53 protein-coding genes, 2 tRNA genes and 1 pseudogene (2 of these 56 only partly in view) are annotated in these 57671 nt (G+C 71.0%); 36 read left to right on the top strand and 20 right to left on the bottom strand.

Going from position 1 to position 57671, the window contains the following annotated elements; genetic code table 11:
* From BJ961_RS31740 to BJ961_RS31730, 3 genes are all read left to right on the top strand, one after another.
* A protein-coding gene (locus BJ961_RS31740) for a HelD family protein (RefSeq protein WP_271416209.1) crosses the window boundary here: on the top strand, nt 1-2221 show its 3' portion. It extends 107 nt beyond the left edge of the window; only the last 2221 of its 2328 coding nucleotides appear in the window; its start codon lies beyond the left edge, outside the window; the stop codon is at nt 2219-2221.
* A gap of 418 nt (nt 2222-2639) precedes the next feature.
* Nucleotides 2640-4055 carry an NAD-dependent malic enzyme gene (locus tag BJ961_RS31735; protein ID WP_271416208.1) on the top strand — a complete coding sequence of 472 codons (1416 nt, stop codon included), beginning with the start codon at nt 2640-2642 and terminating at the stop codon, nt 4053-4055.
* A gap of 350 nt (nt 4056-4405) precedes the next feature.
* Nucleotides 4406-4687, top strand: a complete 282-nt coding sequence (locus tag BJ961_RS31730) for an HU family DNA-binding protein (RefSeq protein WP_003950507.1) — start codon at nt 4406-4408, stop codon at nt 4685-4687.
* 183 nt (nt 4688-4870) lie between these two features.
* Here BJ961_RS31730 and murA read toward each other — a convergent pair whose 3' ends face one another.
* Nucleotides 4871-6217, bottom strand: a complete 1347-nt coding sequence (murA, locus tag BJ961_RS31725) for a UDP-N-acetylglucosamine 1-carboxyvinyltransferase (protein ID WP_271416207.1) — start codon at nt 6215-6217, stop codon at nt 4871-4873.
* Nucleotides 6218-6450: 233 nt separating this feature from the next.
* Here murA and BJ961_RS31720 point away from each other — a divergent pair, with 233 nt between their 5' ends.
* The 10 genes from BJ961_RS31720 (at nt 6451) to BJ961_RS31675 (ending at nt 18640) form a co-directional block, all read left to right on the top strand.
* Complete coding sequence (locus BJ961_RS31720) at nt 6451-7023, top strand: YqgE/AlgH family protein (RefSeq protein ID WP_030865482.1); 573 nt, start codon at nt 6451-6453, stop codon at nt 7021-7023.
* Between the two features lie 30 nt (nt 7024-7053).
* Nucleotides 7054-7338: a DUF3039 domain-containing protein gene (locus tag BJ961_RS31715; protein WP_007450147.1), complete on the top strand. Its 285-nt coding sequence runs from the start codon at nt 7054-7056 to the stop codon at nt 7336-7338.
* A 221-nt stretch (nt 7339-7559) separates the two neighbouring features.
* Nucleotides 7560-8858, top strand: a complete 1299-nt coding sequence (locus tag BJ961_RS31710; protein ID WP_271416206.1) for an extracellular solute-binding protein — start codon at nt 7560-7562, stop codon at nt 8856-8858.
* The gene (locus tag BJ961_RS31705) at nt 8855-9820 is read left to right on the top strand and encodes a carbohydrate ABC transporter permease (protein ID WP_271416205.1); all 966 of its coding nucleotides are present in this window, start codon (nt 8855-8857) and stop codon (nt 9818-9820) included. Before BJ961_RS31710 ends, BJ961_RS31705 begins: the two co-directional genes overlap by 4 nt.
* The gene (locus BJ961_RS31700; RefSeq protein ID WP_271416204.1) at nt 9817-10662 is read left to right on the top strand and encodes a carbohydrate ABC transporter permease; all 846 of its coding nucleotides are present in this window, start codon (nt 9817-9819) and stop codon (nt 10660-10662) included. Before BJ961_RS31705 ends, BJ961_RS31700 begins: the two co-directional genes overlap by 4 nt.
* 1 nt (nt 10663) lies before the next feature.
* Entirely contained in the window at nt 10664-12277 is a 1614-nt protein-coding gene (locus BJ961_RS31695) for a beta-N-acetylhexosaminidase (RefSeq protein ID WP_271416203.1), read from the top strand.
* Nucleotides 12278-12559: 282 nt separating this feature from the next.
* Entirely contained in the window at nt 12560-13453 is an 894-nt protein-coding gene (locus BJ961_RS31690) for an FAD binding domain-containing protein (protein WP_271416202.1), read from the top strand.
* Complete coding sequence (locus tag BJ961_RS31685) at nt 13450-15486, top strand: (2Fe-2S)-binding protein (protein WP_417796943.1); 2037 nt, start codon at nt 13450-13452, stop codon at nt 15484-15486. Before BJ961_RS31690 ends, BJ961_RS31685 begins: the two co-directional genes overlap by 4 nt.
* Nucleotides 15483-17804 carry a xanthine dehydrogenase family protein molybdopterin-binding subunit gene (locus tag BJ961_RS31680; protein ID WP_271416201.1) on the top strand — a complete coding sequence of 774 codons (2322 nt, stop codon included), beginning with the start codon at nt 15483-15485 and terminating at the stop codon, nt 17802-17804. The genes BJ961_RS31685 and BJ961_RS31680 overlap by 4 nt, the downstream gene beginning before the upstream one ends.
* A gap of 161 nt (nt 17805-17965) precedes the next feature.
* Nucleotides 17966-18640, top strand: coding sequence for an SUKH-4 family immunity protein (locus tag BJ961_RS31675; RefSeq protein ID WP_271416200.1), 675 nt, complete (start codon nt 17966-17968; stop codon nt 18638-18640).
* Here the strand turns inward: BJ961_RS31675 and BJ961_RS31670 are convergent.
* A tRNA-OTHER gene (locus BJ961_RS31670) sits at nt 18609-18677 on the bottom strand. The genes BJ961_RS31675 and BJ961_RS31670 overlap by 32 nt on opposite strands.
* A 77-nt stretch (nt 18678-18754) precedes the next feature.
* A complete protein-coding gene (locus BJ961_RS31665) occupies nt 18755-19744 on the bottom strand; it encodes a restriction endonuclease (RefSeq protein ID WP_271416199.1) in 990 nt (329 codons plus the stop codon).
* A gap of 181 nt (nt 19745-19925) precedes the next feature.
* On the opposite strand from BJ961_RS31665, the gene BJ961_RS31660 reads away from it, so the two are divergent.
* Entirely contained in the window at nt 19926-21785 is a 1860-nt protein-coding gene (locus BJ961_RS31660) for a DUF262 domain-containing protein (RefSeq protein WP_271416198.1), read from the top strand.
* Nucleotides 21786-22182: 397 nt separating this feature from the next.
* Here BJ961_RS31660 and BJ961_RS31655 read toward each other — a convergent pair.
* From BJ961_RS31655 to BJ961_RS31635, 5 genes are all read right to left on the bottom strand, one after another.
* Nucleotides 22183-22254 (bottom strand) — tRNA-Cys (locus BJ961_RS31655).
* Between the two features lie 224 nt (nt 22255-22478).
* On the bottom strand, nt 22479-23030 hold the full coding sequence (locus BJ961_RS31650) for an NUDIX hydrolase (RefSeq protein WP_333782094.1): 552 nt from the start codon (nt 23028-23030) through the stop codon (nt 22479-22481).
* Nucleotides 23027-24148, bottom strand: a complete 1122-nt coding sequence (locus BJ961_RS31645) for an adenosylhomocysteinase (RefSeq protein WP_271416197.1) — start codon at nt 24146-24148, stop codon at nt 23027-23029. Before BJ961_RS31645 ends, BJ961_RS31650 begins: the two co-directional genes overlap by 4 nt.
* Nucleotides 24149-24269: 121 nt before the next feature.
* A complete protein-coding gene (locus BJ961_RS31640; protein WP_271416196.1) occupies nt 24270-24656 on the bottom strand; it encodes an ATP-binding protein in 387 nt (128 codons plus the stop codon).
* A gap of 8 nt (nt 24657-24664) precedes the next feature.
* On the bottom strand, nt 24665-25093 hold the full coding sequence (locus BJ961_RS31635; RefSeq protein WP_271416195.1) for a hypothetical protein: 429 nt from the start codon (nt 25091-25093) through the stop codon (nt 24665-24667).
* A gap of 153 nt (nt 25094-25246) precedes the next feature.
* On the opposite strand from BJ961_RS31635, the gene BJ961_RS31630 reads away from it, so the two are divergent.
* From BJ961_RS31630 to BJ961_RS31600, 7 genes are all read left to right on the top strand, one after another.
* Nucleotides 25247-26347 (top strand): helix-turn-helix domain-containing protein, encoded by a 1101-nt coding sequence (locus BJ961_RS31630; protein WP_271416194.1) that lies wholly within the window; start codon nt 25247-25249, stop codon nt 26345-26347.
* 13 nt (nt 26348-26360) lie between these two features.
* Nucleotides 26361-27029, top strand: coding sequence for a YdcF family protein (locus BJ961_RS31625; protein ID WP_271416193.1), 669 nt, complete (start codon nt 26361-26363; stop codon nt 27027-27029).
* Nucleotides 26995-27765, top strand: coding sequence for a WbqC family protein (locus tag BJ961_RS31620; RefSeq protein WP_271416192.1), 771 nt, complete (start codon nt 26995-26997; stop codon nt 27763-27765). Before BJ961_RS31625 ends, BJ961_RS31620 begins: the two co-directional genes overlap by 35 nt.
* Nucleotides 27766-27904: 139 nt before the next feature.
* Nucleotides 27905-29374 (top strand): MFS transporter, encoded by a 1470-nt coding sequence (locus tag BJ961_RS31615; protein ID WP_271416191.1) that lies wholly within the window; start codon nt 27905-27907, stop codon nt 29372-29374.
* A 165-nt stretch (nt 29375-29539) separates the two neighbouring features.
* Nucleotides 29540-31336 carry a DEAD/DEAH box helicase gene (locus BJ961_RS31610; protein ID WP_271416190.1) on the top strand — a complete coding sequence of 599 codons (1797 nt, stop codon included), beginning with the start codon at nt 29540-29542 and terminating at the stop codon, nt 31334-31336.
* Nucleotides 31337-31662: 326 nt separating this feature from the next.
* Entirely contained in the window at nt 31663-32322 is a 660-nt protein-coding gene (locus BJ961_RS31605; RefSeq protein ID WP_271416189.1) for an IclR family transcriptional regulator, read from the top strand.
* A gap of 77 nt (nt 32323-32399) precedes the next feature.
* Nucleotides 32400-33179: a YlbL family protein gene (locus tag BJ961_RS31600; protein WP_271416188.1), complete on the top strand. Its 780-nt coding sequence runs from the start codon at nt 32400-32402 to the stop codon at nt 33177-33179.
* Nucleotides 33180-33207: 28 nt separating this feature from the next.
* Here the strand turns inward: BJ961_RS31600 and BJ961_RS31595 are convergent, their stop codons facing one another.
* From BJ961_RS31595 to BJ961_RS31575, 5 genes are read right to left on the bottom strand one after another with little or no spacing between them, the layout of a single operon-like run.
* Nucleotides 33208-34176 carry a glycine betaine ABC transporter substrate-binding protein gene (locus BJ961_RS31595; protein ID WP_271416187.1) on the bottom strand — a complete coding sequence of 323 codons (969 nt, stop codon included), beginning with the start codon at nt 34174-34176 and terminating at the stop codon, nt 33208-33210.
* A complete protein-coding gene (locus BJ961_RS31590; RefSeq protein ID WP_271416186.1) occupies nt 34173-35063 on the bottom strand; it encodes an ABC transporter permease in 891 nt (296 codons plus the stop codon). The genes BJ961_RS31595 and BJ961_RS31590 overlap by 4 nt, the downstream gene beginning before the upstream one ends.
* Nucleotides 35060-36346, bottom strand: a complete 1287-nt coding sequence (locus BJ961_RS31585) for a betaine/proline/choline family ABC transporter ATP-binding protein (RefSeq protein WP_381161269.1) — start codon at nt 36344-36346, stop codon at nt 35060-35062. The genes BJ961_RS31590 and BJ961_RS31585 overlap by 4 nt, the downstream gene beginning before the upstream one ends.
* A gap of 1 nt (nt 36347) precedes the next feature.
* Nucleotides 36348-36995, bottom strand: a complete 648-nt coding sequence (locus tag BJ961_RS31580; RefSeq protein WP_271416185.1) for an ABC transporter permease — start codon at nt 36993-36995, stop codon at nt 36348-36350.
* Nucleotides 36996-37024: 29 nt separating this feature from the next.
* Nucleotides 37025-37516: an Lrp/AsnC family transcriptional regulator gene (locus tag BJ961_RS31575; RefSeq protein ID WP_271416184.1), complete on the bottom strand. Its 492-nt coding sequence runs from the start codon at nt 37514-37516 to the stop codon at nt 37025-37027.
* A 126-nt stretch (nt 37517-37642) separates the two neighbouring features.
* Here BJ961_RS31575 and hppD point away from each other — a divergent pair, with 126 nt between their 5' ends.
* Nucleotides 37643-38788 carry a 4-hydroxyphenylpyruvate dioxygenase gene (gene hppD, locus BJ961_RS31570; RefSeq protein ID WP_271416183.1) on the top strand — a complete coding sequence of 382 codons (1146 nt, stop codon included), beginning with the start codon at nt 37643-37645 and terminating at the stop codon, nt 38786-38788.
* Between the two features lie 29 nt (nt 38789-38817).
* On the opposite strand, the gene BJ961_RS31565 is transcribed toward hppD, so the two are convergent.
* Complete coding sequence (locus BJ961_RS31565) at nt 38818-40254, bottom strand: tetratricopeptide repeat protein (RefSeq protein WP_271416182.1); 1437 nt, start codon at nt 40252-40254, stop codon at nt 38818-38820.
* Between the two features lie 91 nt (nt 40255-40345).
* Between BJ961_RS31565 and BJ961_RS31560 the strand changes: the two genes are divergently transcribed.
* Nucleotides 40346-41803: an FAD-binding oxidoreductase gene (locus BJ961_RS31560; protein ID WP_381159155.1), complete on the top strand. Its 1458-nt coding sequence runs from the start codon at nt 40346-40348 to the stop codon at nt 41801-41803.
* A gap of 16 nt (nt 41804-41819) precedes the next feature.
* Here BJ961_RS31560 and BJ961_RS31555 read toward each other — a convergent pair whose 3' ends face one another.
* Nucleotides 41820-42308 (bottom strand): SsgA family sporulation/cell division regulator, encoded by a 489-nt coding sequence (locus BJ961_RS31555; protein ID WP_271416180.1) that lies wholly within the window; start codon nt 42306-42308, stop codon nt 41820-41822.
* Between BJ961_RS31555 and BJ961_RS36085 the strand changes: the two are divergent.
* The 3 genes and pseudogenes from BJ961_RS36085 to BJ961_RS31540 all read left to right on the top strand — a co-directional run.
* A pseudogene (locus BJ961_RS36085) lies at nt 42252-42686 on the top strand (hypothetical protein); the annotation flags it as partial. The gene BJ961_RS31555 and the pseudogene BJ961_RS36085 sit on opposite strands and share 57 nt — an antisense overlap.
* A gap of 1018 nt (nt 42687-43704) precedes the next feature.
* Complete coding sequence (locus tag BJ961_RS31545) at nt 43705-44226, top strand: RDD family protein (RefSeq protein ID WP_271416179.1); 522 nt, start codon at nt 43705-43707, stop codon at nt 44224-44226.
* 259 nt (nt 44227-44485) lie between these two features.
* A complete protein-coding gene (locus tag BJ961_RS31540; RefSeq protein WP_271416178.1) occupies nt 44486-45172 on the top strand; it encodes an RDD family protein in 687 nt (228 codons plus the stop codon).
* 51 nt (nt 45173-45223) lie between these two features.
* Here the strand turns inward: BJ961_RS31540 and BJ961_RS31535 are convergent, their stop codons facing one another.
* The gene (locus BJ961_RS31535; RefSeq protein ID WP_271416177.1) at nt 45224-45517 is read right to left on the bottom strand and encodes a hypothetical protein; all 294 of its coding nucleotides are present in this window, start codon (nt 45515-45517) and stop codon (nt 45224-45226) included.
* A gap of 415 nt (nt 45518-45932) precedes the next feature.
* Here BJ961_RS31535 and BJ961_RS31530 point away from each other — a divergent pair, with 415 nt between their 5' ends.
* The gene (locus BJ961_RS31530) at nt 45933-48278 is read left to right on the top strand and encodes an immune inhibitor A domain-containing protein (protein ID WP_271416176.1); all 2346 of its coding nucleotides are present in this window, start codon (nt 45933-45935) and stop codon (nt 48276-48278) included.
* A gap of 146 nt (nt 48279-48424) precedes the next feature.
* On the top strand, nt 48425-48769 hold the full coding sequence (locus BJ961_RS31525; RefSeq protein ID WP_271416175.1) for a hypothetical protein: 345 nt from the start codon (nt 48425-48427) through the stop codon (nt 48767-48769).
* 54 nt (nt 48770-48823) lie between these two features.
* Here the strand turns inward: BJ961_RS31525 and BJ961_RS31520 are convergent, their stop codons facing one another.
* On the bottom strand, nt 48824-49411 hold the full coding sequence (locus BJ961_RS31520) for a nicotinamidase (protein ID WP_271416174.1): 588 nt from the start codon (nt 49409-49411) through the stop codon (nt 48824-48826).
* An 82-nt stretch (nt 49412-49493) separates the two neighbouring features.
* Nucleotides 49494-50840 (bottom strand): nicotinate phosphoribosyltransferase, encoded by a 1347-nt coding sequence (locus tag BJ961_RS31515; protein ID WP_271416173.1) that lies wholly within the window; start codon nt 50838-50840, stop codon nt 49494-49496.
* A 109-nt stretch (nt 50841-50949) separates the two neighbouring features.
* On the opposite strand from BJ961_RS31515, the gene clpS reads away from it, so the two are divergent.
* From clpS to BJ961_RS31485, 7 genes are all read left to right on the top strand, one after another.
* Nucleotides 50950-51267: an ATP-dependent Clp protease adapter ClpS gene (gene clpS, locus BJ961_RS31510; RefSeq protein ID WP_271416172.1), complete on the top strand. Its 318-nt coding sequence runs from the start codon at nt 50950-50952 to the stop codon at nt 51265-51267.
* Between the two features lie 53 nt (nt 51268-51320).
* Nucleotides 51321-51929 (top strand): DUF2017 domain-containing protein, encoded by a 609-nt coding sequence (locus BJ961_RS31505; RefSeq protein WP_271416171.1) that lies wholly within the window; start codon nt 51321-51323, stop codon nt 51927-51929.
* A gap of 368 nt (nt 51930-52297) precedes the next feature.
* Nucleotides 52298-53725 carry an amino acid permease gene (locus BJ961_RS31500; protein ID WP_271416170.1) on the top strand — a complete coding sequence of 476 codons (1428 nt, stop codon included), beginning with the start codon at nt 52298-52300 and terminating at the stop codon, nt 53723-53725.
* 94 nt (nt 53726-53819) lie between these two features.
* On the top strand, nt 53820-54242 hold the full coding sequence (locus BJ961_RS31495; RefSeq protein ID WP_271416169.1) for a M67 family metallopeptidase: 423 nt from the start codon (nt 53820-53822) through the stop codon (nt 54240-54242).
* Nucleotides 54243-54321: 79 nt separating this feature from the next.
* Complete coding sequence (locus BJ961_RS36080) at nt 54322-54417, top strand: putative leader peptide (RefSeq protein WP_328657635.1); 96 nt, start codon at nt 54322-54324, stop codon at nt 54415-54417.
* 99 nt (nt 54418-54516) lie between these two features.
* Nucleotides 54517-54804, top strand: a complete 288-nt coding sequence (locus BJ961_RS31490) for a MoaD/ThiS family protein (protein WP_271416168.1) — start codon at nt 54517-54519, stop codon at nt 54802-54804.
* A gap of 6 nt (nt 54805-54810) precedes the next feature.
* Nucleotides 54811-55761, top strand: coding sequence for a PLP-dependent cysteine synthase family protein (locus BJ961_RS31485; RefSeq protein WP_271416167.1), 951 nt, complete (start codon nt 54811-54813; stop codon nt 55759-55761).
* A 7-nt stretch (nt 55762-55768) separates the two neighbouring features.
* On the opposite strand, the gene BJ961_RS31480 is transcribed toward BJ961_RS31485, so the two are convergent.
* A complete protein-coding gene (locus BJ961_RS31480; protein WP_271416166.1) occupies nt 55769-56233 on the bottom strand; it encodes a type II toxin-antitoxin system PemK/MazF family toxin in 465 nt (154 codons plus the stop codon).
* A 205-nt stretch (nt 56234-56438) separates the two neighbouring features.
* Here BJ961_RS31480 and BJ961_RS31475 point away from each other — a divergent pair, with 205 nt between their 5' ends.
* Nucleotides 56439-57191 (top strand): MBL fold metallo-hydrolase, encoded by a 753-nt coding sequence (locus tag BJ961_RS31475; protein ID WP_271416165.1) that lies wholly within the window; start codon nt 56439-56441, stop codon nt 57189-57191.
* Nucleotides 57192-57262: 71 nt separating this feature from the next.
* Here the strand turns inward: BJ961_RS31475 and BJ961_RS31470 are convergent, their stop codons facing one another.
* Nucleotides 57263-57671, bottom strand: partial view of a PTS transporter subunit EIIC gene (locus BJ961_RS31470; RefSeq protein ID WP_271416164.1) — the final stretch only. Its footprint extends 842 nt past the window's final position; 409 of the gene's 1251 nt are visible here — the last part of the coding sequence; its start codon lies beyond the right edge, outside the window; the stop codon is at nt 57263-57265.

The following is a 57671-nucleotide window of genomic DNA, read 5'->3' as shown; positions in this document are numbered from 1 at the left end:
ACAGGCGCACCTCGACCGGGTGTACCGCCGCCTCGAGGAGAAGATCCACGAGGCCGAGTTCCTCATGCACGACGCCGCGCAGCGCGGCCACGTCGGCACGCCCGGCGCCCTCGCCGAGCGCGACGCGCAGGTCTTCCGGGCCGGCATCCACCTCAACCGCCTGAACAACGAGTTCGAGGACTTCCTGTTCGGCCGGATCGACCTGCTCCTCGGCAAGGACGGCAAGAAGGGCCCGGACGGCGCGTACACGGCGGTCGAGCCCGCCGAGGGCGCCCTCGGGCCCGACAACACCGCCGACATCGCCGAGACCCTGCACATCGGCCGCATCGGCGTCCTGGACGACGACTACGCCCCGCTGGTCATCGACTGGCGGGCGCCCGCCGCCGCCCCCTTCTACCGGTCCACGCCGGTCGACCCGGGCCGCGTCGTGCGCCGACGGGTGATCCGCTCCAAGGGGCGGCGCGTCCTCGGCGTCGAGGACGACCTCATGCGGCCCGAGGTCACCGCCCGCCTGGACGGCGAGGAGCTGGCCGTGGTCGGCGACGGCGCCCTGATGGCCGCCCTCGGGCAGGCCCGCACCCACTCCATGCGCGACATCGTGGCGTCCATCCAGGCCGAGCAGGACCAGGTGATCCGCGCCCCCGCCGCCTCCGTGACCTACGTCGAGGGCGGCCCCGGCACCGGCAAGACCGCCGTCGCCCTGCACCGGGCGGCGTACCTGCTCTACCAGGACCGGCGCCGGTACGCGGGCGGCATCCTCATCGTCTCCCCGACACCGCTGCTCGTGGCGTACACCGAGGGCGTGCTGCCCTCCCTCGGCGAGGAGGGGCAGGTCGCCATCCGCGCGATCGGCTCCCTGGTCGACGGCGCGGAGGCCACGCTGTACGACTCCCCGGCCACCGCCCGCGCCAAGGGTTCCGCCCGCATGCTCAGGGTGCTGCGCAGGGCCGCCCGGGGAGCGCTGGAGCCGGCCGACTCGCCGACGCTGCTCAGGGTCGTCGCCTTCGGCCGCCGCCTCGAACTGGAGGCCGAGGAGCTGGCCGGCATCCGCCACACCGTCCTCGGCGGCACCGCGCCCGTCAACCTGCTGCGCCCCCGTGCCCGCCGGCTGCTCCTGGACGCCCTGTGGGCGAAGTCGGGCGCCGGCACCCGGCACACCGACCCCGAGCTGGCCGCCGAGCTGCGCTCCTCCTTCGACGAGGACGTCAGCTCCGAGGACTCCTTCACCGGCTTCCTGGACGCCTGGTGGCCCGAGCTGACCCCGGGCGCCGTGCTGGCCGCCATGGCGGACGAGCGGCGCCTGGGCCGCTGGGCCCGGCGGGTGCTGAACCCGGGCGAGGTCCGCAAGGTCGCCCGCTCGCTGCGGCGCGAGGGCCACTCCGTGCACGACATCGCCCTGCTCGACGAACTCCAGGCGATCGTCGGCACCCCGGCCCGCCCCCGCAAGCGGCGCGAGCAGGATCCGCTGGACCAGCTCACCGGCCTGGAGGAGCTGATGCCGCAGCGCGAGGAGACCCAGTGGGAGCGCGCCGAGCGCCTCGCCCAGGAGCGCACCGAGTACGCGCACGTCATCGTCGACGAGGCGCAGGACCTCACGCCCATGCAGTGGCGCATGGTCGGCCGCCGCGGCCGGCACGCCACCTGGACGGTCGTCGGCGACCCCGCCCAGTCCTCCTGGTCCGACCCCGACGAGGCCGCCGCCGCCCGTGACGAGGCCCTCGGCACCCGTCCGCGCCGCCGCTTCGAGCTGACCGTGAACTACCGCAACCCGGCCGAGATCGCCGAGCTGGCGGCGAAGGTCCTGGCGCTGGCCATGCCCGGCTCGCCGTCCCCGTCGGCCGTCCGCTCGACCGGCGTGCGGCCGCGCTTCGCGGTGGTGCGGGACTCCCTCGCCCGGACGGTCCGCGCGGAGGCGGCCCGGCTGCTCGACCTCGTGGACGGCACCGTCGGCGTCGTCGTCGCCATGAACCGGCGCGAGGAGGCCCGGCGCTGGCTGGAGGGGCTCGGCGACCGCGTGGTGGCGCTGGGCAGCCTGGAGGCCAAGGGCCTGGAGTACGACGCCACGGTCGTGGTCTCCCCGGCCGAGGTCGCCGACGAGTCGCCCGCCGGACTGCGCGTGCTGTACGTCGCCCTCACCCGGGCCACCCAGCAGCTGACGGTCGTCTCCAGCGAGCGGGACGAGCCGGACGGCTCGGGGGTGCCGGACCTGCTGCGCGACTGAGCGCGTCCGGGTGTGCGAGAGGCCCGCGCCGTCGAACGGCGCGGGCCTCTCGTCTTCGTTTAGGTGGCACCGACCCGCCATGCTCGCCTCGCGGCAAGTGGTCGCTCGTAGCGACGATGGTTGGGCCCGGGGGCTTGGATCGAGCCGGTGCCACGTCCAAGGTAACAAACGATCCCCGCAAGACAATTCCCGTCCCGCGGGTTCCTTCCGCGACCGTCCGCCGACCGGACCGCGTCGCCTCCGTTTCTTCCGGTGCCCCCTTCCCCCGACGGGCTACTTCTCGTATGGTGGAAGTCGTTTTCCGAAATCGGCGCGAACAAAAAGTTCGCAATCCGGGGCGGCTACCGCGTACTCAGTGGTAGGTGCGACGATCGGACGGCACAACCCAGTTACACGGTGAAAGCAGAGGAAGTCGGCCATGGCAACGGCGCCCAGCGTCTCCTACTCGATGACGGTCCGACTGGAGGTGCCCGCCGGCGGAACAGCCGTCTCGCAGCTCACCACGGCGGTGGAGTCCGCGGGCGGCTCGGTCACCGGCCTCGACGTCACGGCCTCCGGCCACGACAAGCTCCGTATCGACGTCACCATCGCGGCCGGCTCGACCTCCCACGCCGAGGAGATCGTGGAGCAGCTGCGGGGCATCGAGGGCGTCAGCCTGGGCAAGGTCTCGGACCGTACCTTCCTCATGCACCTCGGCGGCAAGATCGAGATGGCGTCGAAGCACCCCATCCGCAACCGCGACGACCTGTCCATGGTGTACACGCCGGGCGTGGCCCGCGTCTGCATGGCGATCGCCGAGAACCCCGAGGACGCCCGCCGCCTCACCATCAAGCGCAACTCGGTTGCGGTCGTGACGGACGGTTCCGCCGTGCTGGGCCTCGGCAACATCGGCCCGAAGGCCGCGCTGCCGGTGATGGAGGGCAAGGCGGCCCTGTTCAAGCGGTTCGCCGGTATCGACGCCTGGCCGATCTGCCTGGACACCCAGGACACCGACGCGATCGTCGAGATCGTCAAGGCCATCGCCCCGGGCTTCGCCGGCATCAACCTGGAGGACATCTCCGCCCCCCGCTGCTTCGAGATCGAGGCCCGGCTGCGCGAGGCCCTCGACATCCCCGTCTTCCACGACGACCAGCACGGCACCGCCATCGTCGTCCTCGCCGCCCTCACCAACGCCCTGCGCGTGGTGGGCAAGGGCATCGAGAACGTACGGGTCGTCATGTCCGGTGCCGGCGCCGCCGGTACGGCCATCCTGAAGCTGCTGCTCGCCGCCGGTGTGAAGAACGCCGTCGTCGCCGACATCCACGGCGTCGTGCACGCGGGCCGCGCCGACCTGGTCGACGCCGCCCCGGAGTCGGCGCTGCGCTGGATCGCCGACAACACCAACCCGGAGGGCCTCACCGGCACCCTCAAGGAGGCCGTGCACGGCGCGGACGTCTTCATCGGCGTCTCCGCCCCCAACGTCCTCGACGGCGCGGACGTGGCCGCCATGGCCGAGGGCGCGATCGTGTTCGCGCTCGCGAACCCCGACCCGGAGGTCGACCCGGCGATCGCCCGGGAGACGGCCGCCGTCGTCGCCACCGGCCGCTCCGACTTCCCGAACCAGATCAACAACGTGCTGGTCTTCCCGGGTGTCTTCCGCGGTCTGCTGGACGCCCAGTCCCGCACCGTGAACACCGAGATGATGCTCGCCGCCGCGCACGCCCTCGCGGACGTGGTGACCGAGGACGAGATCAACCCGAACTACATCATTCCCAGCGTCTTCAACGACAAGGTCGCCGGTGCCGTCGCGGGCGCCGTGCGGGAGGCGGCGAAGGCCGCCGGAGTGGTGGCGTAGGTTCCCCCGGCCGGGGAAGGCGGTCCGTGGCGTGGTGGTGAGGATCACCACGGCGGGCCGCCGCTCCGGCGCGTCGCGGGATGTCGGGCCTCGGATCGCCCTCTAGGGTTGCGCAAGGCTCAGGCCCTCGTCGTGTGACTCCCAAGGGTGTTCGCACGGCTCCCGGGGGTGCCGGATTGGCTTTACCGCCGCAGGTGGAGGCAGGATGCCTCCCTGGGCGCGAGGGTCTGACGACCGACCCGGGTCCGGGGAGTGTCCGAGGGCCCTGGCAGCATCGGCATCGCTGTGCCCAACATGCGGCTCCGCCGCGTGGCACGCCTCAACGGCAAGTAGAACACGGGAGTAACAACATGAACCGCAGTGAGCTGGTGGCCGCGCTGGCCGACCGCGCCGAGGTGACCCGCAAGGACGCCGACGCCGTGCTGGCCGCGTTCGCCGAGGTTGTCGGCGACATCGTCTCCAAGGGCGACGAGAAGGTCACGATCCCCGGCTTCCTGACCTTCGAGCGCACCCACCGTGCCGCTCGCACCGCCCGCAACCCGCAGACCGGCGAGCCGATCCAGATTCCGGCCGGCTACAGCGTCAAGGTCTCGGCGGGCTCCAAGCTCAAGGAAGCCGCCAAGGGCAAGTAGGCGCTCCGCTCGGAGTGCCGGGGACTGCGCGGACCGTTCGTTCGGGATGCGGTCGTTTCGCGGCCGCGGGCCCGTTGTGGCTGGTCGCGCAGTTCCCCGCGCCCCTTGCGGGGCGCACCTCGCCATGCCGATGGGGCGGTCACCCGGGTTCGGGTGACCGCCCCATCGGCGTGTCTGCGTGTGTCAGCCCAGGGCCTTGCCCGGAAGCTCGACCTTCGCGCCCAGCTCGACGAGCTTGTCCATGAAGTTCTCGTAGCCCCGGTTGATCAGGTCGATGCCGTGGACCCGGGAGGTGCCCTGGGCCGCGAGGGCGGCGATCAGGTACGAGAAGCCGCCGCGCAGGTCGGGGATGACCAGGTCGGCGCCCTCCAGCTTGGTCGGGCCGGAGACGACGGCCGAGTGCAGGAAGTTGCGCTGGCCGAAGCGGCAGTCCGAGCCGCCGAGGCACTCGCGGTAGAGCTGGATGTGGGCGCCCATCTGGTTGAGCGCCGAGGTGAAGCCCAGCCGGGACTCGTACACCGTCTCGTGGACGATGGACAGCCCCGTGGCCTGCGTCAGGGCCACCACCAGGGGCTGCTGCCAGTCCGTCTGGAAGCCGGGGTGCACGTCCGTCTCCAGGGCGATGGACTTCAGCCGCCCGCCCGGGTGCCAGAAGCGGATGCCCTCGTCGTCGATCTCGAACGCGCCGCCCACCTTCCGGAAGGTGTTCAGGAACGTCATCATCGAGCGCTGCTGGGCGCCGCGGACATAGATGTTGCCCTCGGTGGCCAGCGCCGCCGAGGCCCAGGAGGCGGCCTCCAGGCGGTCCGAGAGGGCACGGTGGGTGTAACCGCCCAGCTCGTCCACGCCCGTGATGCGGATCGTGCGGTCGGTGTCCATCGCGATGATCGCGCCCATTTTCTGCAGGACGCAGATCAGGTCCTCGATCTCCGGTTCGACGGCCGCGTTGGACAGCTCCGTGACGCCCTCGGCCAGCACGGCCGTCAGCAGCACCTGCTCGGTCGCGCCGACGGACGGGTACGGCAGGTTGATCTTCGTACCGCGCAGCCGCTGCGGAGCCTCCAGGTACTGGCCGTCCGCCCGCTTCTCGATCGTCGCCCCGAACTGCCGCAGCACGTCGAAGTGGAAGTCGATGGGCCGGCCGCCGATGTCGCAGCCGCCCAGACCCGGGATGAAGGCGTGCCCGAGGCGGTGCAGCAGCGGGCCGCAGAACAGGATCGGGATGCGCGACGAGCCCGCGTGGGCATCGATGTCGGCGACGTTCGCGCTCTCCACGTGGGTCGGGTCCATCACCAGCTCGCCGGGCTCCTCGCCCGGACGGACGGTCACCCCGTGCAGCTGCAGCAGTCCGCGTACGACCCGCACGTCGCGGATGTCCGGCACGTTGCGCAGCCGGCTCGGCGCACTGCCCAGCAGGGCGGCCACCATGGCCTTCGGCACGAGGTTCTTCGCACCGCGGACCCGGATCTCGCCCTCCAGCGGGGTTCCGCCGTGGACAAGGAGTACGTCATCAGCGCCGTTGACGGTCATGAATCTCGCGTTCCGTGGGGTTGGGCAGGGGCCAGAAGGGAAAGGGTAATCGTCTTGTACCCCCCTTCAGTGCGCCTGCGCACGGTCCGGCAACGTCATGGATTTGTCACAACACGCGGTGTTCATCGGCGCGTACGCGGGGTCACGGCCGAGGAGCGTGCGCGGGTGCGTGTTCACTCCCGTGCCTCCGATTGCCTCCCCACCGGAGGGGAACATGCGGGATCATGTCTGGCATGACCGAGGTGTCCTCGCTCACGGGGCGGCTGCTCGTGGCAACGCCCGCCCTGGCGGACCCGAACTTCGAGCGTGCGGTGGTGCTCCTCCTCGACCACGACGAGGAGGGCTCCCTCGGTGTCGTCCTCAACCGCCCCACACCGGTCGACGTGGGCGACATCCTGGAGGACTGGGCGGACCTGGCCGGCGAGCCGGGCGTCGTCTTCCAGGGCGGCCCGGTCTCGCTGGACTCCGCGCTCGGCGTCGCCGTCGTCCCCGGCGGGGCGTCGGGCGAGCGGGCACCGCTGGGCTGGCGCCGGGTGCACGGCGCGATCGGCCTGGTCGACCTGGAGGCGCCCCCGGAGCTGCTGGCGCCCGCCGTGGGCGCCCTGCGGATCTTCGCCGGGTACGCGGGCTGGGGCCCCGGCCAGCTGGAGGACGAACTGACCGAGGGCGCCTGGTACGTGGTCGAGTCCGAGCCCGGTGACGTGTCCTCGCCGTTCCCGGAGCGACTGTGGCGCGAGGTCCTGCGCCGGCAGCGGGGCGACCTGGCGATGGTGGCGACGTATCCGGACGACCCGTCGCTCAACTGAAGCGGGTGAGCTTCAGTACCCTTGACGGTTATGAGCACTCTCGAGCCCGAGCGCGGGACAGGTACGGGAACCCTCGTCGAGCCGACGCCGCAGACGTCCCACGGCGACGGCGATCACGAGCGCTTCGCGCATTACGTCCAGAAGGACAAGATCATGGCGAGCGCCCTCGACGGCACCCCCGTCGTGGCGCTGTGCGGCAAGGTCTGGGTGCCGGGCCGCGACCCGAAGAAGTACCCCGTCTGCCCCATGTGCAAGGAGATCTACGAGTCCATGAACGGCGGCGGGGACGAGGGCAAGGGCGGCGACAAGAAGTAGCGCTTCTGCCCGTACGGCCCTTACAGATCTTCCCGAAGGCCCCCGGAGTGTGCCCGCGCGCACTCCGGGGGCCTTCGTGCGTCAGGGCTGGTTAACAAAGAGGTTTACGAACTGGTTCAGACCTCTTGTGGACAGGTTCATGTCTCCCTACGCTCCTGGGTGTTGTGCAGAGCGAAACCGTCATTGCATATGTTGCAACGCACGCCCGGAGGAAAGACTCCATGAAGCTCGCCCCCCGCCTGGCCGTACTGCTGGCCGCGGCCGTCGTCGCCGCGACGGCCTGCGCACCCCAGACGTCCGACAACTCCTCCTCCGGCGAGGACGAGAAGAGCGGCACGCTGCGCGTCTGGCTGTTCCAGGAGGTCAACAACAAGCCGAAGGAGAAGGCCGTCGACGCGGTCCTCGCCGGCTTCGAGAAGGCGCACGAGGACACGAAGGTCACCGTGGAGTACATCCCGGTCGAGACCCGCGCCCAGCGCATCAAGGCCGCCTTCAACGACCCGAAGAGCGCGCCCGACGTCATCGAGTTCGGCAACACCGACACCGCCGGGTACGTGAAGGACGGCGGACTGGCCGACATATCGAAGGAGTTCGCGGCCTGGGACGAGGCCAAGGACGCCGACCCCACCGCCCGCCAGTCGGTCACCGTGGACGGAAAGGTCTACGGCGCCCCCTACTTCGTCGGCGTCCGCGCCCTCTACTACCGCACCGACGTCTTCGACGAACTGGGCCTGAAGGCCCCCAAGTCGCTCGACGAACTGGCGTCCGCCGCCCAGCAGGTCCGCAAGGCCGAGCCGGACCTCTACGGCATCGCGGTCGGCGGCGCCTACACCTACGGCGCCATGCCCTTCATCTGGGCCAACGGAGGCGAACTCGCCACCGGCAAGGGCGGCTCGTACGCCTCCGCCATCGACAGCGCCGCCGCCCGCAAGGGCATCGAGGCGTACACCTCCCTCTTCGGGGACGACAACTGCCCCGCCGCCAAGTGCGCCGGCATGGGCGGCAACGACACCGTCACCGCCTTCGCCGCCGGCAAGGCCGCCATGGCCATCGGCGGCGACTTCAGCCACCAGGCCGTGGAGGCCGGCTCGGTGAAGGGCAAGTACGCGGTCGTGCCGCTGCCCGGCGTCGAGCCCGGCTCCATCGCTCCCGCCTTCGCGGGCGGCAACAACATCGGCGTCCTGAAGAGCACCTCGCACCGCACCCTCGCCGTCGACCTGATGAAGCGGCTCGCGTCGAAGGAGGCGCAGGGCGACCTGTTCGACGCGATGGGCTTCCTGCCGACCTTCGCGGACGTACGGCAGCAGGTCGCGGCGAAGGAGCCGTTCGTGAAGCCGTTCGTCGACACGCTCGCCGCGGGCACGAAGTTCGTCCCGGCGTCTCCCGCGTGGGCGACGATCGACTCCTCGCAGGTGCTGCCGACGATGTTCCAGGAGGTGGTCAGCGGCAAGAAGGACGTGGGCGCGGCCGCTGGGGACGCGGCGAAGAAGATGGACGACGCGTTTGGCTCCGCCGGATGAGTGCAGCGCCCGGTAGCTCGAAGGGTGCGGTGCGTGGGCGGGTTACGGTGCGTCGTGGTCTCTCGCGCAGTTCCCCGCGCCCCTTCGGGCGCTCCTCTGCTACCCCCTGGATATATCTCGCCCCCGCTCTTGTCGTCCTCGGTGGGTTGCTCGTCTACCCCGTTTACCAGCTTGGGTTGATCTCCTTCCTGGAGTACACGCAGGCGCAGGTGTCCGGTGGGGAGCCGGCGACCTTCCAGGGGTTCGGGAACTACGCGGAGCTGTTCGGGGACGGCGAGTTCTGGCGGGTGCTGCTCGCCACCGTGGTGTTCGCCGCCGCCTGTGTCGTCTCGACACTGGCCGTCGGGTGTGCGCTCGCCGTGCTGCTCACCCGGGTGCGGGCCCTGCCGCGGCTGGCGCTGATGCTGGCGGGACTGGGTGCGTGGGCGACCCCGGCGGTCACCGGGTCGACGGTCTGGCTGCTGCTGTTCGACCCCGACTTCGGGCCCGTCAACCGCATGCTGGGCCTCGGCGACCACTCGTGGACGTACGGGCGCTACAGCGCCTTCCTGCTCGTCCTGCTCGAAGTGGTCTGGTGCTCCTTCCCGTTCGTCATGGTGACCGTCTACGCCGGAATCCGGGCCGTGCCGTCCGAGGTCCTGGAGGCCGCCGCGCTCGACGGGGCCTCCCAGTGGCGGATCTGGCGCTCGGTGCTCGCGCCGATGCTCCGGCCGATCCTGGTGGTCGTCACCATCCAGTCGGTCATCTGGGACTTCAAGGTCTTCACCCAGATCTACGTCATGACGAACGGCGGCGGCATCGCCGGCCAGAACATGGTCCTGAACGTCTACGCCTACCAGAAGGCCTTCGCGTCCTCGCAGTACAGCCTCGGCTCCGCGATCGGCGTCGTCATGCTGCTGATCCTGCTCGCCGTGACGCTGGTCTACCTGCGGCTGCTGCGCCGCCAGGGGGAGGAGCTGTGAATCTTCCGCGCGCGCGGGTGCGCCGTCCGTGGCGGCTCGCGGCCGAGGTGTCCGCGCTGCTGATCGCCGTCGTCGTCGCCTTCCCGCTGTACTGGATGGTGCTGAGCGCCTTCAAACCGGCCGGGGAGATCGAGTCGAGCGAGCCCCGGCCCTGGACACTGACGCCCACACTGGATTCCTTCCGGCGCGTCTTCGGGCAACAGGAATTCGGCCGGTACTTTCTCAACAGCCTGCTCGTGGCGGGTACCGTCGTGATCGCGTCGGCGCTGATCGCGTTCCTCGCGGCGACCGCGGTGACACGATTCCGGTTCCGATTCCGGACCACCCTGCTGATCATGTTCCTGGTGGCCCAGATGGTGCCCGTGGAGGCGCTCACGATCCCGCTGTTCTTCCTCATGCGGGACTTCGGCCAGCTGAACACGCTGGGATCGCTGATCCTGCCCCACATCGCCTTCTCGCTGCCCTTCGCGATCTGGATGCTGCGGGGCTTTGTGAAAGCCGTGCCGGAGGCCCTGGAGGAGGCCGCCTACATCGACGGGGCGAGCCGGTCCCGATTTCTCTGGCAAATCCTCTTCCCGCTGGTCTTCCCCGGGCTGGTGGCCACCAGCGTCTTCTCCTTCATCTCGACCTGGAACGACTTCCTGTTCGCCAAGTCGTTCATCATCAGCGACACCTCCCAGTCGACGCTCCCGATGGCGCTGCTGGTCTTCTACAAACCGGACGATCCCGACTGGGGCGGCGTCATGGCCGCGTCCACGGTGATGACCATTCCGGTGCTGGTCTTCTTCGTACTCGTACAACGACGACTCGTCTCCGGCCTCGGCGGAGCGGTAAAGGACTGACGTGACCGACGTTCTTCCCCAGCCACAGCACGTGGCGTGCCACACGGACGCCTTCTTCGACCTCGGCCCGGACACCGGGCTGGTCGCCGAGGACGGCACCGGGCGCACCGAGCGCTGGCTGCGCGCCACGCTGGGCGCCGCCACCGGCCTGCCGCTGGCGCCCGGAGCGAACGGCGCCGGCGCCGTCCGGCTGTCCCTCGACGGTGAACTGGCCGACGAGGGCTACCGCCTCGACATCACGCCGGAGGGCGTGCACCTCACCGGCGCCGACCCGGCCGGACTCTTCTGGGGCGCCCAGACGCTGCGCCAACTGCTCGGCCCGGACGCCTTCCGGCGTGCCCCGCTGCCCGGCCGCCGGTGGCGGCTGCCGCTGCTGCGCGTCGAGGACGCGCCGCGCTTCCACTGGCGGGGCCTGATGCTGGACGTCTCCCGGCACTTCATGCCGAAGGACGGCGTCCTGCGCTACCTGGACCTGATGGCCGCCCACAAACTCAACGTCCTGCACTTCCACCTGACGGACGACCAGGGCTGGCGCGTCGAGATCAAACGCCATCCGAAGCTCACCGAGACCGGCTCCTGGCGGTCGCGCACGAAATTCGGGCACCGCGCCTCGCCGCTGTGGGAGGACAAACCCCACGGCGGTTACTACACCCAGGAGGACATCCGGGAGATCGTCGCCTACGCCGCCGAACGGCACATCACCGTCGTCCCGGAAATCGACGTACCCGGACACTCGCAGGCCGCCATCGCCGCGTATCCGGAACTCGGCAACACGGATGTGATCGACACCACCGCCCTCTCCGTCTGGGACACCTGGGGCGTCAACCCGAACGTACTCGCTCCCACGGACGCCGTGCTGCGGTTCTACGAGGGCGTGTTCGAGGAACTCCTGGAGCTTTTCCCCTCGGAGTTCATCCACGTCGGCGGCGACGAATGCCCCAAGGACCAGTGGCGGGAGTCGGCCACCGCGCAGGCGCGGATCGAGGAACTCGGTCTCGCCGACGAGTACGAACTCCAGTCCTGGTTCATCCAGCACTTCGACACCTGGCTCGGCGGACGCGGGCGCCGGCTCATCGGCTGGGACGAGATCCTGGAGGGCGGACTGGCCAAGGGTGCGGCCGTGTCCTCCTGGCGCGGTTACGCGGGCGGGATCGCCGCCGCACGCGCGGGGCACGACGTGGTGATGTGCCCCGAGCAGCAGGTGTACCTCAACTTCCGGGAGCACGGGGGCGAGGACGAACCCGTGCCGATCGCCTTCGTGCGCACCCTGGAGGACGTCTACCGGTTCGAACCGGTTCCGGCGGAACTGACCCCGCAGGAGTCCGCACACGTGATCGGCACCCAGGCGAACCTGTGGACCGAGGTGACGGAGAACCAGGAACGGGTGGACTACCAGCTGTTCCCGAGGCTCGCCGCCTTCGCCGAGGTCGCCTGGAGCGCCCTGCCGGCCCCGGCCGACCGGGACTACGCGGCCTTCGAGCGGCGGATGACCGCCCACTACGCGCGACTCGACGCCCTGGGCGTCGCCTACCGCCCGCCCACCGGCCCCCTGCCCTGGCAGCAGCGGCCCGGTGTGCTCGGCCGGCCGATGGACGGGCCGCCGCCGAACATGTGACAAGCGGCAAGCGACAACAAGTGATATCGAGCAACAAGTAGGGAAAGCGCCCCAAAAGCCACCGAAGAGTGGCAACTCGCGCGCATCGCGCGTAGCCCCGATCGTCGGAGATCTCGTGTGATAACGGGCCATCTCACGGACGAGACGGGCGAATGCCTCCTAGCGGACCCCTGCGTTCGGGCCCTGCGAAGATGTGCCAGAGTTGCCACGTCCGCCCTGTCAGGTCGTACCGTACGGCCACATGGGCGGGACCAGGTGGGACAGCGGGAAGGGGCAGTCGGTTTGACCACGCACGCACCGCAGGCGGCGCAGGCCGTGACGCTGCCCACGACACTGGACGAGGCCGTGGCGGCGCTCGCCGCGATGCCCGCGGCCGTTCCGGTCGCGGGCGGCACCGACCTGATGGCCTCCGTCAACTCCGGGCAGCTCAGGCCCGCCGCGCTGGTGGGCCTCGGCCGGATCAGCGAGATCCGCGGCTGGCAGTACCAGGACGGGCACGCCCTGCTCGGCGCGGGACTCACCCACGCCCGCATGGGCCGCCCCGACTTCGCCGCGCTCATCCCGGCGCTCGCCGCCGCCGCACGCGCCGCGGGACCGCCGCAGATCCGCAACGCGGGCACCCTGGGCGGCAACATCGCCTCGGCCGCCCCGACCGGGGACGCGCTGCCGGTGCTGGCCGCCCTGGAGGCGACGCTCATCATCGCGGGCCCGGACGGCCTTCGCCGGGAGATGCCGGTCTCGCACCTGCTGGCGGGCATGGAGATGCTCCGCGCGGGCGAGCTGATCGGCTACGTGCGCGTGCCGCTGCTGCACGCGCCGCAGGTCTTCCTGAAGGCGACCGGCCGCACCGGCCCCGGCCGCGCCACGGCCTCCGTGGCGCTGGTCCTCGACCCCGCCCGGCGCGGCGTGCGGTGTGCCGTGGGTGCCATCGCGCCGATGCCGCTGCGGCCCCTGGAGGCCGAGCAGTGGGTGGCCTCGCTCATCGACTGGGACAACGGCCGCACCATCGTCCCCGAGGCGCTGCACGGCTTCGGCGAGTACGTCGCCGCGGCCTGCATCCCCGACGCGGCCCCGGCCGAGGACGGCTCCGTACCGCAGCTCCCGCCCGCCGTACTGCACCTGCGGCGCACCGTCGCCGCGCTGGCCCGACGAGCACTGGGGAGGGCGCTGTCGTGACCGACGACCAGCACGACGACCGGCATGGCGACCGGGGCGGTGGCCCGTACGGGGACCAGTACGGCGAGCGGTACGGGGACCAGTACGACGACCAGTACGGCGATCAGCGCCGGGACCGGCACGCGGAGGGCACGCCCCCGAGCGGCGGACGCTGGGACCCGCTGCCCCAGGGCGACTACGACGACGGTGCCACCGCCTTCGTGAAGCTCCCCGAGGGCGGCGTGGACGCGCTCCTCGCCTCCTCCGACAGCCCGCTCGCCGCGCCCGGACACGGCTACGTGCCGCCCCAGATCACGGTCGCGCCAGCCACCGGCACCGACCCGGCCGCCACCGGCTCCTGGACGATGCCGTCGGCACCGTCCGCGCCCGTGGACGGCGCCCAGTGGCACGTCCCGGACGCGGGGCCGGAGCCCGCCGCCCACCCGGGATACGCCGAGTACGCCCAGCAGGACCCGTACGGCGGGGCCGCGCCCTACGACACCGGCGCCGGACAGGGCGACCGGTTCACCTACCGGCCCGGGGCGACCGGGCAGTGGGACTTCTCCCAGGCCGAGGCGGAGGCGGAGGCGGAGGCCGCGGCGGCCCGGGGTGCCGTGCCCGGCCAGGACGTGACCGGGCAGTGGTCCATCCCCGTCGCCGACGGTGATCTGCCGGACGAGTCGGGCGAGTTCACGACCTCGTCGCTGGCCGAGCAGTGGGGCGGCGGCGCCGCGCCCGCCACCCTGCCCGGCGGTGCCCCCGCCCCCTGGGCGACGCAGCCGGCCGGACAGCCCTGGGGCGACCCGGCGGTGGAGCCCGACGCGAGGCCCGAAGGGCAGCCGGCCGAGACGCCGCCCGTCCCCGGACCCGCAGTCGGCCCGTACGGGCAACACCCGCACACCGAACCGGCCGTGGGACCCGCCCCCGGAACTCCACCGGCCGGCAGGACCGCGCCCGACGCGACCGACGTGCCCGGCGACCCCGAGGAAGCCCCTGAGGGCCCCGCCGAAGCCGCGCCGGACCCCGCGGAGGACACGGGGGCCGCATCCGTACCGGAGGCCGCCGAGCGGCCCGTGACGGACTCGGCACCGGCCGTCACGCGGGAGTCGGCGCCGCAGCCCGAACCACACCCCGGCCAGGACCCCGACGCGACCGGCCACGACCCGCACGCGACGGCCCCCCGGGCGGACGTGGCGGACACAGCCTCCGTGTCCGAATCCGCCGCCACGCCCGAGCCGGACGCCACGCCCGAGACGGCAGCGGCGGCGGAGACGGCCGAGGCGACAGCGGAGTCGGCGGAGACGTCGGAGCCGGTGGAGTCGGTGGAGACGTCGGAGTCGGCCGACCCCGCCCTCCCCCAGGAGCCGTCCGCCGCCGGTCCGCACGAGGAGCACCCCCTCGCCTCGTACGTCCTGCGCGTCAACGGCACCGACCGGCCCGTCACCGACGCCTGGATCGGCGAGTCGCTGCTGTACGTGCTGCGCGAGCGCCTCGGTCTCGCGGGCGCCAAGGACGGCTGCTCGCAGGGCGAGTGCGGCGCCTGCAACGTCCAGGTCGACGGACGGCTCGTCGCCTCCTGCCTGGTCCCGGCCGTGACCTCGGCCGGCAGCGAGGTGCGTACGGTCGAGGGCCTGGCCACCGACGGGCGGCCGTCGGACGTGCAGCGCGCGCTCGCCCGACGCGGCGCGGTGCAGTGCGGCTTCTGCGTGCCCGGCATGGCCATGACCGTGCACAACCTCCTGGAGGGCAACCCGGCCCCCACCGAGCTGGAGGCCCGCCAGGCCCTGTGCGGCAACCTGTGCCGCTGCTCCGGCTACCGGGGCGTCCTGGAGGCCGTCAAGGAGGTCGTCGCCGAACGCGAGGCGCACGCCGACACGGACGCCCAGGGCGGCGCGGGTCCCGACGAACCCCGCATCCCGCACCAGGCGGGGCCGGGCGCGGGCGGCGTCAACCCGTCGGCGTTCGAGTCCCAGCCACCGCCGGGGACGCCGGACGCGACAGCACCGCACGACCAGCCCTACGGTGACCACGGCCAGGACGGAGGCCACGCGTGAGCAACGACGCCGCGACTGCGGAGGCCGAGGGGACCGCCGAGGCGGCCACCCCCGTGCCCGAACCGATCCCGCACGGCCTCGGCGCGTCGCTGCCGCCCGCCGACGCCCGCGCCAAGACCGAGGGCACCTTCCCCTACGCCGCCGACCTGTGGGCCGAGGGCCTGCTGTGGGCGGCTGTGCTGCGCTCACCGCACCCGCACGCGCGCATCGTCTCCATCGACACCACCCACGCGCGCGAGATGCCCGGCGTACGGGCGGTCGTCACGCACGAGGACGTGCCCGGCACCCCGCTGCACGGCCGCGGCGGCCGCGCCGACCGGCCGGTGTTCGCCTCCGACGTCGTACGCCACCACGGCGAGCCGCTCGCCGCCGTCGCCGCCGACCATCCGGACACCGCGCGGATGGCGGCCGCCGCCGTCATCGTCGAGTACGAGGTGCTCGATCCGGTGACCGAGCCGGAGCAGGCATTCGAGGCCGAGCCGCTGCACCCCGACGGCAACCTGATCCGGCACATCCCGCTGCGCCACGGCGACCCGGAGGCGGCCGGCGAGGTCGTCGTCGAGGGCCTGTACCGCATCGGCCGTCAGGACCCGGCGCCCATAGGGGCCGAGGCCGGTCTGGCCGTACCGCGTCCCGACGGCGGCGTGGAGCTGTACCTGGCCTCCACCGACCCGCACGGCGACCGCGACATCGCCGCCGCCTGCTACGGTCTGCCCCCCGAACAGGTGAAGATCGTCGTCACCGGGGTGCCTGGGGCCACCGCCGACCGCGAGGACCAGGGCTTCCAGCTGCCGCTCGGCCTGCTGGCGCTCAGGACCGGCTGCCCGGTGAAACTGACCGCCACGCGCGAGGAGTCCTTCCTCGGGCACACCCACCGCCACCCCACCCTCCTGCGCTACCGCCACCACGCGGACGTCGAGGGCCGGATCGTGAAGGTCGAGGCGCAGATCCTGCTCGACGCGGGCGCCTACGCGGACACCTCCTCGGACGCCCTGGCCGCCGCGGTGTCCTTCGCCTGCGGCCCGTACGTCGTCCCGAACGCCTTCATCGAGGGCTGGGCGGTGCGCACCAACAACCCGCCCTCCGGCCATGTGCGCGGCGAGGGCGCCATGCAGGTGTGCGCCGCGTACGAGGCGCAGATGGACAAGGTCGCCAAGAAACTCGGCCTCGACCCGGCCGAGGTGCGCCTGCGCAACGTCCTGGCCACCGGCGACGTGCTCCCCACCGGCCAGACGGTCACCTGCCCGGCCCCCGTCGCCGAACTCCTCCAGGCGGTCCGCGACTTTCCGCTTCCCGCGCTGCCCAAGGACACGCCCGAGGACGAGTGGCTGCTGCCCGGCGGCCCCGAGGGCGCGGGCGAACCGGGCGCGGTGCGCCGGGGCGTGGGCTACGGCATCGGCATGGTGCACATGCTGGGCGCCGAGGGCGCCGACGAGGTCTCCACGGCCACCGTGAAGGTCCAGGACGGCGTGGCGACGGTGCTGTGCGCGGCCGTCGAGACCGGCCAGGGCTTCACCACCCTGGCCCGGCAGATCGTGCAGGACACCCTCGGCGTCGACGAGGTGCAGGTGGCGCCCGTCGACACCGACCAGCCCCCGGCCGGTCCGGGCTGCCGCGGCCGCCACACCTGGGTCTCGGGCGGCGCGGTGGAGCGCGCGGCCAAGATGGTCCGCACCCAGCTCCTCCAGCCGCTCGCCCACCAGTTCGGCATGTCGACCGAGCTGCTCCAGATCGCCGACGGCAAGATCACCTCGTACGACGGTGTGCTGTCGACGACGGTCGCCGAGGCGCTGGAGGGCAAGGAGCTGTGGGCCACCGCCCAGTGCCGCCCGCACCCCACCGAGCCGCTCGACGAGGCCGGGCAGGGCGACGCGTTCGTCGGCATGGCCTTCTGCGCGATCCGCGCGGTGGTCGACGTCGACATCGAGATCGGCTCGGTCCGAGTCGTGGAACTGGCCGTCGCCCAGGACGTGGGCCGCGTCCTGAACCCGGCCCAGCTGACCGCCCGGATCGAGGCGGGCGTCACCCAGGGCGTCGGCATCGCCCTGACGGAGAACCTGCGCACCCCCCGCGGCCTGGTCCGCCACCCCGACCTCACCGGCTACGCCCTGCCGACGGCACTCGACACCCCCGACATCCGGATCGTGAAGCTCGTCGAGGAACGCGACGTGGTCGCCCCCTTCGGCGCCAAGGCCGTCAGCGCGGTCCCGGTGGTGGCCTCCCCGGCGGCCGTCGCCTCCGCCGTACGCGCGGCCACCGGACGCCCGGTCAACCGCCTCCCGATCCGCCCCCAGGCCGCGGTGGTGACCGGGAACTGAGCCGCTCGCGCGCGTGAGGCAACGGGTGCGTGTTCCGGCGCGTCCTACGAGGTGAACGGGGTCCGTGCGCAGGCGCGTTGTCAGTGGTGGCGCGTAGTCTCCGAAGGAGCGCGAACGGCAGCCGCCGGCACGCGGAGGGCCATACTTTCTCGGGGGAGACGATGCACGCGGTCACCGGCGGTACGACGATCACGCGGGGCGCGGCGGCGGCCGTCCGGACGGAGGCTCCCTCGCTGCTGACCCGGGTCCGCCTCGCCACGACGGTGGAGGACCCGTCGTGGACGCGCGGCGCGTCCCGGCGGCCCCAGGGGAGCGGCGAGCGGCCGTCGCTGTGGAACACGTCCACCCTGATGAGCTGCCTGCTCCTGGCGGTGAGCCACCGCGCGGAGCCGGGGACCTCCCGGGACCTGCCGCCCCGCTTCCTGGACCGGGAGTTCGGCCGTCACCGGGTGACGCGCTTCGAGGACATCGACTTCCCGAGGACCCTCACCCACGAGCCCACCCGCCGCTTCCTGCGCGAGACGGGCCTGCCCGAGGACGCCCGCCCCTTCCGCCTCGACACGGACGACCTGCCGCTCCCGACCCTGGCGGAGTACGGCGAGGACCACCCCGAACACCCGGTCCCGGCGGACGCAGAGCACCTGGTCCGCCTGGGACGCCTCGCGGACGGCGCCCACGTCGCCGTCGACGGCACGACAGGCACCGTCCTGACCTGGCGGACACCCGACGGCACCCTCCACCCCCTGATGTCGGACGTCTCCGCCCTCGCCCTCACCCTGTGGGCGCTGCGCCGCACGACGCTGCTGGAGACCGTGGTGGGATTCGAACCCACGTAACAGGCTTTGCGGGCCCATCCGGCCCGTCACACGGCTCAGGCCAGGCATGCCCCGTAACGGGACGGCACGCCGTTGTTGGAGCCCACAGGGCTCCGACCAGGATGTGCGGTCCGGTCAAAGGCCGCTTTCGGGCGGCAACAAGGTGTGGTGGTGATACCAGGGCGGCCGGTCTCTCCCGTCGGCCCATCGGTCGAGCCGCTCGGCGTGCACGATTTCGATGCCCGTAGCCTTGGCGAGCCGCGCCGCGGGGGTGGTGACGGTTCCGGTCGTTACCAGCACCGCGACGTCGGCGCGGTGGACGTTGAAAACGGTTCCGGCAAACCTCTGCAGATCGGGGCTGGCGACCTTACCCCGGTACTGCTTGCACTGGATCACCACCTTGCACCCGTCAGGGGTGTAGGCGACGACATCCGCCCCAAGGTCTCCGGCCCCACCGATCGCCTGCACTCGGGTGCAGCCGTCCTTGCGGCACAACTCGGCGACGGCGTACTCGAACTCGGTCGGGGACAAGGCGAACCAGTCGGATACCGCGCGGGGCTCAGTTGGGGTGGGCGCGGTCGTCTCCAGGGCACGCGCCTGTTCCTTCAGGAACGTGGTCAGTTGGAGAAGATACTGGTAGCGCTCTGTACGGCTGTCGGGAGTTGCGAAGGCAGCCCGGAGAGTGCGGTAGGCGTCATCTGCCTCGCGGAGTTGGACTGTGTAGTCCTCCGGGCTGTAGTTGTTCCGGGACCCTGCAGGCAAAATCTCGCCCACCGTCACCTTGTGGAACAGCCGTCTGCCGTTGACGTACGACACGATCTGGCTGATGGTGTCGAATTCCCCGGCACGGTGCTGAACGAGCCGCACGGTGGCGTTGCCGTCGTCCACGGCGTCGATGCCGATGCCCAGTTCGACGGGCATGTGCCAGGAGTCGTACCGGTGGTCGTAGGTGCCTGTGTACTGCTTCGACTCCAGCACCGTGCCGCTGCCAAGGATGTCCTTGCGTGCCTCCTCCAACGCTGCCGTCCATGCGGCGCGCACGCTGCCGGGCATACCCGCAAGTGCCTTCTCAGCGGCGCCCCGGATCGTGACATCGCTGACGTGCCCAGGGTCTCCGAACCACATGAGTGCCGATCCTCCTTCGCTCTCTCCTGACGGACGCCAGGGTGGACCGCTGATGATGCTAGGTCCAAGAGCCGTCAGCTCAATCGACGTTGAGAGCGAAGATTAGTGGAAGGACGATCAGATCTGGCGACGCGCCGTTACGCTGCGATGACCATGCAGGTGCTGGGGGACCGGAGGGGCGATGCAGGCCGGCGACGTCAAGCTGGGGAAGGTCTTCGCGAACGACCACCAGAGCGTGATCCCGATCTTCCAGAGGCCCTATGTATGGGACGAGAAGGACAACTGGGAACCCTTGTGGATGGACGTCCGGACGGCGGCGGAGGAAGTGGAGGCGGAGACAGAGAACCAGAGTGGTATGGGGTCGAAGCCGCGCACCTACTTCCTGGGAGCCGTGGTCGTACAGGAGCGGTACCGGCCGCCCCGGCGCCTCAGTTCCTCTCACATCATCGACGGCCAGCAGCGTATGACCACGCTGCAGATCCTCTTCGCGGCGGCCCGGGCCGTCGCCCACGACATGGCCGCTGACAGCGTCGTCGGGCGTTTCACGAGTCTGCTGGAGAACCGGGCGGAGACGGTTCACGAGGCGTTCCCGGACGACCGCTACAAGGTCTGGCCGCTCCCTCAGGACCGTGCGGCATTCCTCTGGGCCGTACGCGGGACCGACGACGACGATACGGCGCCCGCCCCCGACCACCGGCTGGTCCGTGCCCGCGTGTGGTTCGAGCAGGAGATCGGCGACTGGGCCAAGGCCGTGGCCAACCCAGCCCAGCGGCTCGACGACCTGTTCTACACGCTTCAAGAGCGCATGCAACTTGTCGAGATCGTCCTGGACGCGGGTGACGACCCGCAGGTGATCTTCGAGGCATTGAACCACCGGGGAGTGCGCCTTGACGCCGCGGACCTCGTCAAGAACCTCCTTTTCCAGACCGTCGAGTCGCAGGGGGAGCACCAGCACTCCGAAGAGCTGTTGATGAACGCCTGGCTGCCTCTGGATGCCGAACCCTGGCGTGGTCAGGTCACCACCGGACGCATCAGACGCGCTCTGATCGATTTGCTCCTGGCTTATTGGCTGACTGTTCAAAAGCATCAAGACGTCTTGGTGGAGCACCTGTTTGCCGACTTCAAAGAATGGCTACCGAAGAGTGCCAGGCAGGCATCGGATGTGATTCGGGACATCAGGCATTACGCCGAGACGCATCAGCGAGTGCGAAGGTTGCCGCTGACCGATCCCACCGGTCGCTTGCTCGACCGCATGCAGACCATGACGACGACGCCTTGGCCAGTGCTGCTTTACCTGCACGCGACAGACGACGTACCGAACGACCAGCGAGCCATCGCGGCCCGCGCCATCGACTCATTTCTCATGCGGCGCGCCGTGTGCCTGATGACGACGAAGGACTACAACCGACTCTTCGTCCAGGTACTTGCCGATGTTCAGCAGAGCGATCCCACTCGGGCAGGTCACGCCGTCGTGCGCAGCCTGTGGAATCAGACAGCCGAGGCCCGGTTGTGGCCTGACGATCTGACGTTCCTGGACGCCCTGATCTCGACCGATCTCTACCGTCGATCCTACCGTGCCCGGCTGAAGGCCCTGCTGGTCGGACTGGAGAATCACCTGCGGACCCCGAAGACCGAGCATGCGCCGGCACTGTCAAGTGCGGACGCTCGGCTGAACATTGAGCATGTTCTGCCACAGAAATGGGAAACACACTGGCCGCTGAACGACGGTGATGGCGAGGAGAGCTTGAAGAAGCGACATGAGGCGGTCCACCAGCTCGGCAACCTCACGCTCACCACTGCGAAGCTCAACCCTGCGTTGAGCAACCGCGAATGGCTCCATAAGAAGGGGAGTCTCGGCACGCACAGCCTTTTGCGGTTGACGACCTCGTCAGTGCTCTCCGCGCCGGAGGAGCTTCGGGACAAGTGGAGCAACGAGCGTTGGGCCGAGTGCTGGGACGAGGATCGGATTCAGCTGCGCACCTTGTGGCTTGCCCGTATCGCCCTAGAGGCATGGCCAAAGCCCAAGGGCGACACAGACTGACGAACGGGGACAGTGCTGCGCCCCGCTGGCCGTCCCGCCTCGTGGTGGTGGACTCCGGCTTGGCCTGTGGGCCGGGCGTTCGCCTGGTCATCAGAGCGCTTGTCGACTCGGTGCTCGGCCGCGCCGATCCAGACAGACATGGTGCAGAAGTGGCTCGTCGTCCTGTGCGGCGATGTCGGCGGTCCGGCCGCTGACATCGCCATTGTGCGGGTAGTGCCTGAGCGGCGCCGCTGCCGAGGCTGAGTGAGCAGCAATGTGCCCAGCTGGACGCGGGCCCGGTCAAGGAGCCGAATGCACACGGCTGGAAGGACCAGCAACCCGGAACTGGGACGAAGAGCCGGAAGGGCCGCACCTCGCCGGTGTGCCGCCCTTCCGTGTGCCCCTGATCACGGGGTAGAGGCCGTGGCGGGATTCGAACCCGCGTAACTCGCTTTGCAGGCGAGCCCCTCAACCACTCGGGCACACGGCCGGGTCTGTGACTCGGTGACTCGACGATAGGGCGGGGCGGGGAGGTGCTCAAGGATTTGAGGGAGGCCGCAACACGACTGCCATACACCGTTCATTAACGGGCGCGCGAGGGACGGTTATACGATCCAAGTACCGGCCCCGTACTGCCTACGCAACAGATTCCGGAAGAGCCTCTGTCCCGGTGGCACTCTGGCCGTGTGCCGGGAATCACCGGCCACGCGCTGGTCAGAGAAGCGCTTGAACGACCCGTCGCTTCAGCTCTTCGTTGGTGAAGCCTTCCACCGTTCGCCACGCAGCGTCGGTGACCTCTTCAGTTTGCAGCTGGCCGATGTCGGCGGTGGTGCGGAAGAGGAAGCGGAAGTCGAAGTGCCGATGGGCAGGCTCGTCCTTTGCCGGGTTGGCGTCGATAAGGTGGACGTCCACGTGTAGAGCGGTTTCGCTGTGCGGGGTGACGACGTGGGGCGAGATGCCGGTCTCCTCGGCAAGTTCACGACTGGCAGCTTGCAAGAGGGTGTCGTCGCTGGGCTCGATGTGGCCACCGGGAAGCAGCCACTTGCCGGTGGCGTTGTGAAGGATGTGGAGGACACGGCCGTCGTGGCTGACGAGGATCGCGCCCGCGGTGACGTGTCCCGGCAGAAACTTGCGGCTGGTGAGGTCGCCGCCCGCGTCAAGGAGCTCCCGGACGACGGCAACCTCATGTTCGTCCTCGGGGTGCTGGGCGAGGTAGGCAGTGATGGTGGTGCGGATGTGGTCGGCCGGGATGGGCACGGTGATCACCTGTTGAAGTAGGAGAGCCAGGTCGCCGCGATGGCCTCGCGGTCAGGTGCGGGGACCTCGTGCATGCCGGGGGAGAGGTCTCCGCGGGTGAGCATCCTGATCGCGGCGAGGATCTCTGCCTGGATCAGGAAGATGAACGGCCCAACGCTCGCGCCGTGGATGAAGTTGACGGCATTGCCACCGTTCGCCAGATAGAAGTAGTGGCCGGTGGTCTGATAGCGGGTGACGTGGTCGCCGACGACCGTGCGGGTGTAGACGTCCGGCAGGCCGGCGAGGTCGAGTTCGTCCTCGCTGGAGGTGACGGTGGCGACGTAGGCACCGTTGCGCAGATGGGAGAAGTCCTCGCCGCGCAGGGAGACCGCGCCGGTGGCGCAGAGCACCAGGCCGGCGCCGGTCAGCGCGGTCTCGCGCGCACGGGCGACGGTGAATCCCTGGGACAGGGCCTGGGTGCGGCGTACAGGGTCGATGTCGAAGACGGTGACCTGGACGCCCTTGGCGTGCAGGAGCCGGGCAATGGAGGACCCGAGCTTGCCGAAGCCGATCACGAGGGCGGGGCGGCCGTGGAGGATGTCGCCACGGCCGCGCATGACGGCCTCGGTGGAGAACACGACGGACTGGCCGACGAGGTAGTCCTCGGGGTCCTTGAGCGGGGAACGGGCCACTGAGACGACAGGGCAAGGCAGTTTGTCGAGAGTTTCGTAGCGGCGGTGGCCGTTCTCGGTGTCCTCGACGACACCGAGCAGGCGGCCCGTGAAGCGGCTGTGGATCTCGGTCAACGTGGGGGCGAAGTAGCCGCCGACGTCGAGGAGGGAGATGGGTTCCCCGGCGGCCCGGGATTCGAAGTAGTCCAGCGTGGTGTCCGGAGTGGTGAACAGTTCGCGGGTCAGGGCATCGACGACGACGGTCCGCTCGGTCTCGCGTTGGGCAGCCGGATGGACAGACTTCGGCTTGGGCAGCACCGCCACGAGACGAGTCATCGCGGCAACGGCGCGGACAAACGCAGGACGTTCGGCGAGGAGATGGGTGATCAGGAACGACGAGCTCTGCTCGTCGGGGGCGAAATGGACGGCGATGCGGGAGAAATAGGCGTCCAGCCTGGCGCGTTCGAAGGTTTCCACGGCAGTTTTCCTCTCGTCCGTATGACCGAGTCCCTATGGGAAGTCCCAGGTGTGTCAGAGAGTGCGGGTAAGTCGGCCGAACATCAGCTGATCGACCCCGCTTGTGGTGCGCGGTCGTACGTCATGCACCCTTGAAGCAGGACCAAACGATCTTTCCGAGCGGTGCGCGGTCCTGAACACCCCAGCCATCGGCGAGGGCGGCCACCAGGACCAGACCGCGTCCCGACAGGTCGGTGTCGACGGTCTGACGGGGCTCGGGTCGCTGGCGGCGGCTGTCGTGTACCTCCAGGCGTACGACACCGTCCTCGGCGTTGAGACGGACCAGGAACCCGTGGTCGGCGACAGTGCCGTGGACCAGTGCGTTCGTGGCGAGCTCGGAGAGGCAGAGGCGGATGTCGTCCGTCCGTTCCGTACAGCCCCATCCGGTCAGGACCATGGAGACGAATTCCCTCGCCTGCCCCACGGATTCGGGGCGGGACTCGAAGAAGCGCTGCACTGTTTCGATCATTGCTGTCCTCATGACTCGCTCTGCAGGAGGCAGGTGGCTTCCGGGCTGTGGCAATGGGCCGCCGTGGTGGAAGTGGCCGCCGGGCATGTGTGGCGAGACCGGCGGACCAGAAGCAGCCGGGAGCCGACGGCCTCGATTTGTCGGCCTCGTTCTGCGGCTATCGCCCTTGGGCCCAGGTGCGACGCGGCCGGGGCGAGCACGCCGTAGACGTCCGGCAGGGCCAACACGTCCAGCAGGCCGGTGAAGGCGGCCGAGCCGGAGCCGACGCCGGCCGTGTGTTCGGTGAAGATGCCGGACAATGTCAGCTCGTGGCTGCGGGAGTACTCGGCCAGCGAGGCGACCAGTGCCTCCCTGCGGGCTTCGGAGACGTGCACCAGCCGCAGGAAGCCGTAGACGACTGGTCCGCCGATCAGGCGATTTTCTGTGAGAGGTTCCATGCGGGAGACCGTCCAAAGTGCCGACACGTGGTGACGATCCTGAGCATGGAGGTCGCCGACCTCCGGGCCAATCACCCGCTGTTCTACTTCCGTCCTGCTTCCGTGCCGCCGCTCCCCCGCATCTGCTTCGATGACGGTGGAAGGGAGTGAGGCGTGGCTACTGTGCACCAGTGGACCGGCCTGGAGGCCAGAGCTCTGCGTCTCGCCCTGCGTCTGAGTGTGCGGGCCTTCGCCGAGCACCTCGGCGTGGCCGTCGCGACGGTCTCGAAGTGGGAGAGCAAGCGCGCCGACACTGAGCCCAGACCCGACACCCAGGCCATCCTCGACACCGCCCTCGGACGCGCGAACGCCCCTGCCCACCTGCGCTTCGAGACGCTCCTGTCCGAGATGGCCAGCAGCATGCAAGGTGCCGGACGGCGCGTCACTGCCATCGGCCCCCGAGCCTGGGAGTACGAATCGTGGGCCGACGACCTGGACCGTGTCGTGGTCGCTCTCTCCCGTCAGAACTTCACCTTTGCCGACAGCCTGCTCAGCCGCTGGTTGGCGCGGTTCGACGCCCATGGGCTGGACGAGAAGGGGCTGTATCTGTTTGCCCGCTCGACGGCACTGCTCGGTGACCTCAAACGCGATCAAGGCTCCGTTCTCGGCCCGCTTTCCGCCCAGCACTCCTACACAGGTGCTCGCGCGGTCTTCACCCAACTCGACATCCCGCGTCGTGTCGCCCAGCTCGACCTCTCCCTCGCGGTGGTCACGGAAATGTCCGGCAACGTGGAGACCGCCGCGCGCCAATACGAAAGCCTCGCCGTTGACGACCGTCTGTCTCACCGCGACCGCGCCAGGGCACGCCTGTGGGTGGGCACGGCGCTGAGCAAGAACGGTCGACACGACTATGCGACCCGGGTGATGCAGGCCGCGACCCGCGACTTCGAGGAACTCACCGAACCCGACGACTGGTCGGTGGCTCACCAGAAACTCGCCCTCGCCCGCCGTGGCGTCGGCGACCTCGACCAAGCCCTGCACTTCATCGGCATCGCCCGCAGCAGCGGGGCCACCGACTCGCCGATGCAACGCGTACGGCTGGACACCGCGCATGGCCACATCCTGCTCTCCGACGCAGCGACGCAGGATGATGGGCTCCAGGTCCTCGACCAGGCTGCCCGCGCAGCCGCGCAGTACGGGCTTGTGCATCAACTGCGCAGTATCGAGGGGATCAAGGCCATGAACGAGGGGCCGACTGGCCCCGGGCGACGGTGATCAGGGAGTACGCGTGAGCGACAGCCAGCAGGCCATTACCGAGAACCAGTGGCAACGGGCCGCGCTCATCTGGGACTACCACCAGATGCACCATGAGCCGCGTCCCGTCGACGTGGCGATCGGGCTGGGGAGCCATGACCTGGGCGTTGCCACCCACGCCGCCGAGCTGTACCGCACCGGGCTGTTTCCGACCCTGGTCTTCACCGGCGGCAACAGTCCCACCACTGCCAAGGTCTTCCCGCGCGGTGAGGCCATCCACTTCCGCGAGCACGCCATCGACCTCGGCGTTCCTGCGGAGGCGATCCTGCTCGAACCGAACGCCGGCAACACGGGGCAGAACATCGCCCTCTCCCGCGAGGTCATCTCCGCCGCCGGCATCACCCCGACCACGGTGATGCTGGTCTCCAAGCCCTACATGGAGCGGAGGTCGTTCGCGACCGCTCGCAAGCTGTGGCCCGACGTCGAGACCCTTTGCGCGTCGGAGCCGCTGGAGTTCGACGACTACGTCAAGTCCATCGGCGACGTGAAGCTCGTCCTGGACATGCTCGTCGGTGACCTCCAGCGCGTCGTTGAGTATCCGAAGCTCGGATTCGCCATCGAGCAGGAAGTCCCGGAGGACGTGCGTGGAGCGTACGAATCTCTCATCCGTGACGGCTTCACCAGCCGCCTCATCGCTTCCTGACCTGCCGGAACCGGGCGGGCTGTGCGCGATTCACCAGCCCAACCTGTTCCCGAGACTGGCCACACTGGCCAAGCTGTTCGCGGCGGACTACTGGATCGTCCTGGACGACGTGCAGTTCGCCCGCCGCGACTACCAGCACCGAGCACGCCTCGGCGTCCTCGACGCACCGGGCCGTCGGCAGTGGCTCACCGTCCCCACCCGTCTTCCCCAGGGCAGGCCGACTCTCATCCGGGACGCGTTGATCGTCGATCCCGACCGGGCCCGCCGCAAGACCATGGGGACACTGCGGCAGCACTACGGAGCCAGCCCGCACTGGCCGACTCTCGCCAAGGTGCTGGACAAGGTGCTGGAGGCCTTCGTCACCGGCAGGACCGCCGCCGTCGCCGCAGCTTCCCCCCGCCTACTGCTGGACCTGCTCGGCTGGCAGGGCCAAGTCCTGCTCAGCAGCGATCTGCCCTCTCGGCCGGGACGCTCTCAGCGGCTCGCCGACCTCTGCGTCGTGACCGGCGCCCGCGCGTACGCTTGCGGGACCGGCGGGATGACCTACCTCGATCCGGCCCCATTCGCTGCCAGGGGCATAGCAGTCATGCCGTTCCAGCCGCCGACGACCAACATCTGGTCTTCCGGCCGAAGACTCACTGCGCTGTCGGCCGTGGCGGCACTCGGCCCACAGGATGTGGCCGCCCGCATGCGGACGCTCGCCTCAGAACAAGGCCTTCCGGGGTCCGCTGCTTGACTTGCGGCCGCCACAGCAGGACTGCCGCACCCCCTTCGCCAACGGCATCCTGACCCGGCGGGTCGTACGACCAAGGTCCCGGTTCCGTACCGCCTCCCGACAGGGGTCAAGGCGGGCTGCGGCCCTTACGCTGACGACCATGACCGTCCCTGAGCCCCGCGACACCGAGGTCGCCGTACCCGCCGCCCCCGCCACGACCGGCGCCGCGACCACGGAACCCGCCGAGACCGTGCTGAGCCGTGCCTATCGGGCGCTCAGCATCGGCATCGTCTCCGTCATCGTGCTGATCGCCTTCGAAGCGACCGCGGTCGGTACCGCGATGCCGGTGGCGGCGCGGGAGCTGGACGGGGTGTCGCTGTACGCGTTCGCGTTCTCGGGGTACTTCACGACCAGCCTGTTCGGGATGGTGCTCGCCGGCCAGTGGTCGGACCGGCGCGGGCCGCTGGCGCCGCTGACGACCGGCATCGCCGCCTTCGCCGCCGGGCTGGTGCTGTCGGGCACGGCCGGTGCGATGTGGCTGTTCATCCTCGGGCGGGCCGTGCAGGGGCTCGGCGGCGGGCTGGTGATCGTCGCGCTGTACGTCGTCGTCGGGCGGGCCTACCCGGAGCGGCTGCGGCCCGCGATCATGGCGGCGTTCGCGGCGGGCTGGGTCGTCCCCTCCGTCGTCGGGCCGCTGGCCTCCGGCGCGGTGACCGAGCACCTCGGCTGGCGCTGGGTGTTCGTCGGCATCCCGGTGCTGGTCGTCGTCCCGCTCGCCCTCGCGCTGCCGCAGATACGCAGCCGCGCGGCGGGCCCCGTCGGGGGAGGGGGCGCACCGGCCTCCTTCGACCGCCGCCGCATCCGCCTCGCCCTCGCCATCTCGCTGGGCGCCGGCCTGCTCCAGTACGCCGCCCAGGACCTGCGCTGGATCTCCCTGCTCCCCGGTGCGGTGGGCGTCGCGCTGCTCGTCCCGGCTGTCCTCGGGCTGCTGCCCCGCGGCACCTACCGGGCGGTGCGCGGGCTGCCCTCCGTGGTGCTGCTGCGGGGCGTGGCCGCGGGGTCCTTCATCGCAGCCGAGTCCTTTGTCCCGCTGATGCTGGTCACCCAGCGGGGGCTCAGCCCGACGCTGGCCGGACTCTCCCTCGCGGCGGGCGGCGCGACCTGGGCCGCCGGGTCCTGGCTGCAGTCCCGGCCGCGCCTGGAGCCGTACCGGGAGCGTCTGATGGCGCTGGGCATGCTGCTGGTCGCGGCGGCCGTCGCCGCGGCTCCCAGCGTGCTGATCGACGCCGTACCGGTCTGGACGGTGGCCGTCGCCTGGGGCTTCGGCTGCTTCGGCATGGGCCTGGTGATCTCCTCCACCAGCGTGCTCCTGCTCAAGCTGTCCGCCCCCGAGGAGGCCGGTTCCAATTCCGCCGCCCTGCAGATCTCCGACGGCCTCTCCAACGTCGTCCTCCTGTCCGCCGGCGGCGCGGCCTTCGCGGCCCTCGGCGGTGGCACGGTGACCCACGCGGCCACCGACGCCGCCGGGGCCACCGGCTCCCACCCGGCGGCTTTCGCGGCGGTGTTCCTGCCGATGGCGGCGGTCGCGCTGGCCGGCGCGTGGGTCGCGACGCGCGTGCGGGAGCGCTGAGCCGGTGCGATGGGGCGGGCCGCCGTGACGTCCGGGGCGGGCCGCTGTGACGTCCGTCCCACCCGGGGGTGACCCGACCCCGTGCGCGCGTCGATCGCCTCGGCCCGCCGGTAGGGTGGCCCGGTTGTCATACGTGGCCGAGCCGCTCTACCCCCTTCGGAGACCGTGACTACCACCGCCAGCTCCAGCACCTCGCACCACCTGTCCCCGGCCTTCCCCGGCCGTGCCCCCTGGGGCACCGCCGGCAAGCTGCGGGCCTGGCAGCAGGGGGCGATGGAGAAGTACCTCCAGGACCAGCCCCGGGACTTCCTGGCCGTCGCCACCCCCGGTGCCGGAAAGACGACCTTCGCGCTGACGCTGGCGTCCTGGCTGCTGCACCACCACGTCGTGCAGCAGGTGACCGTCGTCGCGCCGACCGAGCACCTGAAGAAGCAGTGGGCCGAGGCCGCGGCGCGGATAGGGATCAAGCTGGACCCCGAGTACAGCGCCGGGCCCCTCAGCCGCGAGTACCAGGGCATCGCCATCACCTACGCGGGCGTCGGCGTGCGCCCCATGCTGCACCGCAACCGCGTCGAGCAGCGCAAGACCCTCGTCATCCTCGACGAGATCCACCACGCCGGTGACTCCAAGTCCTGGGGCGAGGCCTGCCTGGAGGCGTTCGAGCCCGCCACCCGCCGCCTCGCCCTCACCGGCACGCCCTTCCGCTCCGACACCAACCCGATCCCCTTCGTGGCGTACGAGGAGGGCAACGACGGCATCCGCCGCTCCGCCGCCGACTACACCTACGGGTACGGCTCCGCCCTCGCCGACGGCGTCGTGCGTCCCGTCATCTTCATGAGCTACAGCGGCAACATGCGCTGGCGCACGAAGGCGGGCGACGAGATCGCCGCCCGGCTCGGCGAACCGATGACCAAGGACGCCGTCAGCCAGGCGTGGCGCACCGCGCTCGACCCGCGCGGCGAGTGGATGCCGGCCGTGCTGCGCGCCGCCGACCAGCGGCTGACCGAGGTCAGGAAGGCCATCCCGGACGCCGGGGCGCTCGTCATCGCCGCCGATCAGGACTCCGCCCGCGCCTACGCCAAGCTGATCCGGGAGATCACCGGCGACAAGGCCACCGTCGTGCTGTCCGACGACACCGGCGCGTCCAAGAACATCGACGCGTTCAGCGGCAGCACCGACCGCTGGATGGTCGCCGTCCGCATGGTGTCCGAGGGCGTCGACGTCCCCCGCCTCGCCGTCGGCGTCTACGCCACCACGATCTCCACCCCGCTCTTCTTCGCCCAGGCCGTCGGCCGCTTCGTACGGTCCCGGCGGCGCGGCGAGACCGCCTCCGTGTTCCTGCCCACCGTGCCCGACCTGCTGACCTTCGCCAACGAGATGGAGCGCGAGCGCGACCACGTCCTCGACAAGCCCAAGAAGGAGGGCGAGGAGGACCCCTACGCCGAGTCCGAGAAGGAGATGGACGAGGCGAACCGGGAGCAGGACGAGGACACCGGCGAGCAGGAGCAGTTCTCCTTCGAGGCCCTGGAGTCCGAGGCCACCTTCGACCGGGTCATGTACAACGGCGCCGAGTTCGGCATGCAGGCCCACCCCGGCAGCGAGGAGGAGCAGGACTACCTCGGCATCCCCGGCCTGCTGGAACCCGACCAGGTCCAACTCCTCCTCCAGAAGCGGCAGGCGCGGCAGATCGCGCACAGCCGCAGGAAGCCCGACGAAGACGCCGACCTGCTCGAACTGCCCGCCGACCGCCGCCCCGTCGTCTCCCACAAGGAGCTGATGGAACTGCGCAAGCAGCTCAACACCATGGTCGGCGCCTACGTCCACCAGAGCGGCAAGCCGCACGGCGTCATCCACACCGAACTGCGCCGCGTGTGCGGCGGACCGCCCAGCGCCGAGGCCACCGGCGGCCAACTGCGCCAGCGCATCGCCAAGGTGCAGGAGTGGGCGACGCGGATGAAGTGACCGCGCGGGGCGCGGAGTCCGGTCCGCGCGCGCGATCCGTACACGATGCGTACGCGATACGTATCGGGACAAACACAGGCAGTCGATAACGGTTGGCGCCCGGATTCTGGACGGAGCCTTCCGCTGAGCGGACCTGGTCGTTACTGTCCCGCTACGCACACGCCCCGTGGCAGCGCCGCCGCGGAGCGCAGCCGTGAAGCGACTGGGCCCGCGACAATGCCGGGCCGTCAGCCGATCGGCGGCCTCTGAAGCGCGTCACTGACGGGACTCGGTGACGCATACCCCGCGAGGAGGGCCGCCGACCTCACCACTAAGGAGTGGGCGTCGTGACCGCGGAGACCTCTCAGACGCTCGACCGGGGACTGCGGGTCCTCAAGCTGCTGGCCGACACCGACCACGGGCTGACCGTCACCGAGCTATCCCACAAACTGGGCGTGAACCGGACCGTTGTGTACCGGTTGCTCGCCACGCTGGAGCAGCACGCACTCGTACGCCGTGACCTGGGCGGCCGCGCCCGCGTCGGACTCGGAGTGCTGGGCCTGGGCCGCCAGGTGCACCCCCTGGTCCGCGAGGCGGCGATGCCGGCGCTGCGCTCGCTGGCCGAGGACATCGGGGCGACGGCCCACCTCACCCTGGTGGACGGCGCGGAGGCGCTGGCCGTGGCCGTGGTGGAGCCGACCTGGACCGACTACCACGTCGCCTACCGCGCGGGATTCCGGCACCCCCTGGAGCGGGGCGCCGCGGGCAAGGCGATCCTGGCCGCCCGCCAGCCGCCCCAGCCCGCGGGCGAGCCCGTGGACGGGTCCGGCTACACCCTCACCCACGGCGAACTCGAGGCCGGCGCCTGCGGAGCGGCCGCCCCGCTGCTCGGCGTGACGGGCGTGGAGGGCAGCGTCGGCGTGGTCATGCTGGCCGACGTCGTCCCCGAGCGCGTGGGCGAACGCGTGATGCACGCGGCCCGGGAGGTGGCGGAGGCGCTGCGGTGACCTCCCGCCGCGCGCGCCGATACCGGCGGGCCCCGGGCGTCCGAGCCGCCGGGACGGCGCCACGTTAGATTGACTCCGTGCTCTCTCGTCTCACGCGCCCCCAGTTCCTCGCCGTCTGCGGCCTTCCCGTCGCGGCGCTGCTCGCGACCGCCGTATTCGCGCCGCTGCCGTTCTCCGTGGCGCAGCCGGGGCTCACGGCCGATGTGCTGGGCGAGAACCAGGGGGCCGAGGTGATCACCGTCAGCGGGGCGCCGACGCACGCCACCAGCGGTCAGCTGCGGATGACGACGATCGAGGCGACCGGACCGGACGCCGACATCCACCTCGGCGACGTGCTCGGCAGCTGGTTCGACACCGACCGGGCCGTGATGCCGCGCGACGCCGTCTACCCGAGCGGCGACGACGTCGGCGAGATCGAGGAGTACAACCGGGAGCAGATGGAGGAGTCGCAGGACTCGGCCACCACGGCCGCGCTCCGGTACCTCCGGATGGACGGGGACGGCGTCGACGTCAAGCTCCGCCTGGAGGACGTCGGCGGCCCCAGCGCCGGGCTGCTCTTCTCGCTCGGCATCGTCGACAAGCTCGGCCCCGGTGATCTCACCGGGGGCAAGGTCGTCGCGGGCACCGGGACCATCACCGACGACGGCAAGGTCGGCGCCGTCGGCGGCGTGCCGCTCAAGACGCAGGCTGCCCGGCGGGACGGGGCCACCGTCTTCCTGGTGCCGAAGGCGGAGTGCTCGGACGCGCGGGCCGAGCTGCCGAAGGGGCTCCGGCTGGTGCCGGTCACCACCCTCAAGGGCGCGGTCGACTCGCTCAAGGCACTGCGGAGCGGCAAGGGCGACGTCCCCGCCTGCTGACCACCGCGGGCCCGGACCGGACCGCCCGCTACCCCTCCTTCACGAAGCCCCTCTCCTTCATCCAGTCCAGCGCCACCTGATGCGGGTCCTCGCCGTCCACGTCGACCTTCGCGTTCAGGGTCTGCGCGACGTCGTTGGTCAGGGCCCTGGTGACCGGGTCCAGGACGGAGGCGATCGCGGGCCACTTCTTCAGCGTCGCCGTGCGCACCATGGGCGCCGCGTTGTAGTTCGGGAAGAACTTCTTGTCGTCCTCCATCACCACCAGGTTCATGGACTTGATCCGCCCGTCGGTGGTGTACACCTCGCCGTACGTGCAGGCGCCCTTCGCGGTCTGGGTGTAGATGATGCCGGTGTCCATCTGCGTGATGTTCCGCGCCGGGATGTCCATCCCGTACGCCTTCTCCAGCCCCGGCAGCCCGTCCGCGCGGTTGGCGAACTCGCCCTCCACGCACAGCGTCACCGCGCCCGGGTCGGACTTCGACAGGGCGGTGACCTCCGAGAGGGTCTTCGTCCGGTACTTCTTGTAGTTGGCCTGGTTCATGGCCAGCGCGTACGTGTTGTTCAGGCGGGCCGGCGGCAGCCAGGTCAGGCCCTTCTTCGCGTCGGCCTCCTTCACCGCCTTCCACTGCTGCTCCGGGTCGGGGATCGGCTTGCTGTGCCCCAGGTAGGTGATCCAGGCGGTGCCCGTGTACTCGTAGGTGGCGTCGGCGTCGCCGTTCTCCACCGCCGCGCGGGTGCCGACGGAGCCCTGGATGCCGGTGCGGTCGAGCACCTCCGCGCCCGCCGCCTCGAAGGCGATGCCCATGATCGCGCCCAGGACCAGCTGCTCGGTGAACTCCTTGGAGGTGACCGTCAGATCGGCCCCCTCCAGCGGTTTGCCCTTCCCGATGCTGCCCGGCTCCACGTCGTCGACCATCGGCGAGCCGCTGGTCAGACCGCACCCGGCGGGGGCCGCCAGGAGCACGGCGGCCAGCGCCAGGCAGGTACGGCGCCTCATGTGCCCACCTCCAGTCCCCGCGGGCGCAGCAGCAGTTCGGCCAGCGACGCCAGCCAGTCCACCAGCAGCGCGAGGGCGACGGTGAGGATCGAGCCCAGCACCAGCACCGGCATGCGCTGACTGGTGATGCCGGTGGTGATGAGCACGCCCAGGCCGCCGCCGCCGCCGAAGGTCGCCAGCGTCGCCGTACCGACGTTCAGCACGAGGGCCGTGCGCACGCCGGCCAGGATGAGGGGGACGGCCAGGGGCAGTTCCACCCGGGTGAGGACGCCCAGCGGGGACATGCCGATGCCGCGGGCCGCCTCCAGGAGCGTCGGGTCGTTCGCCTTCAGGCCGGCGATGGTGTTGGAGAGGACGGGCAGGACGGCGTAGATGATGATGCCGATCAGGGCGGCCCTGCGGCCGATGCCCAGCCAGATCACCAGCAGCGCCAGCAGACCGATCGCCGGGGTCGCCTGGCCCATGTTGGCGAACGCCATCGCGAACGGCGTGGCCTTCCGGAACGCCCCGCGGGTCAGCAGGATGCCCAGCGGGATCGCGATGATCAGCACGAAGAAGGTGGAGATCACCGTGAGCTGCACGTGCTGCCACAGGGCCTTGGTGACCTGGCCGTTGCCGAGGGCGTTGCGGCTGAGCGCGTCCAGGTCGGCCGCGCGGAACCACAGCCAGGTCGCCAGCAGTACGGCGATCAGGGCCACGGGCAGGAAGGTCAGCTTCCGCCAGCCGACCCGGGACCCGGCCGCGGCCGGGGGCGGCGGGGGAGCACCGTCCCCTTCCTCGTCGTCCCGCTCGTCCCGCTCATCACTTCCGTCCCGGAACGCGAGCCCCTTGACCTCGTGCTCGCCCGCGGGACGGCGGCCGGGGGAGGGCCGGGAGGAGCCGCTCACGCGCGGCCCCCGACCCCGCCGAAGCCCTCCTGCTCGCTCTGCGTCTGCCCGGCCTGGGTCTCCTCGAGGTCGTGCTGGTGCTCGAGGGCGTCGAGCCGGTCGGCCTCCAGCAGTTCGTGCACGGAGTTCATCAGCGTCTCCATGTCGACGACCCCCTCGTACGCGCCGCGCCGCCCGGTGACCGCGACCCGCCCCGCGTTGTCGGTGAGCACCGCCTCCAGCGCGTCCCGCAGCGTCGCGTCCCGGGTCACCGTGTCGTGGACCAGCGTCCCGGCCCGCGCCAGTGAGCCCTTGGCCCGCATCAGGTCGCCGCGCCGCAGCCACTTGTAGGGGCGCCCGCGCCGGTCCAGGAGCAGGATCTCGTTGGTGCCCGACTCCCGCAGCCGGGCGAAGATGTGCTGGAGCGGGTCCTCCACGGTCACCGTCGGGTAGTCGGTGATGCCGACGTCCCGCACGCGGGTCAGGTTCAGCCGCTTGAGGGCCGCGCCCGCGCCCACGAAGCCGGAGACGAAGTCGTCCGCCGGGTTGGTGAGGATCGCCTCCGGGGTGTCGAACTGCGCGATGTGGGAGCGTTCGCGCAGCACCGCGATCCGGTCGCCGATCTTGATCGCCTCGTCGAAGTCGTGGGTGACGAAGACGATCGTCTTGTGCAGTTCCCGCTGGAGGCGGATCAGCTCGTCCTGGAGGTGGTCCCGGGTGATCGGGTCGACCGCGCCGAACGGCTCGTCCATCAGCAGCACCGGCGGATCGGCCGCCAGGGCCCGCGCCACGCCCACCCGCTGCTGCTGGCCGCCGGAGAGCTGGCGGGGATAGCGGTTGTGGAACTCCCCGGCGTCCAGGCCGACCAGGTCGAGCATCTCCTCCACCCGGGAGCGGATGCGGGACTTGGACCAGCCGATCATCTTCGGCACCAGCGCGATGTTCTGGGCGACGGTCATGTGCGGGAAGAGACCGGAGGACTGGATCGCGTAGCCGACCTTGCGGCGCAGCTTCACCGGGTCGATGTCGGTGACGTCCTCGCCGTTGATGCGGATGCGTCCGCCGCTGGGCTCGATCAGCCGGTTGATCATCTTCAGGGTGGTGGACTTCCCGCAGCCAGAGGGGCCGACGAAGATGACCGTCTCACCGGCCTTGATCTCCATCGACACGTTCTCCACGGCGGGCTGCGGGTTGCCCGGGTAGACCTTGGTGAGGGCCTCCAGCTCGATGGTCGCCCCCGTGGCACCGCCCGCACCGCCCGCACCGCCGCGGTCGTCCGCCCCGGCGGCACCGACCTGACCGATCTCAGACACGGATCCCCCTAGGAATGGTCAGCCGTCCCAGCAGCACGTACGCCGCGTCGAACAGCAGGGCCAGGACGATGATGCCGAGCGTGCCCGCGAGGACCTGGTTGAGCGCGTTCTTGCTGCCCAGCGAGGCGATCCCGCGGAAGATCTCGTTGCCCAGGCCCGGCCCCGAGGCGTAGGCGGCGATCGCCGCGATGCCCATCAGCATCTGCGTGGAGACCCGGATGCCGGTCAGGATCGGCGGCCAGGCCAGCGGCAGCTCCACCCGCAGCAGCCGCGCCGGACGCGACATCCCGATGCCCTTGGCCGCGTCCACCAGCGCCGGGTCGACCCCGCGCAGCCCGACGATCGAGTTCCGCACGATCGGCAGCAGCCCGTACAGGGTCAGCGCGGTCACCGTCGGCGGCACGCCCAGGCCGACGATCGGGATCAGCAGGCCGATCATGGCCAGCGACGGGATGGTGAGGATGGCCGACGTGGACAGGGTCGCCAGGTTCCCCGCCCAGTCGCTGCGGTAGGTGACGACGCCGATCAGCACCCCGAGCAGCGTCGCCACCACCATGCACTGGAAGACGGCGCTGGCGTGCTGGTAGGCGTCGGCGAGCAACTGCTGGTGGCGGCTGCCCAGGAAGTCCCAGAAGTTCACGTCCGCTCACCTCCGGGATCGGGCCCGCCTCAGTCGTGTCCGCCGCTGTCCTCGGCCGCCTGCTCCACCAGCGGGATGATCCGCAGCGGAACGGGATTCTCCATGACGATCGCCGTGGCGGCCCGGACGATGCCATCAAAACCGACAACCCGGTCGATCACCCGCTGGAGGTCGGCGTTCGAGCGGGCCACGAGCCGGCACAGCATGTCGCCGGTACCGGTCGTGGTGTGCAGCTCCAGCACCTCCGGCACCGTCGTCAAGTGCGCCCGCACGTCGGCCCCTTGGCCCTGCCGGATCTCCAGCGTGGCGAACGCGGTGACCGGGTAGCCGAGGGCCGCCGGGTCCACTTCCGGACCGAAGCCGCGGATGACTCCGTTCGACTGAAGCCGGTCCAGCCGCGCCTGCGCGGTGCCGCGCGCCACCCCCAGCCGCCGGGACATCTCCAGCACCCCGATCCGCGGCTCCCGCGCCAGCAGACCGATGATCCGCCCGTCCAGCCGGTCGATCCCCTTGCCCGCCACCGTCCACGCCCTCCCGGCTGGTCATCCTGTACAGATCGCCCGCCCCGACCGGCCCGCCACTGGTCAGAGTGCCCACTGAAAACGCAAACTATTGCGCACCTTGCGGACACGGGAGAACCTGCGGCTATGACGCAGACCACACACCACACTCCCGACACCGCCCGGCAGGCCGATCCCTTCCCGGTCAAGGGAATGGACGCGGTCGTCTTCGCCGTGGGCAACGCCAAGCAGGCCGCGCACTACTACTCCACCGCCTTCGGCATGAAGCTGGTCGCGTACTCCGGACCGGAGAACGGCAGCCGGGAGACCGCGAGCTACGTCCTGGAGAGCGGCTCCGCCCGCTTCGTGTTCACCTCGGTGATCAAGCCCTCGACCGACTGGGGCCGCTTCCTCGCCCAGCACGTCGCCGAGCACGGCGACGGCGTCGTCGACCTCGCCATCGAGGTCCCGGACGCGCGCGCCGCCCACGCCTACGCCGTCGAGCACGGCGCCCGCTCGCTCGCCGAGCCGCACGAGGTCAAGGACGAGCACGGCACCGTCGTCCTCGCCGCCATCGCCACCTACGGCGAGACCCGGCACACCCTCGTCGAGCGCTCCGGCTACGACGGCCCGTACCTGCCCGGGTACGTCGCCGCCAAGCCGATGGTCGCCCCGCCCGAGCAGCGCGTCTTCCAGGCCGTGGACCACTGCGTCGGCAACGTCGAACTCGGCCGCATGAACGAGTGGGTCGGCTTCTACAACAAGGTCATGGGCTTCACGAACATGAAGGAGTTCGTGGGCGACGACATCGCCACCGAGTACAGCGCGCTGATGTCCAAGGTGGTCGCGGACGGCACCCTCAAGGTCAAGTTCCCGATCAACGAGCCCGCGGTCGCGAAGAAGAAGTCCCAGATCGACGAGTACCTGGAGTTCTACGGCGGCGCCGGCGTCCAGCACATCGCGCTGAACACCAACGACATCGTGGCGACCGTCCGCGCGATGAAGGCGGCCGGCGTCGAGTTCCTGGACACCCCCGACTCGTACTACGACACGCTCGGCGAGTGGGCCGGCGAGACCCGGGTGCCCGTCGACCTCCTGCGCGAGCTGAAGATCCTCGTCGACCGCGACGAGGACGGCTACCTGCTGCAGATCTTCACCAAGCCGGTCCAGGACCGTCCGACCGTCTTCTTCGAGATGATCGAGCGCCACGGCTCCATGGGCTTCGGCAAGGGCAACTTCAAGGCCCTCTTCGAGGCGATCGAGCGCGAGCAGGAGAAGCGCGGCAACCTCTGACCCGCGCGGGTGCTGTCCGCACCCAGGTGCTAGTCGGGCGGGCCCTCCACCGGGGGCTCGCCCAGCTCCGTCAGCGCCCGCTTCGCCTCCGGCGCCCGCAGCGGCGAGAAGTACGGGTTGATCGCCAGCGCCTCCCCGAGGTGCCGCCGCGCGGGCCCGGACCGCCCCAGCCCCTGCTCGATCGCCCCCCGGTGGAACACGTACAGCGCGCTGCGCACCCCGCCGCCCTTGTCGCCGTCGGTGGCGAGCGTCGCGAACTCCAGGGCCTCCTCGTCCGCGCCCGTGCGGTGCAGCGCCCAGCCCAGCGCGTCGGCGACCGCGGTCCCCGGCTGCCGCCCCCACTCGGCCCGCAGCAGGCGCACCGCCTCGGCCGGGTCCCCGTGGTCCGCCTCCAGCCGCCCCAGCACCAGCGCCTCGTCCGCCCCGGCCTCCTCGGCACCCCGCGCCCGCTCCCGCAGCAGGTCGTACTCCACCCGCGCCGCCTGCCCGAGGTCCAGCGACTCGTACAGCTCGCCCAGCTCCAGGGCGTACTCCGGGCCCGGCCGCTTGGCCAGCGCCGCCTGGTACGCCGACAGTGCCTCCGTCGTGCGGCCCAGCGCGGCCAGCGCCCGGCCCTGCCCGGCCTGCGCCGCCCGCTGGTCGGGGTCGGTGCGCAGCGCCTCCTGGAAGAACCGCAGCGCCTCCTCGCGGTCCCCGCGCTCGAACGCGAGGCGTCCGGCCTGCTCCAGGTACGCCGCCCGCTCGGCCGGAGCCCCGGCCGACGCCGCCGCGTCCGAGATCCGGGCCGCCGCGTCCTCCCGCCAGCCCCGGTCCCGGTAGACGGCCGCGGCCAGCGCGCCGACGGCCGCGGTGCCCGGCCGCAGCGCCATCACCTTGTCCAGGGCCCGGCCCACGCCCTTGTGGTCGCCGAGCCCGGTGTACGCGTCGACCAGCACCGCGTGCGCCGTCCACCGCTTCGGCGCCGCCTTCACCGCGCTCTCGCCCCACTTCCGCGCCGCCGGGAAGTCCCGCCGGGCCACCGCCAGCGCCGCGAGCCCCTCCAGGGCCTGCGGGTTGCGCTTCGGCCCCGTCTTCAGCGAGGTGCGCAGCGCCTCCTCCGCCTTCGGCCAGTTCGCGCCGTCGGCCGTCCGGCGGCCCTGCTCGACGTAGGCCGCGCCGAGGACCGCCCACGACGCCCCGTCCAGCGGATGGGCCCGCAGATGGGTCTCCCGGTCGCCGATCAGCGCCGCCAGGTCCGGCAGCGCGGCCGGTACCCCCGTGGTGACCGCCCCGCGCGCCAGCGCCGCGGGCCCCGGCGCGGGCGGGGGAGCGTCACCGGCTCCCCGGGGGAGCAGCACCAGGACCCCGCCGAGTACGGCCGCCCCGGCGACGGAGGCGATCAGCACCCGGCGCCCGCGCCGCGACCGCCGCCCGGATGCCGGTACCTCGCCGTGTTCCCGCCGGGTCCGCCTCTCCATGACCTCCATGGCGCTCACTGTGCGCCAATACGACGATCACACCAGGCAGGCGGCGGGTGCCGTCGACGGGGTTCACACCGATGGCCGTGGATGCGAGCCTTTGATCATGAGCCGTATCGAAGCGCCTCGCGACGAAGACGACGCAGCCGCGACGGTCAACCGCACCGGCGACCGGAGCACCCCCGGCGACCGGAGCACCCTCGTCGACCGGCTGCTCGCCGCACTGCCCGCCGGATCCGTCCTCACCGACCCCGACGTCACCGCCTCCTACGCCCACGACATGGCGAGCTTCTGCCCGGCCGGCGCCCCCGCCGCGGTCGTCCTGCCGCGCACCGTGGAGGACGTCCAGCACGTCATGCGCACCGCCACCGAACTGCGCGTCCCGGTGGTCCCCCAGGGCGCCCGCACCGGCCTGTCCGGCGCGGCCAACGCCACCGACGGCTGCGTGGTCCTCTCCCTGACCAAGATGGACCGCATCCTGGAGATCAACCCGGTCGACCGCGTCGCCGTCGTCGAACCGGGCGTCGTCAACGCCGCACTCTCCCGCGCGGTGAACGAACACGGCCTCTCCTACCCTCCCGACCCCTCCAGCTGGGAGACCTGCACCATCGGCGGCAACATCGGCACCGCCTCCGGCGGCCTGTGCTGCGTCAAGTACGGGGTGACCGCCGAGTACGTCCTCGGCCTCGACGTCGTCCTCGCCGACGGCCGCCTGATGTCCACCGGCCGCCGCACCGCCAAGGGCGTCGCCGGATACGACCTCACCCGGCTCTTCGTCGGCTCCGAGGGCTCCCTCGGCATCGTCGTACGGGCCGTCCTGGCGCTGCGCCCCCAGCCGCCCGAGCAGCTCGTGCTGGCCGCCGAGTTCGCCTCGGCGTCCGCCGCCTGCGACGCGCTCTGCGCGATCATGGAAGGGGGACACGTCCCCTCCCTCCTCGAACTGATGGACCGTACGACCGTCCAGGCGGTCAACGACCTCGCCCACATGGGCCTCCCGGAGACCACCGAGGCACTCCTGCTGGCCGCCTTCGACACCACCGACCCGGCCGCCGACCTCGCCGCCGTCGGCGCCCTGTGCGAGGCCGCGGGCGCCACCCAGGTGGTCCCGGCCGAGGACGCGGCCGAGTCCGAACTCCTCCTCCAGGCGCGACGGCTGGCCCTCACCGCCCTCGAAGCCGTCAAGGGCACCACCATGATCGACGACGTGTGCGTGCCGCGCTCCCGGCTCGGCGAGATGCTGGAGGGCATCGAGCGGATCGCCGCGAAGTACGGCCTCACGATCGGCGTCTGCGCCCACGCGGGCGACGGCAACACCCACCCCACCGTCTGCTTCGACGCCTGCGACCCGGACGAGTCCCGGCGGGCCCGCGAGTCCTTCGACGAGATCATGGCCCTCGGCCTGGAGCTCGGCGGCACCATCACCGGCGAGCACGGCGTGGGCGTCCTGAAGAAGGAATGGCTGGCGCGGGAGATCGGCCCGGTGGGCCTGGAGATGCAGCGGGCCGTCAAACAGGTCTTCGACCCGCTGGGCATCCTCAACCCGGGCAAACTCTTCTGACCCGGGCCGCCCGCCCTCACCGGGCGAGCAGCTCGGCCAGCCCGTCGTCGATGCCGAGCTGCCCGCCCTCCGTCCCCGGCGGCACCGTCCGCAGGGTCCGCTCCAGCCAGGCCGACACCTGCGGGGTGGGCGCCTCCAGGAGGGCGTCGCCGTCCGGGCTGCTCAGCGCGATCAGTACGACGCTGCGCCCCTCGGCCTTCGACGGCCACACCCGCACGTCCCCGTGCCCGGACGGCCGGAAGACGCCCTCCACCAGGAGATCGCGGGCGAACGTCCAGTGCACCGGGTGGCCGGAGTCGATGTGGAAGGCGATGTGGACGGCGCAGGGGTCGTCGCTGCGGTAGCCGAGCCGGGCCGGCACCGGGACGCCGTACTCGGGCGACACGATGAGCCTCAGCTCCAGTTCGCGTTCCACGACGGTGACGGTGGGACCGTGGGGGCCGGTGGGATGGGTGGGGCTCTCGGAATGTGTGGGACCGGTGGAGCCGGTGGGGTCGGGGTGCATGGCGCGGGGGTTCCTCTCTCACTCCTCGTACGGTCCGTGCGGGCCGTGCGGGCGTCCGGAACGGGCCCGCACGAGGGAGAGCGGTCGAAGCCGCGAGCATTACGCGGGTTCGCGGAACTGTTTCCCGACCCCCGTTCCGGGCTCGACTCTGTCCCGGGGGTGAAGGTCCTTGCACGAGGTTGCCCGGAAAGGGGCGGGTCCTGCGGGACCGGCGGTGCGGATTGCGCCCGTCTGATAGATGTTGAGGCCCCCTATCAACCCCCGAGCAGATACGGGACGACGGACATGAGCGCCCCAACCCCGGCCCCCGGTGACGACAGGCCCCGCGAAGGGTATTACCCGGACCCGTCCATTCCCGGATATGTCCGGTACTGGAACGGCGTCTCCTGGGTGGCGGGCACCAGCCGGCCCGCCCCCAAGGACGGCGAGCCGCTCGCGGCTCCGCCCGGCGCGCGGCCCTCCGTCGAGGAGACCGGCCCGCACTTCTTCGACGAGGACCCGGTCGAGGACCCGCCGCCCGCCACCGGTTCCCAGCACGGCAGCCATCCGGAGCCCGCCGCGGCCTGGGGCGCCGACCGCTCGGGCCCCTCCGGCCCCGCCGACGCACCGGCCCGGCAGGTCGCCTGGCCCGGCCCGGCGCGGGGCGCGGACCCGAGGGTCCCGCACGCCCGGCAGGCGGGGCTGCCCGCCGACGGCGCCGCCGGTGATCCCCGCGCCGAGGCCGCGGGGACCGCCGCGGCGGCCGGTGGGACCGGTGAGGGACGGTCCCCTGGTGGACCCGGTGGACCCGGTGGACCTGGTGGACCCGGTGGACCTAGTGGATCCGGTGGACCTGGTGGACCCGGTGGGCCGGCCCGTGCCGCCTCCGTGGACCCGGCGGGCGGCGACGGTGCCGCGCGGGACGCCGCCGCACAGGGCGCCCCCGCGACCGGCGGCGCCGAGGGGCAGGCGGGCAGCACCTTCGTCTTCCGCCGTCCCGCGGCCGGTCCGCGCAGCGCCCCGGCCGCGGCCGACGAGGGCACCATGACCTTCCGCGCGGTCGCCCCGCCGCGCGCGGGCGGCGCGCAGTCCGGCGGGGCCGGTTCCGGTTCCGGTGCGGGTCCCCGTTCAGGACCGGGTTTCGGGGCGGGCAAGGACGCCGCCGCCCGGGCCGCCGCCGGGCAGGGCCCCACGCCCGTCTCCGCCTCCCCTCCGCCCCGCAGCCGCTGCCCCAGCCCCACGCTCAGCCGACGAGCGGTCCCGCCGCCCCGCGGTTCCCCACCAGGCGGCGCCGCAGCCGGCCGCCCCGGGGCCGGTCGCGGCGGCCGGTCCGGGCGGCGGGCAGCCGTCCTGGGCGCAGCAGGTGCACCGGCTCGCCGGCGGGGAGGAGCAGCCCGTCGCCCCGTGGAAGCCCCCCGTGGAGGACGTGTTCCAGGCCGCCGCCCGGCGCCAGGCGGAGGCCAGGCCCGCCGGGCTCGGCAAGCGGCTGGCCGCCCGGCTGATCGACACCGTCGTCCTCGCGGGCGTCACCGCCGTGGCCGCCGTACCCCTCGGGGTCAAGGCCGCCGACCACGTCAACGACAAGATCGACCAGGCCAAGCTCTCCGGCGAGACGGTCACGGTCTGGCTGCTGGACGGCACGACGTCCACGTACCTGGGCATCGTGCTCGCCGTCCTGCTCCTCTTCGGCGTCGGCTACGAGGCGCTGCCCACCGCCAGGTGGGGCCGCACCCTGGGCAAGAGGCTGCTCGGTCTGGAGGTGCGGGACATCGAGGCCCACGAGCCGCCGTCCTTCGGGGCGGCCCTGCGCCGCTGGCTGGTCTACAGCGTCCCGGGTCTGCTGGTCGTCGGCGTGGTCGGGGTCGCGTGGTGCCTGTTCGACCGCCCGTGGCACCAGTGCTGGCACGACAAGGTGGCCGGCACGTTTGTCGCGGGCTAGCTGGGCGGGGGAGGAGCGGTTCGCGGTCGGGTGCGGGTGTGTGGGGGGCTGGTCGCGCAGTTCCCCGCGCCCCTTGAGGTCCGTGCAGTGGACGCGCCCCATAAGGGGCGCGGGGAACTGCGCGGGCGACCACAAACCACCCGCACCCGCCGACGCACCGTCAGCCCCCGCCCCGACGGCGAACGGACCACGCGCCCTCGCTACTCCGGACGGCCGCTCGCCGGATGCGAGGAGAGAGACTCCGGGTTCGACTCGGGACATGAGCAGCGAACCGCCCCCCGGCGCCGGCGGGCAGCAGCCGCCGGACGACGACCCGCTGAGGAAGAACCCCTACGACAACCCGCCCCCACCCCCGCCCCCCGGTGACGGCGGCGGTCCTTACGGCGGTGGCCCCTACGGCGGCCCGCCTCCCCCCGGCGGCGGTGGCCCCTACGGCGGCGGCCCGTACGGCGGCGACCCGTACGGCGGAGGCGGCTCCCCCTCCGATCCGCTCGCCGGGATGCCGCCCCTCGCCGACAGCGGCCGACGCACGCTCGCGCGGATCATCGACATGATCCTCGTGGGCATCGTGGTCTGGCTGCTCAGCTGGGCCTTCAACGTCCAGGAATACCAGGTGGACGGCGACGACGTCTCCGTCGGCAAGTCCTTCTGGCAGTCCCTGATCGCCGCCGTGCTCTACGTCGGCTACGACACCTACATGACCACCAAGACGGGGCAGACGCTCGGCAAGAAGTGGCTCGGGATGCGGGTGGCCAACCTGTCCGACGGAGCGACGCCCTCGGGGCAGACGTCGCTGATCCGCGCGCTGGTGCTGTGGATCCCGTTCGCGTTCTGCTGCGCCTGCGTGTGGACGATCATCGCGGGTGGCTGGAGCTTCTTCGACCGGCCCTACAAGCAGGGCCTGCACGACAAGGCGGCCAAGACGGTCGTGGTCAACACCCGCTGAGGTCCGCGGCGGACACGGGAACGCGGGACGTCCCGGGGCCCGGCCCCGGTCTCAGGCGGCTCGTCCGCGCGTCGTCTCACCCGCGCCCGCGGAGACCCGGGCCGCCGCACGCACCGGCACGGGCCCCCGGTCGGCGGCGCCCCGGTGGGCCGGCGCGGTGGTCACCGCGCGCGTCCTCGGCAGCGGCACCGTCATGGCGACCAGCAGCCCGAGAGCGAGGGCCGCGACGGCGATGAGAGCGACTCCAGGACCCGAACTCGTCCGCGACAGCAGCAGCATGGCGAGTGTCGAGAAGATCACGGTGCACGAACCGTAGGCGAACTGTGCGGCAGTCGGACGGGGCATGGCCATCGTGTCCTCGGAAGACATCATGGGGGTGAGACGGGCTGTGGGCCTGGCTTTCCGCCGGCTTCCGGGCGTTCCGCCAAGCGACTCTAACCCGCTGTGTGCCCGAGGGGAACCGGCAGTAAGCACGACCTAACCGGCACGGCCGATGCACGGGGGGCGCACGGATTCATGACGTCCGGTGCGTGGACGGGTTCGCGCGCCCGTCGGACGCGGAACGGTCACGATCCGGTGTCCGCAAAGCGAACCACGGCTCCGCATAGTGCACTTGTTCTGCTCAAGTCAAGGTCTGTCTTTTCCGGGGAACCTCTAGTCAAATGTCGTCACTTGACTACACGCGTTGAACACGTGTGCGCGGACTTCGCTCTGTCTTTGTCCCCCCTTCCGCGCGCGTGGACGCGGGGGAGGAACTCAAGTGACCAGAAGATCCTGGACGTTCAGAACCGCGGCGACCACCGTCGCACTGGCCGCGGCCACCGCCACCCTGTCGGCGGCGGGCGTGGCCCAGGCGGACTCGCCGTCCCGGCCGGACGCCGTGAACCGCCACGACCCGAGCCCGGACAAGACCACGCGCTCCCACGACCTCAAGGGCCCCCTGAGCGACACTCAGGCCGCCCAGCGTGAGGAGGCCCTGAAGCAGGTCATATCCGGCAACGCCTCGGTGAAGAAGAAGGACGGCTCCAACGTCGTCCAGCTGAAGAGCAAGAAGGGCGACGCCAAGTACGTCGAGCTGGGCCGGGAGAAGACCGACAAGATCTTCACCATCCTGGTCGAGTTCGGCGACAAGGTCGACAGCCGCTACGGCGGCGACGCCGGCCCGCTGCACAACGAGATAGCCAAGCCGAACCGGAGGACGGACAACTCCACGGCCTGGCAGGAGGACTACGACCAGGAGCACTTCCAGGACCTGTACTTCGGTTCCGGCAAGGGCGTCAACTCGGTCAAGACGTACTACGAGAAGCAGTCCTCGGGCCGCTACTCGGTCGACGGCGAGGTCTCCGACTGGGTCAAGGTGCCCTACAACGAGGCCCGGTACGGCTCCAACAAGTGCGACCCCGACAACTGCGCCTGGTACGCGGTGCAGGACGGCGTCACCGCCTGGGTCGCGGACCAGAAGGCGGCCGGCCGCACCGACGCCCAGATCAAGTCGCAGCTCGCCCAGTACGACCAGTGGGACCGCTACGACTTCGACGGCGACGGCGACTTCAACGAGCCCGACGGCTACATCGACCACTTCCAGATCGTGCACGCCGGCGAGGACGAGTCCGCGGGCGGCGGCGCGCAGGGCGAGGACGCCATCTGGGCCCACCGCTGGTACGCCTTCGGCACCGACGCCGGCGCCACCGGCCCCGCCGACAACAAGCTCGGCGGCACCCAGATCGGCGACACCGGCATCTGGGTCGGCGACTACACCATCCAGCCGGAGAACGGCGGACTCGGCGTCTACGCCCACGAGTACGGCCACGACCTCGGCCTGCCGGACCACTACGACACCGCCGGCGGCGACAACTCCACCGGCTTCTGGACGCTGATGTCGTCCGGTTCCTGGCTCGGCACCGGCCGCAACGAGATCGGCGACCTGCCCGGCGACATGAACGCCTGGGACAAGCTCCAGCTGGGCTGGCTGAACTACGACACCGCCAAGGCGGGCGTCAACTCCTGGCACAAGCTGGGCCTGGCCGAGTACAACACCAAGCACAAGCAGGGCCTGGTCGTCGAGCTGCCGAAGGAGAAGGTGACCACCGAGATCGTCACCCCCGCCGAGGGCGAGACCCAGTGGTGGAGCGGAAGCGGCAACGACCTCAAGAACACCCTGAGCCGCAGCGTCGACCTCACCGGCAAGTCGTCCGCCTCCCTCACCCTGGACGGCTGGTACGACATCGAGGCCGACTACGACTTCCTCTACACCGAGGTGTCGACCGACGGCGGCGCCAACTGGACCGCGGTCGACGGCACCTTCGACGGGCAGCCGATCCAGCGCGACGGCAGTGACAAGCCCGCCCTGAGCGCCACCGTGGACGCCTACGGCAAGCTGGTCTACCCGCTGGACGCCTACGCGGGCAAGAAGATCGACCTGCGCTTCCGCTACCAGACCGACGGCGGCCTGGCGATGAAGGGCTTCACCGCCGACGAGATCGCGGTGACGGCCGACGGCGAGACGCTCTTCTCCGACAACGCGGAGACCGCGGACGACGCGTGGACGGCGGTCGGCTTCACCCGCAAGGGCGCCTCCTTCACCAAGGAGTACGCGCAGTACTACATCGCCGAGAACCGGCAGTACACGTCGTACGACAAGACGCTGAAGACCGGCCCGTACAACTTCGGCTTCTCGGAGCGCCCGAACTGGGTCGAGCACTACGCGTACCAGAACGGCCTGCTGATCTGGAAGTGGGACACCTCCCAGGCGGACAACAACACCAGCCAGCACCCCGGCAAGGGCCTGGTCCTGCCGATCGACTCGCACCCGACCGCGCTGAAGTGGAAGGACGGGACGCTCATGCGCAACCGCTTCCAGGCGTACGACTCGCCGTTCAGCCTCTACCGCACGGACGGCATGACGCTGCACAAGGCGGACGTCGCGAAGTACGTCCCGGGCTCCAAGGGCGTCTCGGTCTTCAACGACCGCAAGAACGACTACTGGGACCCGGCGAACCCGACCGGCGGTGTCCAGATCACTGACACCAACACGAAGATCAAGATCCTGAAGGAGGCCAAGAACGGCTCGACGATCGAGCTCGAGGTTGGCCCCGCAGGCAGGTAATTAGCATCTGCCCAGGTCAGAGCGTGATCGGCGGTGACCCCCTGGCGGGTCGCCGCCGATCCGTGTTTAGGTGCCTCCTGTGGTTCTCTTATTGACACCGGCCCCGGAACCGGGACCGGCACCAGCTGACCCGGGGGTATGACCGCATGGCCGCAGGAGGCTTCTGCAAGCTGCCGAACGGCACGGTGGTGGTGGCACTGAACCTGCCCAGCCCCCTCCCGTCGAGCGTCGGCAGCGTGCGTTTTCTCGTCCACGCCCAGAACCGGGCGCGCGCCCTGACCAGGCTGCGCAACCTGGGGCTGCGCGCGGTCTACCTGCGGGGCAACGCGGCCCCGCCGACCCCGGACGAGGTCACCGCGGTCCTGCACCACCCGGACGGCCTGATATGGCGCACGGCACCGGCGGCCGGCGCCGTGAGCGGCCCGGACCTCGTCCAGGAGCTGTGGCACCCGATCCGGGCACTGCTCAGACGCCCGACCGCCCAGACCTAGTAGTACGACCAGCCCCCGGGGGGGCGCCGAGCCCGGCACCGGCCGCCCGCCGGACTACCGGACGACCGGCTTCCCGGACAGCTCCACGCCCGCCGCCCGCAGCTCCTCCAGGGCCCGCTCCGTGGTCTCCCCGGCCACCCCGGCGGTCAGGTCGAGCAGCACCTGGGTGCGGAAGCCCGCACGGGCCGCGTCCAGGGCGGTGGCCCGTACGCAGTGGTCGGTGGCGATGCCCACGACGTCGACCTCGTCGATCTCGCGGCCGCGCAGCCACTCGGCGAGCGCCGTGCCGTTCTCGTCGGCGCCCTCGAAGCCGCTGTAGGCGGCCGAGTAGGCGCCCTTGTCGAAGACGGCGTCTATCGCCCCGGAGGCGACGGCGGGCGCGAAGTTCGGATGGAAGCCGACGCCCTCCGTGCCCGCGACGCAGTGCGCCGGCCAGGAGTGGACGTAGTCGGGATGGTCGGCGAAGTGGTTGCCCGGCGCGACGTGGTGGTCGCGGGTGGCCACGACGTGGCGGTAGCCGGCGGGCGCCTGCCCGATCAGCTCGGTGATGGCGGCGGCCACGTCGGCACCGCCGGACACCGCGAGGCTGCCTCCCTCGCAGAAGTCGTTCTGCACGTCTACGACGATCAAGGCGCGGCGCATGGTCGGTGTCCTTCGACTGGATGGGAGGAGCGGAGGGCCGGACGGACGGGGCTGGTTCGGGCCTTGCGGGGCCGCACCAGATCTAGCTACCCGACCCCCCGTGCGCGTACTCCGTCGGAATGACGGGTTCCCCTCGGGAGAGCTGGGTGGCGGACAGCGGAAGGTTGGCGCGGGCGGCCGTGTGCCGGTCCCGGGCGGCGTCCAGCGGCTCGCGGGCGACGACCTCGCCGCCCTTGACCAGCTCGACCAGGAGCTGCCGGTCGGCGAGATCGTCGGGCACCGGCCCGGTGCCGACCACCTCCGCCTCGGCGTGCCCGTACGCGTCCAGCCGCCGCGCGGCCCACTTGCGGCCGCCGATCGAGGTCTTGCCGCCGCTGGACTTCTTGGCCACCGCCACCAGCGGGGCGTCCTGCTCGCCGGTCTCGGCGCGGGCGACCAGCTTGTAGACCATCGAGGCCGTCGGGTGCCCGGACCCCGTCACCAACTGGGTGCCGACGCCGTACGCGTCCACGGGCGCTGCCGCCAGCGAGGCGATGGCGTACTCGTCCAGGTCGGAGGTCACGACGATCTTCGTTTCGGTGGCGCCCAGCTCGTCCAGCTGCTGGCGCACCCGGTGGGCGACCAGGAGCAGGTCGCCGGAGTCGATGCGCACCGCGCCCAGCTCGGGCCCGGCGACCTCCACGGCGGTGCGGACGGCCTCGGCGACGTCGTAGGTGTCCACCAGGAGCGTGGTGTCCCGGCCCAGGGAGTCCACCTGGGCGCGGAAGGCGTCGCGCTCGTCGTCGTGCAGCAGGGTGAAGGCGTGGGCGGAGGTGCCGACGGTGGGGATGTTGTAGCGGAAGCCCGCGGCCAGGTCGGACGTGGTGGCGAAGCCGCCGACGTAGGCGGAGCGGGCGGCGGCGACGGCGGCCAGCTCGTGGGTGCGGCGGGCCCCCATCTCGATCAGCGGCCGCTCCCCGGCGGCGGACGACATCCGGGAGGCGGCGGCCGCGATCGCCGAGTCGTGGTTGAGGATGGAGAGGATCACCGTCTCCAGCAGCACGCACTCGGCGAAGGTCCCCTCGACCCGCATGATCGGCGAGCCCGGGAAGTACACCTCGCCCTCTGGGTAGCCCCAGATGTCACCGCCGAAGCGGTATCCGGCGAGCCACTCCAGGGTCTCCTCGTCGACGATGTCCTTCTCGCGCAGGAAGCGCAGGACGTCCGCGTCGAAACGGAAGTTCTCCACCGCGTCCAGCACCCGCCCGGTGCCCGCCACGACGCCGTAGCGGCGCCCGTCCGGCAGCCGCCGGGTGAAGACCTCGAACACGCTGCGCCGCCCGGCCGTGCCGGCCTTCAGGGCTGCGCGCAGCATGGTCAGCTCGTACTGGTCCGTGAAGAGCGCCGTCGAGGGGACGTCCACCGGCAGCCCAAGGTCCGCTGTGTTCATACGACGGATCGTACCCCCATTTCGTCACTCTGACGATTTCAAGGTCCGCCCGGTTCGCGTGGCGCCCGCCACAGGCCCGTTTGTGCGGGTGCCCCCCTGTGGTGGCAGCATGGTCCCTGTGACGGCAGCCGCACCCATGGAGATCGAGAAGACCGAGTCGGCGGAGGAGGTCTTCGCCGTACCCGAGCCCGACGTGCCCTGGGTGACGATCGTCCACAACGATCCCGTCAACCTGATGAGCTACGTGACGTACGTCTTCCAGTCGTACTTCGGCTACTCCAAGGACAAGGCCACCAAGCTCATGATGGACGTCCATCACAAGGGCCGGGCGGTCGTCTCCAGCGGCAGCCGGGAGGAGATGGAACGGGACGTACAGGCCATGCACGGCTACGGCCTGTGGGCCACCCTCCAGCAGGACCGGAAATGAGCCCGGAAACGACCCACGCCCGCCCGCAGGACGGAAGCAGCTGAATCGCCTTCATGCCCGGACAATTCGAACCGCTCCCCGGCGGCGGCGCGGCCGTCGCGCTCGACGACGTCGAGATCTCCATCATCCGCTCCCTGGCCGTGCAGCTCCTGGAGCTGATCGGCCCGGGCCCCGCCGAGGACGCCTCCGACGACCCGCTCGCCGAACTGTTCGCCGAGGGCCCGAGCGAACCGCCCTCCGACCCGGTGCTGCGCCGCCTGTTCCCGGACGCCTACGGCGATCCCGAGGGCGCCCCGCAGGCCCGGGAGGCCGAGGAGCAGCGGGCGCACTCCGCGGAGTTCCGCCGCTACACCGAGAACGACCTGCGGGCCGGCAAGCGGGAGAGCGCCCTCGCGGTCATCCGGGGCCTGGACGGCGTGGCCGCGCGGTCCGCCGGCGAGGACGGGGCGGTGCTGAAGCTGTCGGCGGACGAGTCCCGGCAGTGGCTCGGCGCCCTGAACGACCTGCGGCTCGCGATCGGCGCGCGCCTCGAGATCGCCGACGAGGAGGACACCGACCTGCTCTACCGGCTCCCCGACGAGGACCCGCGCAAGCCGATGGTGATGGCGTACCTGTGGCTCGGCGGGCTCCAGGAGTCACTCGTCGCGACACTCCTGACCTGAGTACCTCCATGCCCTGAACGTCCCGGTTTCGCCACTCTCCGTGTCCGCTCAGCGGAGTCTCAAATCCGGATAACGATCCCGTCAAAGCCGCGCCCTTCTTTGCACCGTCAGCGCGCCTTTTGTCCGCTTCTCCCTGTGGGACACGTCACAGACCACCCCTGTGATCGGCGCCGCGGTCGTGGTAAATCTTCACGACCGCCCGGCGAACACCACCCGAATGTTCGGCCGGGTGCGCCACTGAGCCGGCGACCGCCGGCCAGGCACCGAGCGGGATGTGAGGCCCGCTCAGCTCCATCATCCGGGGGGATCGAGACCCGATCCGCGGCCGAGTCAAGGCCCGGTTCGGCATGGAGAAAGGCGCACCACACATGACCTCTGCGCAGGTCGACACGGACAAGGCCCCCGAAGAGGGCTACGAGCGCGGGCTCAACAGCCGCCAGGTCCAGATGATCGCGATCGGCGGCGCCATCGGCGTCGGTCTCTTCCTGGGCGCCGGGGCCAACATCGCCAAGGCCGGCCCCAGCATCATCCTCATGTACGCCCTCGCGGGCGTGATCATCTTCTTCATCATGCGGGCGCTCGGCGAGCTGCTCCTCTACCGACCCGTCTCCGGCTCCTTCGCCGAGTACTCGCGCGAGTTCCTCGGCCCCTTCTTCGGCTACTTCACCGGCTGGACGTACTGGCTGATGTGGGTGGTCACCGGCATGGCGGAACTCACCGCCGCCGCCATCTACATCCACTACTGGTTCCCCGACATCCCGCAGTGGGTCTCGGCCCTGGTCTTCCTGGTCCTGCTGTTCGTCGCCAACCTGATCTCGGTGAAGCTGTTCGGCGAAATCGAGTTCTGGTTCTCGATGGTCAAGGTCACCGCCATCATCGGCATGATCGTGATCGGCGTCGGCGTGCTCACCCTCGGCTTCAGCCAGGCCGGCGACACCGCCGCCGTCTCCAACCTGTGGGAGTTCGACGGCTTCTTCCCCAAGGGCATCGGCTCGTCCCTGATGACCCTCCAGGGCGTCATGTTCGCCTACCTCGCCGTCGAGCTGGTCGGCGTCACCGCCGGAGAGTCCGAGAACCCGGAGAAGACCCTCCCCAAGGCGATCAACACCCTGCCCTGGCGCATCGCCCTCTTCTACGTCGGCGCCCTCACCGTCATCCTGGCGGTGGTCAAGTGGACCGAGTTCGCCGAGGGCGTCAGCCCCTTCGTGGAGGCCTTCGCGGTCATCGGCATCCCGGCCGGCGCGGGCATCGTCAACTTCGTCGTCCTCACCGCCGCCCTGTCCTCCTGCAACTCCGGCATGTACTCCACGGGCCGCATGCTGCGCACCCTCGCGGACAACGGCGAGGCGCCCAAGGTCTTCAACAAGCTGTCCTCGACCAAGACCCCGGCCATCGGCATCGCCGTCTCGGTCGTCTTCATGGCCATCGGCGTGGTCCTGAACTACCTCGTCCCGGAGAAGGCCTTCGGCTACGTCACCTCCGTCGCCACCGCCGCCGGCATCTGGACCTGGCTGATGATCCTGATCAGCCACGTGCGCTACCGCCGGGGGGTCGTCGCGGGCCGCCTGCCCGCCTCCTCCTTCCCGGCGCCCGGCGGCTCCGTGTGCTCCTACATCGCCATCGCCTTCCTGCTCTTCGTCACCTGCCTCATCGCCTACGACGCCGACGCCCGCGTCTGCCTCTACGTGATGGCCGGCTGGGCCGCCGCCCTCGGTATCGGCTGGTTCGTGCTCAAGAGCCGCAACCCGGGGATCACCGAGCGTCCGGGCGAGCCGGAGTTCGAGAAGATCGGCTGACCGCCGCACCGGCCGCCACTCAAGGCCGTCCGGCATGTGGACCGACCCGTACCACCCACCGGTACGGGTCGGTCCCTCTGCTTATCCTGGCCGCATGCTGACCCTCACCCAGGCCCTGTACGACCAGATCGTCGCCCACGCGCGCGAGGACCACCCCGACGAGGCATGCGGCGTGGTGGCCGGCCCCGTAGGCCAGGGCCGCCCCGAGCGGTTCATCCCCATGCTCAACGCCGCCCGCTCACCCACCTTCTACGAGTTCGACTCGCAGGACCTCCTCAAGCTCTACCGCGAGATGGACGACCGCGACGAGGAGCCGGTGATCATCTACCACTCCCACACCGCCACCGAGGCCCACCCCTCCCGCACCGACATCACCTACGCCAACGAGCCCGGCGCCCACTACGTCCTCGTCTCCACCGCGGACACCGACGGCGCCGGCGACTTCCAGTTCCGCTCGTTCCGCATCCTGGAGGGCGAGGTCACGGAGGAGGAGGTCAAGGTCGTCGAAACCTACTGATCCCGGACCGCGGACGGAATCGGTCCATCAGGTGAGATCACACTCCGGAAGCCGGACCGGGAATCGATACGATGAGCCCATGGTTCTTCTCGACGTGAGCGACAAGGCGCCGGGCACGCTGCTCGTGGCGCGTCTGCACGTCGACCTGTGCAGGCTGAAAAGCGCCATCTGTTGATCTTCGCCGCCGCCGTACGGCCGTGAGCCGCGGCGTGCTGAAGCGTGCCGCCGCGCGCCCGCAGAACCCACGACCCACTTCCGACAGGAGCCCTCAGCCATGGCCATCGAGGTCCGCATCCCGACCATCCTCCGCCAGTACACCGACGGCCAGAAGGCGGTGGAGGGCAACGGGGACACCCTCGCCAAGCTCTTCGCCGACCTCGAGACCCGGCACACGGGCATTCAGGACCGACTCATCGACAAGGCGAACGGCGAGCAGCTCCGCCGCTTCGTCAACGTCTACCTGAACGACGAGGACGTCCGCTTCCTCGACGGCATCGACACCAAGCTGTCCGACGGCGACAGCATCACGATCCTGCCGGCCGTCGCCGGCGGCATGGCCTGATCGCCGATGCGCTACGACTCCCCGCTGGCCGCGGTGGGCAACACCCCCCTGGTGCGCCTGCCGCGGCTGTCGCCGTCCGACGACGTCCGCATCTGGGCCAAGCTGGAGGACCGCAACCCGACCGGCTCCGTCAAGGACCGCCCCGCGCTCCACATGGTCGAGCAGGCGGAGAAGGACGGCCGCCTCACCAAGGGCTGCACGATCCTGGAGCCCACCAGCGGCAACACCGGCATCTCCCTCGCCATGGCCGCCAAGCTCAAGGGCTACCGCATCGTCTGCGTGATGCCCGAGAACACCTCCCAGGAACGCCGGGACCTGCTCGCCATGTGGGGCGCGGAGATCATCTCCTCCCCGGCCGCGGGCGGCTCCAACACCGCCGTACGCGTCGCCAAGGAACTCTCCGCCGAGCACCCGGACTGGGTGATGCTCTACCAGTACGGCAACCCGGACAACGCGGGCGCCCACTACACCGGCACCGGCCCCGAGATCCTCGCCGACCTGCCCTCCGTCACCCACTTCGTGGCCGGGCTCGGCACCACCGGCACCCTCATGGGCGTCGGCCGCTACCTGCGCGAGAACAAGCCGGACGTGAAGATCGTCGCCGCCGAACCGCGCTACGACGACCTCGTGTACGGCCTGCGCAACCTCGACGAGGGCTTCGTCCCCGAGCTGTACGACGCCTCCGTCCTCACCACCCGCTTCTCGGTGGGCTCCGCCGACGCGGTCACCCGCACCCGCGAGCTGCTCCAGCAGGAGGGCATCTTCGCGGGCGTCTCCACCGGCGCCGCCCTGCACGCCGCGATCGGCGTCGGCAAGAAGGCGGTCAAGGCCGGCGAGAGCGCGGACATCGTGTTCGTCGTCGCCGACGGCGGCTGGAAGTACCTGTCGACGGGCGTCTACACCGCCGAGACGACCGAGGCGGCCATCGAGACCCTCCACGGCCAGCTCTGGGCCTGAGGGAACCTCACCCCGCGAGGTGACGGACCTGGTCCCACAGGACCGGGTCCACTACACCCACCCGGCGCCGGAAGTCCCGCACCGGAACATCGCGCAGCTCGCCGGTCTCCAGGTAGCTCGTCCGCCCCCGCGCGTCCCCGACCGAGCCCGGCGGCAGCGTGATCACCCCGGCCCGCCCCTCCCGGTACCGGGAGGTGATCTTCGCGACCAGCACCCGCCGCCCGCGCACCGAGATCACCAGACACGGCCGGTCCTTCGCACCGCCCACGTCCTCGTACGGCACGTTCGCCCACCAGATCTCCGCGGGCCGCGGCCGCCGCGCCCGCCCACCCGGACCGCGAGGACGCGCGGGCGGACGCCGGGTGCCGCCCGGCCCACGAGGCCGCCGCCCCCGGCCCCAGCCGTCGACGACCGTGGCGACGAGGGCGAGCAGCACCACCGCCGCGAAGGCGAGCCACCAGGACGTGTGCATACCGAAGACCGTACCGGCGCGCGCCGCCCCCGCGCGCCCCCTCAGTGGCCCCAAGCGCCCTACTTCCAGCCGAACCGGTGACACCACAGGTGAGTTCGCCCACAACGGCCCCTGGCGGAGGAGCGACCCGAGGTTTTGCGCCTTACGCTCGACAAACCCGCACGACCCCCGTCTCTCCACACGCGCCAGCGGAGGTTTCTGCTTCATGAAGCTCACCGTCGTCGGCTGCTCGGGGTCGTTCCCGTCCGCGGAATCGGCCTGCTCGAGCTACCTCGTCGAGGCCGACGGCTTCCGGCTGCTCCTCGACATGGGCAACGGCGCCCTGGGCGAGCTGCAGCGCCACTGCGGTCTCTACGACCTCGACGCGATCTTCCTCAGCCATCTGCACGCCGACCACTGCATCGACATGTGCGGCTACTTCGTGGCCCGCTACTACCGGCACGACGGCGGCCGCTGCGCCCCCCTCCCGGTCTACGGACCCGAGGGCACCGAGCACCGGCTGACCACCGCCTACGCCGACACCCCCTCCGCCTCCTCCATGAGCGAGGTGTTCGACTTCCACACGGTCAAGCCGTCCACCTTCGACGTCGGCCCGTTCACCGTGCACACCGAACGCGTCGCCCACCCCGTGGAGGCCTACGGCATCCGCGTCGAGCACGGCGGCCGGTCACTGACCTACTCCGGTGACACGGGCGCCACCCCCGTGCTGGACGAACTCGCCCGCGACACCGACCTGTTCCTGTGCGAGGCCGCCTTCACGCACGGCAAGGAGAACATCCCCGACCTGCACCTCAACGGACGCGAGGCAGGCCAGAGCGCCGCCCGCGCGGGCGCCCGGCGCCTGGTGCTCACCCACATCCCCCCGTGGACCGACCCCGAGGTCAACCTGGCCGACGCGCGCGAGGTCTACGACGGTGCGGTGGAGGTCGCGGCGGCCGGCGCGGTGTACGAGATCTGAGCCCGAACGCAGCACGAAGGCCCCGGAACCTTCGCGGTTCCGGGGCCTTCGTCGTGCCGTACGGCGAGGTCTCACGCCTTGGTGAGGTCCTCGACCTCCTCCTCGGGCTCGCGGCCCGGGGTCTTCAGGTTGAACTTGACGATCGCGAAACGGAACGTCACGTAGTAGATCGCCGCGAACACCAGGCCGATCGGGATGATCAGCCATGGCTTCGTCGCCAGGTGCCAGTTCAGGGCGTAGTCGATGGCACCGGCCGAGAAGTTGAACCCGGCGTGCACACCCAGACCCCACGTCACGGCCATCGAGACCGCGGTCAGCACCGCGTGCAGCACGTACAGGACCGGCGCGATGAACATGAACGAGAACTCGATCGGCTCGGTCACGCCGGTGACGAACGAGGTCAGCGCGAGCGAGACCATCATGCCGAGGACGGCCTTGCGGCGCTCCGGGCGGGCGGTGTGCGCCATGGCCAGGGCGGCG

This window comes from Streptomyces lienomycini (assembly GCF_027947595.1).
GTDB lineage: Bacteria > Actinomycetota > Actinomycetes > Streptomycetales > Streptomycetaceae > Streptomyces > Streptomyces lienomycini.
The sequence above is the reverse complement of the archived record's forward strand: the minus strand, read 5'-3'. Positions and strand labels throughout refer to the sequence as shown.

Coding starts and splice junctions, on each gene's coding strand:
- BJ961_RS31505 (WP_271416171.1), top strand. CDS start 51,321: ATGCCCGGACAATTCGAACCGCTCCCCGGCGGCGGCGCGGCCGTCGCG.
- BJ961_RS31715 (WP_007450147.1), top strand. CDS start 7,054: ATGAGCACTCTCGAGCCCGAGCGCGGGACAGGTACGGGAACCCTCGTC.
- BJ961_RS31660 (WP_271416198.1), top strand. CDS start 19,926: ATGCAGGCCGGCGACGTCAAGCTGGGGAAGGTCTTCGCGAACGACCAC.
- BJ961_RS31565 (WP_271416182.1), bottom strand. CDS start 40,254: ATGGAGGTCATGGAGAGGCGGACCCGGCGGGAACACGGCGAGGTACCG.
- hppD (WP_271416183.1), top strand. CDS start 37,643: ATGACGCAGACCACACACCACACTCCCGACACCGCCCGGCAGGCCGAT.
- BJ961_RS31635 (WP_271416195.1), bottom strand. CDS start 25,093: ATGGAACCTCTCACAGAAAATCGCCTGATCGGCGGACCAGTCGTCTAC.
- murA (WP_271416207.1), bottom strand. CDS start 6,217: ATGACCGTCAACGGCGCTGATGACGTACTCCTTGTCCACGGCGGAACC.
- BJ961_RS31475 (WP_271416165.1), top strand. CDS start 56,439: ATGAAGCTCACCGTCGTCGGCTGCTCGGGGTCGTTCCCGTCCGCGGAA.
- BJ961_RS31540 (WP_271416178.1), top strand. CDS start 44,486: ATGAGCAGCGAACCGCCCCCCGGCGCCGGCGGGCAGCAGCCGCCGGAC.
- BJ961_RS31525 (WP_271416175.1), top strand. CDS start 48,425: ATGGCCGCAGGAGGCTTCTGCAAGCTGCCGAACGGCACGGTGGTGGTG.
- BJ961_RS31495 (WP_271416169.1), top strand. CDS start 53,820: ATGCTGACCCTCACCCAGGCCCTGTACGACCAGATCGTCGCCCACGCG.
- BJ961_RS31520 (WP_271416174.1), bottom strand. CDS start 49,411: ATGCGCCGCGCCTTGATCGTCGTAGACGTGCAGAACGACTTCTGCGAG.
- BJ961_RS31485 (WP_271416167.1), top strand. CDS start 54,811: ATGCGCTACGACTCCCCGCTGGCCGCGGTGGGCAACACCCCCCTGGTG.
- BJ961_RS31595 (WP_271416187.1), bottom strand. CDS start 34,176: ATGAGGCGCCGTACCTGCCTGGCGCTGGCCGCCGTGCTCCTGGCGGCC.
- BJ961_RS31720 (WP_030865482.1), top strand. CDS start 6,451: ATGACCGAGGTGTCCTCGCTCACGGGGCGGCTGCTCGTGGCAACGCCC.
- BJ961_RS31705 (WP_271416205.1), top strand. CDS start 8,855: ATGAGTGCAGCGCCCGGTAGCTCGAAGGGTGCGGTGCGTGGGCGGGTT.
- BJ961_RS31735 (WP_271416208.1), top strand. CDS start 2,640: ATGGCAACGGCGCCCAGCGTCTCCTACTCGATGACGGTCCGACTGGAG.
- BJ961_RS31615 (WP_271416191.1), top strand. CDS start 27,905: ATGACCGTCCCTGAGCCCCGCGACACCGAGGTCGCCGTACCCGCCGCC.
- BJ961_RS31500 (WP_271416170.1), top strand. CDS start 52,298: ATGACCTCTGCGCAGGTCGACACGGACAAGGCCCCCGAAGAGGGCTAC.
- clpS (WP_271416172.1), top strand. CDS start 50,950: ATGGTCCCTGTGACGGCAGCCGCACCCATGGAGATCGAGAAGACCGAG.
- BJ961_RS31710 (WP_271416206.1), top strand. CDS start 7,560: ATGAAGCTCGCCCCCCGCCTGGCCGTACTGCTGGCCGCGGCCGTCGTC.
- BJ961_RS31555 (WP_271416180.1), bottom strand. CDS start 42,308: ATGCACCCCGACCCCACCGGCTCCACCGGTCCCACACATTCCGAGAGC.
- BJ961_RS31535 (WP_271416177.1), bottom strand. CDS start 45,517: ATGCCCCGTCCGACTGCCGCACAGTTCGCCTACGGTTCGTGCACCGTG.
- BJ961_RS31490 (WP_271416168.1), top strand. CDS start 54,517: ATGGCCATCGAGGTCCGCATCCCGACCATCCTCCGCCAGTACACCGAC.
- BJ961_RS31675 (WP_271416200.1), top strand. CDS start 17,966: ATGCACGCGGTCACCGGCGGTACGACGATCACGCGGGGCGCGGCGGCG.
- BJ961_RS36080 (WP_328657635.1), top strand. CDS start 54,322: ATGGTTCTTCTCGACGTGAGCGACAAGGCGCCGGGCACGCTGCTCGTG.
- BJ961_RS31665 (WP_271416199.1), bottom strand. CDS start 19,744: ATGTGGTTCGGAGACCCTGGGCACGTCAGCGATGTCACGATCCGGGGC.
- BJ961_RS31515 (WP_271416173.1), bottom strand. CDS start 50,840: ATGAACACAGCGGACCTTGGGCTGCCGGTGGACGTCCCCTCGACGGCG.
- BJ961_RS31730 (WP_003950507.1), top strand. CDS start 4,406: ATGAACCGCAGTGAGCTGGTGGCCGCGCTGGCCGACCGCGCCGAGGTG.
- BJ961_RS31480 (WP_271416166.1), bottom strand. CDS start 56,233: ATGCACACGTCCTGGTGGCTCGCCTTCGCGGCGGTGGTGCTGCTCGCC.
- BJ961_RS31640 (WP_271416196.1), bottom strand. CDS start 24,656: ATGATCGAAACAGTGCAGCGCTTCTTCGAGTCCCGCCCCGAATCCGTG.